This window comes from Streptomyces sp. NPDC087300, assembly GCF_044744425.1.
Classification (GTDB): domain Bacteria; phylum Actinomycetota; class Actinomycetes; order Streptomycetales; family Streptomycetaceae; genus Streptomyces.
On record NZ_JBIUYI010000004.1, the window covers coordinates 255931 to 313601 of the forward strand.

General features: G+C 70.3%; 51 protein-coding genes and 1 pseudogene (1 of these 52 running past the window's edge). 37 read left to right on the forward strand and 15 right to left on the reverse strand.

Annotated elements, in window-relative coordinates; translation table 11 throughout:
- The first annotated feature begins 673 nt into the window (after nt 1–673).
- The 7 genes from ACIO9J_RS16935 (at nt 674) to ACIO9J_RS16965 (ending at nt 5888) form a co-directional block, all read left to right on the forward strand.
- Nucleotides 674–1018: a hypothetical protein gene (locus ACIO9J_RS16935; RefSeq protein WP_401999231.1), complete on the forward strand. Its 345-nt coding sequence runs from the start codon at nt 674–676 to the stop codon at nt 1016–1018.
- Nucleotides 1019–1039: 21 nt separating this feature from the next.
- The gene (locus ACIO9J_RS16940; RefSeq protein ID WP_401999234.1) at nt 1040–1639 is read left to right on the forward strand and encodes a hypothetical protein; all 600 of its coding nucleotides are present in this window, start codon (nt 1040–1042) and stop codon (nt 1637–1639) included.
- A 78-nt stretch (nt 1640–1717) separates the two neighbouring features.
- Nucleotides 1718–2719 (forward strand): PIN domain-containing protein, encoded by a 1002-nt coding sequence (locus ACIO9J_RS16945; protein ID WP_401999237.1) that lies wholly within the window; start codon nt 1718–1720, stop codon nt 2717–2719.
- Between the two features lie 63 nt (nt 2720–2782).
- Complete coding sequence (locus ACIO9J_RS16950; protein ID WP_401999238.1) at nt 2783–3862, forward strand: hypothetical protein; 1080 nt, start codon at nt 2783–2785, stop codon at nt 3860–3862.
- 127 nt (nt 3863–3989) lie between these two features.
- A complete protein-coding gene (locus ACIO9J_RS16955) occupies nt 3990–4511 on the forward strand; it encodes a DUF6221 family protein (RefSeq protein ID WP_401999241.1) in 522 nt (173 codons plus the stop codon).
- A gap of 157 nt (nt 4512–4668) precedes the next feature.
- The gene (locus ACIO9J_RS16960; RefSeq protein ID WP_401999244.1) at nt 4669–5028 is read left to right on the forward strand and encodes a PadR family transcriptional regulator; all 360 of its coding nucleotides are present in this window, start codon (nt 4669–4671) and stop codon (nt 5026–5028) included.
- A complete protein-coding gene (locus ACIO9J_RS16965; RefSeq protein ID WP_401999247.1) occupies nt 5025–5888 on the forward strand; it encodes a hypothetical protein in 864 nt (287 codons plus the stop codon). The genes ACIO9J_RS16960 and ACIO9J_RS16965 overlap by 4 nt, the downstream gene beginning before the upstream one ends.
- 362 nt (nt 5889–6250) lie before the next feature.
- On the opposite strand, the gene ACIO9J_RS16970 is transcribed toward ACIO9J_RS16965, so the two are convergent.
- Entirely contained in the window at nt 6251–7420 is a 1170-nt protein-coding gene (locus tag ACIO9J_RS16970; protein WP_401999249.1) for a hypothetical protein, read from the reverse strand.
- A 359-nt stretch (nt 7421–7779) separates the two neighbouring features.
- On the opposite strand from ACIO9J_RS16970, the gene ACIO9J_RS16975 reads away from it, so the two are divergent.
- On the forward strand, nt 7780–8190 hold the full coding sequence (locus ACIO9J_RS16975) for a hypothetical protein (RefSeq protein WP_401999252.1): 411 nt from the start codon (nt 7780–7782) through the stop codon (nt 8188–8190).
- Here the strand turns inward: ACIO9J_RS16975 and ACIO9J_RS16980 are convergent.
- From ACIO9J_RS16980 to ACIO9J_RS16995, 4 genes are all read right to left on the reverse strand, one after another.
- Nucleotides 8139–9203, reverse strand: a complete 1065-nt coding sequence (locus ACIO9J_RS16980) for a serine/threonine-protein kinase (protein ID WP_401999255.1) — start codon at nt 9201–9203, stop codon at nt 8139–8141. The two genes, ACIO9J_RS16975 and ACIO9J_RS16980, sit on opposite strands and share 52 nt — an antisense overlap.
- Nucleotides 9204–9235: 32 nt before the next feature.
- The gene (locus tag ACIO9J_RS16985) at nt 9236–9724 is read right to left on the reverse strand and encodes a hypothetical protein (RefSeq protein WP_401999258.1); all 489 of its coding nucleotides are present in this window, start codon (nt 9722–9724) and stop codon (nt 9236–9238) included.
- Between the two features lie 90 nt (nt 9725–9814).
- Complete coding sequence (locus tag ACIO9J_RS16990; RefSeq protein ID WP_401999260.1) at nt 9815–10906, reverse strand: ImmA/IrrE family metallo-endopeptidase; 1092 nt, start codon at nt 10904–10906, stop codon at nt 9815–9817.
- A gap of 39 nt (nt 10907–10945) precedes the next feature.
- The gene (locus ACIO9J_RS16995; protein ID WP_401999262.1) at nt 10946–11581 is read right to left on the reverse strand and encodes a hypothetical protein; all 636 of its coding nucleotides are present in this window, start codon (nt 11579–11581) and stop codon (nt 10946–10948) included.
- Between the two features lie 510 nt (nt 11582–12091).
- Here ACIO9J_RS16995 and ACIO9J_RS17000 point away from each other — a divergent pair.
- The 3 genes and pseudogenes from ACIO9J_RS17000 to ACIO9J_RS17010 all read left to right on the forward strand — a co-directional run.
- A pseudogene (locus tag ACIO9J_RS17000) lies at nt 12092–12823 on the forward strand (ComEC/Rec2 family competence protein); the annotation flags it as partial.
- Nucleotides 12824–13004: 181 nt separating this feature from the next.
- The gene (locus ACIO9J_RS17005; RefSeq protein ID WP_401999264.1) at nt 13005–14222 is read left to right on the forward strand and encodes a serine hydrolase domain-containing protein; all 1218 of its coding nucleotides are present in this window, start codon (nt 13005–13007) and stop codon (nt 14220–14222) included.
- Nucleotides 14223–14427: 205 nt separating this feature from the next.
- A complete protein-coding gene (locus tag ACIO9J_RS17010; protein ID WP_401999266.1) occupies nt 14428–15309 on the forward strand; it encodes a YceI family protein in 882 nt (293 codons plus the stop codon).
- Nucleotides 15310–15347: 38 nt separating this feature from the next.
- Here ACIO9J_RS17010 and ACIO9J_RS17015 read toward each other — a convergent pair whose 3' ends face one another.
- The gene (locus ACIO9J_RS17015; protein WP_030783443.1) at nt 15348–15593 is read right to left on the reverse strand and encodes a hypothetical protein; all 246 of its coding nucleotides are present in this window, start codon (nt 15591–15593) and stop codon (nt 15348–15350) included.
- 96 nt (nt 15594–15689) lie between these two features.
- Between ACIO9J_RS17015 and holA the strand changes: the two genes are divergently transcribed.
- Nucleotides 15690–16685 (forward strand): DNA polymerase III subunit delta, encoded by a 996-nt coding sequence (holA, locus tag ACIO9J_RS17020; protein WP_401999268.1) that lies wholly within the window; start codon nt 15690–15692, stop codon nt 16683–16685.
- A 329-nt stretch (nt 16686–17014) separates the two neighbouring features.
- On the opposite strand, the gene rpsT is transcribed toward holA, so the two are convergent.
- The gene (rpsT, locus tag ACIO9J_RS17025; RefSeq protein ID WP_098242480.1) at nt 17015–17275 is read right to left on the reverse strand and encodes a 30S ribosomal protein S20; all 261 of its coding nucleotides are present in this window, start codon (nt 17273–17275) and stop codon (nt 17015–17017) included.
- Between the two features lie 217 nt (nt 17276–17492).
- On the opposite strand from rpsT, the gene lepA reads away from it, so the two are divergent.
- Complete coding sequence (gene lepA / locus ACIO9J_RS17030; RefSeq protein WP_401999272.1) at nt 17493–19364, forward strand: translation elongation factor 4; 1872 nt, start codon at nt 17493–17495, stop codon at nt 19362–19364.
- Nucleotides 19365–19621: 257 nt separating this feature from the next.
- Nucleotides 19622–21511, forward strand: a complete 1890-nt coding sequence (locus ACIO9J_RS17035; RefSeq protein ID WP_401999275.1) for an AMP-dependent synthetase/ligase — start codon at nt 19622–19624, stop codon at nt 21509–21511.
- A gap of 70 nt (nt 21512–21581) precedes the next feature.
- Here ACIO9J_RS17035 and ACIO9J_RS17040 read toward each other — a convergent pair whose 3' ends face one another.
- Nucleotides 21582–22166 carry a two-component system response regulator gene (locus ACIO9J_RS17040; RefSeq protein WP_401999278.1) on the reverse strand — a complete coding sequence of 195 codons (585 nt, stop codon included), beginning with the start codon at nt 22164–22166 and terminating at the stop codon, nt 21582–21584.
- Nucleotides 22167–22178: 12 nt separating this feature from the next.
- The gene (locus tag ACIO9J_RS17045) at nt 22179–26276 is read right to left on the reverse strand and encodes a HAMP domain-containing protein (RefSeq protein ID WP_402001041.1); all 4098 of its coding nucleotides are present in this window, start codon (nt 26274–26276) and stop codon (nt 22179–22181) included.
- A gap of 261 nt (nt 26277–26537) precedes the next feature.
- Here ACIO9J_RS17045 and ACIO9J_RS17050 point away from each other — a divergent pair, with 261 nt between their 5' ends.
- Nucleotides 26538–28454, forward strand: a complete 1917-nt coding sequence (locus ACIO9J_RS17050) for a SpoIIE family protein phosphatase (protein ID WP_401999281.1) — start codon at nt 26538–26540, stop codon at nt 28452–28454.
- Between the two features lie 30 nt (nt 28455–28484).
- The gene (gene hemW / locus ACIO9J_RS17055; RefSeq protein WP_401999284.1) at nt 28485–29717 is read left to right on the forward strand and encodes a radical SAM family heme chaperone HemW; all 1233 of its coding nucleotides are present in this window, start codon (nt 28485–28487) and stop codon (nt 29715–29717) included.
- A 567-nt stretch (nt 29718–30284) separates the two neighbouring features.
- On the opposite strand, the gene ACIO9J_RS17060 is transcribed toward hemW, so the two are convergent.
- Both ACIO9J_RS17060 and ACIO9J_RS17065 read right to left on the reverse strand, forming a co-directional pair.
- A complete protein-coding gene (locus ACIO9J_RS17060) occupies nt 30285–31160 on the reverse strand; it encodes a DUF3097 domain-containing protein (protein WP_401999287.1) in 876 nt (291 codons plus the stop codon).
- A 35-nt stretch (nt 31161–31195) separates the two neighbouring features.
- On the reverse strand, nt 31196–31939 hold the full coding sequence (locus ACIO9J_RS17065; RefSeq protein WP_401999290.1) for an MBL fold metallo-hydrolase: 744 nt from the start codon (nt 31937–31939) through the stop codon (nt 31196–31198).
- Nucleotides 31940–32140: 201 nt separating this feature from the next.
- Here ACIO9J_RS17065 and hrcA point away from each other — a divergent pair, with 201 nt between their 5' ends.
- From hrcA to ACIO9J_RS17145, 16 genes are all read left to right on the forward strand, one after another.
- The gene (gene hrcA, locus ACIO9J_RS17070) at nt 32141–33157 is read left to right on the forward strand and encodes a heat-inducible transcriptional repressor HrcA (RefSeq protein WP_401999293.1); all 1017 of its coding nucleotides are present in this window, start codon (nt 32141–32143) and stop codon (nt 33155–33157) included.
- Complete coding sequence (gene dnaJ / locus ACIO9J_RS17075) at nt 33158–34294, forward strand: molecular chaperone DnaJ (RefSeq protein ID WP_401999295.1); 1137 nt, start codon at nt 33158–33160, stop codon at nt 34292–34294.
- A 180-nt stretch (nt 34295–34474) separates the two neighbouring features.
- Nucleotides 34475–35557, forward strand: a complete 1083-nt coding sequence (locus ACIO9J_RS17080) for a nitronate monooxygenase (RefSeq protein WP_401999298.1) — start codon at nt 34475–34477, stop codon at nt 35555–35557.
- Nucleotides 35554–36294, forward strand: coding sequence for a 16S rRNA (uracil(1498)-N(3))-methyltransferase (locus ACIO9J_RS17085; RefSeq protein ID WP_401999301.1), 741 nt, complete (start codon nt 35554–35556; stop codon nt 36292–36294). The genes ACIO9J_RS17080 and ACIO9J_RS17085 overlap by 4 nt, the downstream gene beginning before the upstream one ends.
- Before the next feature lie 183 nt (nt 36295–36477).
- Nucleotides 36478–37071, forward strand: coding sequence for a hypothetical protein (locus ACIO9J_RS17090; RefSeq protein ID WP_401999304.1), 594 nt, complete (start codon nt 36478–36480; stop codon nt 37069–37071).
- Between the two features lie 82 nt (nt 37072–37153).
- Nucleotides 37154–40402: a S41 family peptidase gene (locus ACIO9J_RS17095; RefSeq protein WP_401999307.1), complete on the forward strand. Its 3249-nt coding sequence runs from the start codon at nt 37154–37156 to the stop codon at nt 40400–40402.
- Between the two features lie 155 nt (nt 40403–40557).
- Nucleotides 40558–40911 (forward strand): histidine triad nucleotide-binding protein, encoded by a 354-nt coding sequence (locus ACIO9J_RS17100; RefSeq protein ID WP_401999310.1) that lies wholly within the window; start codon nt 40558–40560, stop codon nt 40909–40911.
- Nucleotides 40912–40924: 13 nt separating this feature from the next.
- Complete coding sequence (locus ACIO9J_RS17105) at nt 40925–41830, forward strand: ribonuclease Z (RefSeq protein WP_401999313.1); 906 nt, start codon at nt 40925–40927, stop codon at nt 41828–41830.
- A gap of 31 nt (nt 41831–41861) precedes the next feature.
- A complete protein-coding gene (locus ACIO9J_RS17110; protein ID WP_401999316.1) occupies nt 41862–42863 on the forward strand; it encodes an adenosine deaminase in 1002 nt (333 codons plus the stop codon).
- Nucleotides 42864–43014: 151 nt separating this feature from the next.
- Nucleotides 43015–44211 (forward strand): macrolide family glycosyltransferase, encoded by a 1197-nt coding sequence (locus tag ACIO9J_RS17115; RefSeq protein ID WP_401999319.1) that lies wholly within the window; start codon nt 43015–43017, stop codon nt 44209–44211.
- A gap of 136 nt (nt 44212–44347) precedes the next feature.
- Complete coding sequence (locus tag ACIO9J_RS17120; RefSeq protein WP_401999322.1) at nt 44348–45652, forward strand: glucarate dehydratase family protein; 1305 nt, start codon at nt 44348–44350, stop codon at nt 45650–45652.
- Between the two features lie 39 nt (nt 45653–45691).
- Nucleotides 45692–46798, forward strand: coding sequence for a carbohydrate kinase family protein (locus ACIO9J_RS17125; RefSeq protein WP_401999325.1), 1107 nt, complete (start codon nt 45692–45694; stop codon nt 46796–46798).
- A gap of 146 nt (nt 46799–46944) precedes the next feature.
- Nucleotides 46945–47961, forward strand: a complete 1017-nt coding sequence (locus ACIO9J_RS17130; protein ID WP_401999328.1) for a PhoH family protein — start codon at nt 46945–46947, stop codon at nt 47959–47961.
- 12 nt (nt 47962–47973) lie between these two features.
- Nucleotides 47974–48471, forward strand: a complete 498-nt coding sequence (ybeY, locus tag ACIO9J_RS17135) for an rRNA maturation RNase YbeY (RefSeq protein ID WP_401999331.1) — start codon at nt 47974–47976, stop codon at nt 48469–48471.
- Nucleotides 48472–48475: 4 nt separating this feature from the next.
- The gene (locus ACIO9J_RS17140) at nt 48476–49783 is read left to right on the forward strand and encodes a hemolysin family protein (protein ID WP_401999333.1); all 1308 of its coding nucleotides are present in this window, start codon (nt 48476–48478) and stop codon (nt 49781–49783) included.
- A complete protein-coding gene (locus tag ACIO9J_RS17145; RefSeq protein ID WP_401999336.1) occupies nt 49780–50136 on the forward strand; it encodes an MmcQ/YjbR family DNA-binding protein in 357 nt (118 codons plus the stop codon). The genes ACIO9J_RS17140 and ACIO9J_RS17145 overlap by 4 nt, the downstream gene beginning before the upstream one ends.
- Nucleotides 50137–50375: 239 nt before the next feature.
- Here the strand turns inward: ACIO9J_RS17145 and ACIO9J_RS17150 are convergent, their stop codons facing one another.
- Entirely contained in the window at nt 50376–50507 is a 132-nt protein-coding gene (locus ACIO9J_RS17150; RefSeq protein ID WP_401999339.1) for a hypothetical protein, read from the reverse strand.
- A 434-nt stretch (nt 50508–50941) separates the two neighbouring features.
- On the opposite strand from ACIO9J_RS17150, the gene ACIO9J_RS17155 reads away from it, so the two are divergent.
- Together ACIO9J_RS17155 and ACIO9J_RS17160 are read left to right on the forward strand one after the other, a co-directional pair.
- Nucleotides 50942–51856: a helix-turn-helix domain-containing protein gene (locus ACIO9J_RS17155; protein WP_401999342.1), complete on the forward strand. Its 915-nt coding sequence runs from the start codon at nt 50942–50944 to the stop codon at nt 51854–51856.
- Between the two features lie 50 nt (nt 51857–51906).
- On the forward strand, nt 51907–52212 hold the full coding sequence (locus ACIO9J_RS17160) for a DUF397 domain-containing protein (RefSeq protein ID WP_401999345.1): 306 nt from the start codon (nt 51907–51909) through the stop codon (nt 52210–52212).
- Between the two features lie 98 nt (nt 52213–52310).
- Here the strand turns inward: ACIO9J_RS17160 and ACIO9J_RS17165 are convergent, their stop codons facing one another.
- Nucleotides 52311–53741 carry an MFS transporter gene (locus tag ACIO9J_RS17165; RefSeq protein ID WP_401999347.1) on the reverse strand — a complete coding sequence of 477 codons (1431 nt, stop codon included), beginning with the start codon at nt 53739–53741 and terminating at the stop codon, nt 52311–52313.
- A 97-nt stretch (nt 53742–53838) separates the two neighbouring features.
- Between ACIO9J_RS17165 and ACIO9J_RS17170 the strand changes: the two genes are divergently transcribed.
- On the forward strand, nt 53839–54756 hold the full coding sequence (locus tag ACIO9J_RS17170) for a helix-turn-helix transcriptional regulator (protein ID WP_401999350.1): 918 nt from the start codon (nt 53839–53841) through the stop codon (nt 54754–54756).
- 26 nt (nt 54757–54782) lie between these two features.
- Nucleotides 54783–55136 carry a cytidine deaminase gene (locus ACIO9J_RS17175; RefSeq protein ID WP_401999353.1) on the forward strand — a complete coding sequence of 118 codons (354 nt, stop codon included), beginning with the start codon at nt 54783–54785 and terminating at the stop codon, nt 55134–55136.
- A 71-nt stretch (nt 55137–55207) separates the two neighbouring features.
- Here the strand turns inward: ACIO9J_RS17175 and ACIO9J_RS17180 are convergent, their stop codons facing one another.
- Both ACIO9J_RS17180 and ACIO9J_RS17185 read right to left on the reverse strand, forming a co-directional pair.
- Nucleotides 55208–55546 carry a P-II family nitrogen regulator gene (locus ACIO9J_RS17180; protein ID WP_401999356.1) on the reverse strand — a complete coding sequence of 113 codons (339 nt, stop codon included), beginning with the start codon at nt 55544–55546 and terminating at the stop codon, nt 55208–55210.
- Complete coding sequence (locus ACIO9J_RS17185) at nt 55543–56850, reverse strand: ammonium transporter (protein WP_401999359.1); 1308 nt, start codon at nt 56848–56850, stop codon at nt 55543–55545. Before ACIO9J_RS17185 ends, ACIO9J_RS17180 begins: the two co-directional genes overlap by 4 nt.
- 189 nt (nt 56851–57039) lie before the next feature.
- On the opposite strand from ACIO9J_RS17185, the gene era reads away from it, so the two are divergent.
- Nucleotides 57040–57671: the 5' portion of a GTPase Era gene (era, locus tag ACIO9J_RS17190; RefSeq protein WP_401999362.1), read on the forward strand. The gene runs 331 nt beyond the window's last position; 632 of the gene's 963 nt are visible here — the first part of the coding sequence; its start codon is at nt 57040–57042; the stop codon falls past the right edge of the window.

Sequence of the window (57671 nt, forward strand, 5' to 3'; positions counted from 1 at the left end):
TCCTTTCTCCCCCCCCCGCCATTGTTGCGCTGGTGTGCGCCGCGGCGCGCCCCCCCCCCCCCCCCCCCCCCATCCACAACAACCAGAGCAAAGAAGTGAGTGAACACTCAGACACTGATCATGTTTCTGCTTCTCGGGGCCTCGGTCTCGCTGAACGCTGCACTCGTCGCGGGGATCGTGGCCCGGCTCAGTGGCTTGGCCCCGCTGCGGGCCGTCCTCATCGCAGGCCCTGCGTTCATAGCCGTCTTCAGCCTGTTCATCGCCGCATGGGGGAACCTGACCCGATAGCCGGGCGCCCACGACCGCAAGACTCCGGCACGGCCCGACCGCCTTCCAGAACACCACGGCGTGGGGCCGGCAGTGTCGGGCACCTTGCCTATTTCGACCTGCATCGGGTGATCCATCGCTCCCGCCATGGGCGCGTCGTTACAGCTGTTGCGGCATCGACGCAGAAACTTCTGCCGTGTCTCAGCAACAGCCCCCGGGGCCTTTGGAGAAACCAGCCGGTGCACCCTCACGGGAGCCTGATCTCAGCGGATACCTGACGGCGAGCGAATGCGCGACAGCGCAGGCTTTTGCTGCCCGTATTGCGCACATGGTTCCCCGGCATATGGCCAGGCGGCACAGGCGGCTCGCTGAGAACTTCCCCGACCGGCCGCGAAGCACATGGGGCATGAAGAAGTGGCTGATCACGCTGCCGGACAAGCGCCTCAAGCTCTATGCCGAACTCTCGGCATTCGAAGCAGCCTTGCTCGCCATGCCGCCAGCTTCTGAGTGCCTGGCGAGCTGGCAGACTGCAGCGGCGCTCGTCGACCTCTACCCCGGCTATCTCCCGGCACCGACCGACCAGACCGCGCGCGACCTCCTCGCTCTTCGCGAGACGGCACGTGATCGCCTCCGCACCGAGAACCGCAGCCGTTCGGCCGCCGTCACGGTCCCGGAGCCGACATCGCCGACGGGGTCTCGGCGGGGACGCCGGACCGCAACACGACCCGCCACCACCCTCTCCACGGTCTGATCGGCAAGGACGGAGCGACCCATGGCACTTCCCAGTGCAGGACTGACCTTTGAGAGGCCGACCGGCTACGTCATCCCGCTGATCCGAGCCGGAATGCTCGGGGGCGAGCGCGAGGGCCGGCCTCGCGGCGAGGCCCCGGAGGTCGCGGTCCTCTCCGACTGCTACCAGCAGTTCGACTACGAAGGGCTACAGCGGCTGGTGATGGACGTTGCCGGCGCTGCCGCCGAGGCGACGACCATGCTTGCCGAGATGAGCCCGCTCAACCAGGTTCAGATTCTCCAGGAGTTCGCGGCCCAGCACACCGTCGAGGCAGCCTTCGAGTCTTCACGGAACGGTGGTGTGGTCTGGGGGTACATCCCCGCGATGCTCCGGCCGATGTTCCAGCCGGAGGTCAGACCGACCATGGACGAGGTCCTGTTCGAGATCGACGAGAAGTACGGCTTCGCCACGTCGATGGACTTCATCGTCGCCCTCGCCAACTACACAGGCGCCGTCATCCGGCACATGGCACAGGCGACCGGCCGCACCATCGAGGACACCGTTCAGCTACTCGAAGGCCGGGCGAAGGCGGGCTGGGCCGAGCTCGACGCCTACGACACCCGGGAGTACATGAACCGCTGAACCTCGGTCACGGTCGCCCGGGCGAGGGGCGCGGAAAATCGGCCCTCCCACCCGCACCTTCTCGCTACTCTGCGCCAGGTGATCGTTCTTGACAGTAATCAGCTGAGATTCGTACTGCCCCACAGCCCTGCGCTGAGGCTGCTCTCTGCGGTCGCCGAGCGGGCCGGGCACACGCTGGCCACGACCGACATCGTGTTGCGCGAGGTTATCCGGCAGCGCCGGGAGGAACTGGAGGGGGCCCTGGCCGCCTTCGCCAAGTCCAGGCGCGAGGCCAACCGGCTGCTGCCGCCGGGCAAGCGCATCTCCGCGGTCAATTTCCCAGACCGACTCCGCGCGCTGAAGGTCAAGGAGACGGTCGCCGAGTTAGAGGACGATGTCCGTGACACGTTCCAGGTGCTGGCCACGGCACCCGAGGACGCGGTGGTCGCGCTGGAGATGGAGGCCGATCAGCGGCCGCCCTGCAGCAACGGCACAGGGGCGAGGGACGCTGCCATCTGGCTGACTGCCGCACGGGCCTGCCGGTCGCCGGAGTCCGATGCATCCGGCCGGCCGCTGCCGGTGATCTTCGTGTCCCAGGACAAGGACTTCCGCGGGCCCGGCAAGGCCGCAGGACTCGCGCCGGAACTCGTGAACGAGGACACCGAGGCGGGGCGGCTTCTCGTCCTGCCGACCGTGCTGGCCGCGATGGACGCGCTGGGCTACCCGCAGAAGTTCGCGGACGCCGAGGAGATCACGGCAGGCGAAGGCTTCCGGAACGCCCTGCTCGACGCAGTCATCCGCGCTACTCCGTTCCCCAGTCGGCAGCTGGCGCAGATGGAGGAGGGAGACGTAACCGTGCGGTTCAACGGCGACGGCAAGGCACGCCAATGCCTGGGTGACGGCACCAAGCTCACCAGCATCGCGGGGACCTGGAGCGTCCGGGTCGTCACCGAGCGGCTGCCGCGTCGGCCCGATGGGCACGGTGGGGGCTATCGCGGGTTTCCCATGACCGTGGAGGGCGCCGCCCTGATGGTCGAGGACGGCGGCCTGTCAGCCGCGATCGACTTCGTTCCCCAGTCCGTACACCTTCCCTGGGCATGATGCGCGGAACAGTGTCGCCCCGAACGTGAACCATCCAATCGGCGGTCAAGGAAGCAGCACGGCATGGCAAGTGAACCCGCCCCGGACGAAGGGGACTTCGACAAGCGCGAGCGCGACGAGGTGTTTCTGGCGGACCTCAGCGACGACGAACTGCGCGAGTTCTCCCGCCGAGCATCGGACCTCGCGGCGAGCGTGAGCAGACAGATCGCACCGCTCGTGGCCGCCATGGCTCCGGTCACCGACCTCGAACGCCGCCTGCGCACGGCGCTTGCCCCCGCACTGGAACAGCACGCGGCAGCCTCTGCCGTGCTCCGGAGGATGCAGCCGGCCTTCGACCTGCCGCAGATCTCGTCGGCATTCACCCTCGAAGTCGCGAAGATGCGCGACTGGCACCGGCGCATCGACGAGATCCAGAAGAGCCTCGCACCCTCCGCCGCCCTGCTCGGCCGCCTGCAGGACATCGCCACCGGCTACCTTCCCGGCAACCTGCAGGGCCTGCGGCTCGACTGGCACCGCGTCCTCGACATCAGCAAGGAGGACGGGATCTCGCTCGCCTGGGCACCCCGCCAGGAGATCGTCGAGGAACTCATCGGACTCGACAGCCGTGAAGCCCGCGAAGAACTGCTGCACAAGCGGCAGGACGAGGTGCTCGACGACGTCAGCGGCAGCCTCGCGCTCGTCACGCACCCGGCTCTGGTCGAACTGGCGGATCTCCTAGACAAAGCCGCAGATGCGGTCCGGGCCGGTCATGCGGAGGCGGCCCAGGCTCTGATCGCGAACGTCCTCGAGACGACGATGAAGAACCACGCCAACGCCTGGATCAGGCGCACGTTCCCCTCCGCCGAATACCGGGGCGCTCCGGGCACCGGACACCACAGGACGCTGGCCAGCGCGACGAGCGGACCGGACAACCCTCGCGACCTGACCTTGCTCCAGTTCAACCACTACCTGGTCCTGAGGGGCATGACCGATACCTTCCAGGGCAGCGTCAGCACCCAGGAGACCTTCAACCGGCACCTCAGCTGCCACCAGGCCTCGCACGACACCTACCGCAGCGGGTTCGTCCTGCCGTCCCTCCTGCTCACGCAGGCCCTCCTGCGGGTGATGGACCAGGCACTGGAGCCGCCCGAAGAGCCCCGCTGACGTCCCCACAGGGCCGTCAGCGGCGCCTCTACCTTTAACAGCCGAAGAAGATCGTTAAGGATATCGGCGGAGGTCAGGCCGGGGCCGGGCTGCCGCACGCGCTAGGCGGCCCGGCACAATGACCGCGATGGCCACGAACAAGTACGAAGACTCCTGCGCACACTGCGATCGCCGAGTGCCAGCGGGCGAGGGTGTTCTGCGGCGCGGGAAGACCGGCTGGCTCACCTACTGCCCCGATGAGGCGCCGAACCCGAACCAGCCGGGCCCGGTGCTCGAAGCCCGCTCTCCGAGCCGGCGACGCCACTCCGCCCTGGCCGCGTTCGTCCACGCCCGCCTCGATGAGGACGTCGAAGCCACCGCGAACCATGGCACCGCCTGGCGGCATCGCCCGGCCCGCAGCGGCCGCGTCATCGACGACCAGGACGAGGAGATCGTGCAGACCTGGCGATACCTCGCCGACCACCTCGAGCAGTGGAACCCGAACCGCGTCTGGGCCAACGTCGAATCCCGGCGCCTGGTCGTGGATCTCTTCGAAGCCGCCACCGGCACCCCGGACAAGACCGCACTCGGCGACGCGGTGAAGTCCCTCGCGATGGCCTACCGCGACCACCCCGACTTCGATCCGTCCTGGCTGCTGCGGGAATGGTGAACCCCACCGCCCACAGGACCGCCGTCTCACAGGACAACGCCCAGGACGACACTCAGGGGAGGGCCCGAACTAGACCCAACTCCCTTCTCGGAAACTCCACTTGAGGACTTTCGTGTTCCGCCTTGCGGCTTCCGGAGCATATATAGAGTTAGGAATTGTGAGGACACCATTTCGCATCACGTCGGCCACGCTCGACGTTCTCGAAGCGTTCTTGGTGACCAGCGAAGAGCTCCACGGCTTCGCCGTCGCCAAAGCAGCCGGCAAACCTACCGGCTCCGTCTATCCGATCCTGGCCCGCCTTGAGCAGGCCGGATGGCTCGACAGCCACTGGGAGACGGAACACCCCGAGGAAGGCCGTCCTCGGCGCCGGTTCTACTTCCTGACCCCCAACGGCGCCCAGGAAGCCCGCAGCATCGTCATCGAGCGCCGCGGCCAGCTGCCGACCCGGACCTCTTCGGCACAGCCCCGCCCCAAGCTCGCCTTCGGATTCCTGACGCGATGGGCGGGAGCCTGGTGAACGACGTCTTAATCCAGACCACGCTCATCCCCCTGGCCCTCGGCCTGATCCTCGGCGAGTTCACCGAGGTCTCCCCGTGGCTCGCCCGCCGGATCCTGCGGCTCGCCGCCGGCCGACTGGGCAATCCAGAAGCCGCCGAACGCTACGAAGCCGAGTGGGTGGCCCTGCTCGAAGAACGACCGGGCAAGCTGCTGAAGCTACCCTTCGCAACCTGGATCGCCCTTCGGGCCACCTGGGAACTGCGGGCCATCCACCGGCCTCTCGCCCCCTCGCCAGAGGCGTCAAACCCGTCGGCCACGCAGCCCTCCGAAGAAGATCAGTCGCTTCAGCCGGACGGCCCCGAACCTGCGGCTCCTCGGCGGCAGCGCGAAGCAGAAGCCCAGAGGCGGGGCACTTACGTCCGGCCGCACTACCGCGGGCGGCGCTACTACCGCGACGAGGGCGGATGGATGCCCCGGCCGCGACGGCGCCGCACGTTCGGTGGCGTCCCTCCCGTTGCCTGCCTTGTATTGCTCTGGGTCGCCATGGCCACGAACGAGACAAACGGAGTTGTCGAGTTCACCGCCGTCGGCATCGCGCCGGCCCTTCTCGCCCTGACTGCCTGGTTTTACTCGGTGACGACACTGAAGCGGGTCCGATCCCGCCTGGCCACCTCCTCACTCCGGCGAACCGACTGGGTCTTGAGCATCCGCAAGATCCCCCCGGAGGCCGTCGGCCCGATCAGGAAGACCATCTCCGAGGGCGGGCACGTGCAGATCACCGACCCGCGACGCGGTGGTGACGATCCGCTCCGGGTCGTTGACGTCGCACTGGGGAGCCTGGCCTTCGTGGTCCGGCCCAGGCGCCATCCGAAGCGATAGCCCACGAGCGAGCAAGGGGCCCTGTCCGCGCCAGGGCCCCTTGCTCGTCACTTGAAGGACCCGCACGGCGTGCTCACCGGGGCCCTGCTCACTTCCCGGGCTGCTCGTGTCAGGTCCGCGACGCCGAGCACATCGCGTGTTTCGACCTGCGTAATCCCGGTCCGCACGGCAAGGTCAGTCATCGGGACCCCGGCGGGATGCTTAGTAGCCCTTGCCCGCGAAGCACGCGAGGCGGCCGCGCTCCGGGTGCCGATGCTGCCGTGGCTGCGGGCGGCGATCCAATCGATCGGCAGTAGGGTGCCGTCCAGAGTTCCGTACGCCTTCGACGCCGCGGCGCGGACGACGTCTCGTTGCTTTGGAAGTCAGCGCGCCTCGGCCGAGTCATCGTCGCAGGAGAAGCCCAGCACCTCGTCGCGCAGGCCTGCCACCACTTCCGCGTTGCGCAGCAACGTCTCGGGCTCGTAAGTGAACGTCACCCTCAGGCGAGACATCCGCTCAAGGACCTCTTCGTCAGTCAGCTGCTCCGCCCACGCCGTAATGTCTGCAACGCTCGGAGAGCCATCGATCTGGCCGATCAAGTCAACGAGTCCGGGCCGGGAAGTGGCAGCGCCCAGGCGCAGCTTGTGGCGCTGAAGGGCTGAGATCATCGAGCCAGCCGCTATTGCAGCGCGCTCGTCCTCGTGCCCGACAGAGATTTCGTAGCGCGTCGGCAATGCGGGCTCGGGCGGGTCCCCGCCAGCGATGAGGCGCGGCACCGCCTGAGTTCGGACCCACGAGGAGATCTCGTCGAGCTCCGTCATCAGTACAGGCCAGCGGTCCGTGCCCGGCCTGTTGATCCCGACCACCGGGACTAGGGTCACAGGCACTTTAATGCCTAGTGGCGTCTCGGCGATGACGTCGCCGATGCGGAGCGGCTCTTCGGGCCGGGTCGGCAGGTCCCGTATGGAGCGCGGCAACTGGTCGTCCCGGTACATGGCCGCGAGCCGGACCGCCGTGATCGCTGGCGTCCGGTGCTTCGCGTGGTTCGTGTGGAGCGTCAGGCGGGCCAAGGGGTGGCTGTGCGGTTCGTTGAGTCGCTGGAAGGGTTGGAGAGCTTCGATCCTGCGCACGAGCTCGCTCCCGGCGCGGAGTGATGGCGGGCCGTTCTTCGCGCGTTTCTTCACCCACTCGTCGAACTTCTTGTAGGAATCGGACGCGGGGATCTCGACGAGCTTGGCCGCCCGTTCGTCGAGCTGCCCGCCCTTGAGGAACTCGACTTCGGCGAAGAGTGCGTGCTCCAGTGCAGCGCGCAGCGCCACAAAGGCGTCGGCCACGAGCAGCGAGACCTTCCGCGGGATCGGGGCGACGTGGACGACCTCGGTGCGGCTGACCGGGCCAGCCGGGAACTCGCGAAGGGTGAACGCGCCGCCGACCTGGGTCTGGTAGTCGAACAGCAGGTCGCCGATCTGACCGATCAGATCGTCCGCGTGCGAAAGTGTCGCAGCAACTCCGAGATGCCGTTCCGGGATCCAGTCGTGCGTCGGTCTCGTCACGCCGCAACACTACCGGGCGCCCAGATTGTCGTGGACTGGCGTTTTCCTCACACCGGCCTCGACTGCGCAGCGCTCGACAGTGGCGAAGCCGTCCGATCTGTGATGGGCACAGCCCTCAGCGCGATCCGGGCCGGGTTTGGCTACGTCGCTCGCAAGCCGACGTTCAGCCGTCCACAACTGCCCAGGTCCCACCGGCATGGGCTGGCGTATGGATATTAATCGAATCTTTGTTCCATCTATTGAGTGGAGGCCTTGCAGGGCCAGAGCCCGTGCGGCACGCTGCAAAGTAGAGCTACGAGGTGGAAAGTAGGGCTACGAGGCGGACTGTCGGTGTCGGTGTGTGGAAGGAGGAGCTGGATATGGAAGAGCTTTCGCCGCAAGGTGCCCTGCTGGCGCTGTGTGTCTTCCGGCTCCCCGGACATACGCTGCCCCGGCATGCTTGGGCAGCTGAGGTACTTGTCGAGCAGTTGTGGGCGTATACCGCTGAGCGGGCGGAGGGTGACGGCTGGCTGGACGTCCTGGCGCCGCTCGTTGGCAGCGGTGGCGTGGACGCGCGCCGGATCCGGGCCGAGGTGTGGGCATTGGCGCAGGAAGGTGCGCTGGTCCCGGTGGGTGTGGGAGCCGAAGCTCGGTACGAGGCGGCGGAGGACCTGCGCTGCACGGCGATCTGCAGCACACTGACGCCTGAACAGGACCGCGTGGTCGACCTGGCTGTGGATCAGCTGACGGCCAGGCTGTTGGCCTTCTCGAAGACGGTCAGTGCCTGCTGATCACGCAGGTCGGTCACCGTTACGTCGGTTTCCGTACGGCGCCATGACAGCGTCTTGCGTTTGTGCGTGATGAGGGTGAGGCCGCCGCCTCGGGCGGGCTTCGCGGTGACACGGATGCGCATGCGGGCGTCGCGGAGAAACGGCGCTTCCCAGGTGTCAGTGCTGGTCTCCCGCCAGTCCGCGACCTTGATCTTGGCGAGCTGGTCGCTCATTTCGCGGGCATTCTGGAAGCGGCGGGCCGGATCAGGGTCCATGGCCTTCTGGACGACTTTGCGCAGCGACCGGCACACCCAGACGGGCAGTACGAGGTCTTCCTTGCGCAGCGGCGACTCTCCCTTGACCAGGGCGTCGACGGTGACCGTTCTCGAGTACGAGTCGTAGTCGAACTTGCCGCGCAGGAGTTCTAGAAGCACCACGCCCAGGGAATACAGGTCAGAGGCCCGTGTCAGGCCGTCGCTGGCGAGCAGTTCTGGCGGGGAATACAGCTGCGGCGCGTTCACGCCCGGGGTCCTGCCGTCGCCGTCCATCTTGCCGGCCAGTCCAAGGTCGCCGAGCTTGACCGTCTGGGCGTCACCGGTGAGGAAGAGGTTCGGGCTCTTCACGTCGCGGTGCAGGATGCCGTGGCATTCATGCATCTCCGCCAGCCCCTGTAGAGCGGCCCGGATGATGCGCAGTGCCTGGCTGGGAGTGAAGCACTTGCCCGCTTCGAAGGCATCGGTGATGCTGCCCTCCTCGTAGTAAGGCATGAGCACCTCGACGACCCGCATCGGCGCTTGATAGCCGGCGACGGTGGCGACCGAGCGGACCTTCACCACATTGGGGTGGTCGATCATCTCCATCACCTGGGGCTCCACCAGGTCGGCGCCGCTCTCGACCTCCGAGAGGTCGACGCGCTTGCCGACGAGCCAGTTCGCGAGGTCCGGGTCCCACCACACGCGTACCTCGCGCACACCGGTCGGCATGGTCTGCAGGCACTCATAGTTGAGGATGAGTCGTCTCTCGCGCTGCTTCACGCGCGGTCTCCTTCGTCACGCATTGCGGCGCGTCAGCTCTCGGACCCATCGGTGACATAGGCCAGGGCAGCGGCGAAAGCGAGTCCTCGCCCTGCGGTCCAGTATGGCGGCCGTTCTGTCAGCCCGATTGTCTCGTGACTGAAGGTGCCCAGGGAAGCAGGGGGGAGACCGACGAGCTTGCCGATCCGTTCGGTCTTCAACTCCTCGTAGGCCACGTCCTGCTGGGCACACGAGAGCATCAGCGCCGAAATCAGGGAGATGCGCTCCGTCGCCTCCTTGTACGTCCAGTTGCCGTGCTTGCGGGTCCCCACCAGGACCACGGCGTCGGGAGCGAGGATGCGCAGGTCCTGGGTGATCCTGTCGAACGTGTTGGCCAGCCGCTCGGCCCCCGCTAGACCGGCGGCGGGAACCAGGCGTGGCGGGGCGCCGACCATCACAGCAGGAGCAACACCGCCCTGCGGGGCGTCGAGCGCCCCAAAGTGCAGGACGCCAGAGGAGACGGCAACACCCAGAACCTTCACAAGTCACGTCTTTCGAGAGGAGACAGGCGTGCGGCGCACCAGGAAAACACGGCCGCGAACGGGACAGACTGCGGTGGTCAACCGCGCCACCTAGCCCTTGACGAGCCGCAGTTGCGGGCGCACGGGCGCGGAGTGCTGCCCTCCCCCCTCCACTGCGACCGGGACCAAGCCGAACACATACTCATTGAGTTCCTCGACAAAGATGTTCAGCTCCGCCGCCACGTCTGACGGAGACTTCTTCAGCGGATCACGCAGCACCTCGAACACTTTGGCCAGCAGCTGGCTGCTCTCGCGGACCAGAGAGGAGTCGGGCTCCGCCCTGCGGTAGCCGCGGCGGGCCAGCTCCTTCACGGTCTGGCTGTAGCGCCACTCGGACAGTAGATCGAGCTTGCGCAGGCGGTAGGTCAGGGCCATAGCGGAGACGCCCCACCGGCGTTTGGCGCTCAGTATCCGCTCAAGAGAAGCGTTGTGAAGCCGCTGCGCGAGGATACCCGCGCGCGGCATCAGGAAGGCGGAGGCGAAGTCGTTCGCCTCACCCTCCGAGTCCCGCCCGTGGGGGATGCGGTGCTCGCAGTGCAGCACCAGGTGCCCCAGCTCGTGCGCGGCGTCGAACCGGCCTCGCTCACCGGTCTTGCGGGTATTCAAAAAGACGTACGGGGTGCCCGAGTTGATGGTGGAGAACGCGTCGATGTTCAGGCAGTCCGACGGCAGGGAGAACACCCGCACCCCGTGTGCCTCCATTAGGTGCACGGTGTTCGGCACCGGGGCCTCGCCGAGGCCCCAGGCTGCCCGTACCTGTTCAGCTGCTGCCTCGGGCTCCAGGTGCGGGTAGGTGGGCAAGTCGGGTCGGGGGAGCTTGAACAGGCTCTCCAGCCAGACATTCACAGCCACGGCGATAGCTCCCGAGCTCAGAGCGCTGTCGCGTTCCGTCGCAGTCATCTTCGACGGCGCTCTGAAACTCACTGAGTCCAGTTGCAGGTCCGCCGGCCGCGGCGCGGCGAAGAAGGAGAGCGGGTAATGAAGGGCCGCTGCGAGCGCGGCCAGCGTCTCCGGCGAGGGGGTCTTGCGGTGGTTCTCGAACGCCGTGATGCTCTGCGCCGAATACCCCGAGGTCCGGGCCAGCTCCGCCAGCGTCATACGCCGTCGCCTGCGCGCCAGGACCAACCGTTCAGGGGTGAACACGTTCCCTCAGCTCCCGCTCTCCGTCTCACGTCAACATGGTCAGCCCCCCAGTAGCTCCACCACGACCTCCGGGCTATCGCCGTCGCCCGGGTCGTCCAGCAGCCCGATGTCCGCGCCCGGGTCGCCGAGATCCGGAAGGACCAGCGGAATGCGTTCCTGCCACTCGTCGACGAACTTCCCGTTCATCTTTATAGGCAAGGACAGCTCCGCGCTGATCACTCCCTTGTCCCATTTGTACAGCAGGCACCACGTCGGGATCTGATCGAGCTCCCGGCCGTAAAGCACCTCGTCGTGGGTCATGAACGCGAACTGGCCGTTCCTCTCCACCAGGCGGGCCATCGCCGGACCCTTCGGGTTCTTCGACCGTACGCGCGCCGCGAGATCGCCCACGCCGCCCTCGGCGCTGATCGCGGTGACCGCGTGGCTGATGCTGGGGTGGATCATCCGGAGGATGCTGTCCCGGGCCGTGCGCCCCCACCCTTCGGGATCGAGAGCCTCGGCGAGATACCGGTTCGTGCGGCTCCAGAACATGAAGCCGCGCATCGCGGGAGCATCAAAGTCGGTACAGGTGCGGACATCGGCAATCGCAAGGTCGAGCGCCTCATGGAACAAGTCCGTCGAGAAGTCGAGTTGCGCGAGCCGCTGCATGCACTGTTCCGGGTCCAGGTTCTGCAAGGCCCCCTCCAGACAACCGTGAGTTTCAAGAATCATACCTCAATCGAGGTGTCATTTTTGAAACCTTGGTCATCATCGCATGTAAGTTCGAATATGTCACCTCCGTCCAACGCGCCGGTCGGCAGTGTCTGTTCCGCGAAGGGGACCACTCGGGGCGAGACCGGCGAGCCCTTCCATCTCCTCCGGGCCAAGCCGGACGGTGCTCCTGGGGATGGAGCTGTTGGTGCTCGAAGGATCGCCGACGGCCAAGGCTTACGCGGATGGCCGCTCGCGCGAGGCCCGCCGTCGGCTGGCCCGGAGCGCCGTTGGTGCCTGCTCGCAGCGGGTGGCATGGATACGGCGCCATGCACCGTCGACGCTCGTTGTCTTCGCCGTACGAGTAGGCGTGGGCCTGTGTCTCGGCACCAATCCTCAAGCCTGACGGTGGAACAGGGTGGCCTAAAGGCCGGAGGAGGGCGGTCTCATCCTTGGTGATGTCTCATGAGACGCGCTGAACGTAAAGAATGCGTCCATGCCGACCACGTGGCGGGGCTGCCGGGCGTGCTGCGGGGCCGTGAGGTGGGCGCGATCGAGACGACGGGGTTCGAGGAACCGTGGGAGCAGGCCCGGTTCGTGCGGGCGCGCGCGGCCGCCGAGGGCGTCCCCGTGACGCGGGCGGCGGCGGGCGAGCGGCGCAGGGTGGGCGCCTTGGACTGGCAGGTGCTCTGGCCCCCGGCGGAACAGGCGCGACCGGCGGAACCGATCGGACCCGCAGCACCCGCCGGGTCGGCTCCGGTTCCTGCGCAGGCGCAGGCCCCCACAACGACGCCCGAAGGTCCGAACGACGCCAGCGTCACCCTGCTCGTCCGGGCCGGAGGGCTGAACCTGTTGCTGCTCGGCGATCTCGAACCACCGTCCCAGCGGGCCCTGTTGCGCAGTCCGGCCGCCGCGACACTCGGCCCGGTGGACGTACTCAAGGTCGCGCATCACGGTTCGGCGCACCAAGATCCGGAGCTGCTGCGCAGGGTCGCCCCGAGGCTCGCGCTGATCTCGTGCGGAGCGGACAACTCGTACGGTCATCCGTCGCCCCGCACGGTCGACGCGCTGCGGGGAGGGGGAGCGGAGGTACTGCGTACCGACAAGCAGGGTTCGATCGCGGTGGTGGAGAAGGGCTCCCGGACGACGCCGCGACTCGAAGTGGCCACATCGGAAGAGGCACCCCCCGATGTGACCGCAGCTGACGCGGTCACCCGACCGCCCTAGCGCTGCCCTTTCGCGAAACGGAACCTCTGGTCGACCGTGCGATGTCGGCCAAGGTCGGGGCGTGAGTCAACTGCGCTGCTCAGAGGGGAGGTCCCTTTGGGTGAGAACGGAGGGGCCGAAGGCAACTGGACCGACGGCTAACGACCGAGCGGCAATTGGGCCGAAGACGAGGGAGCACGGGATGGCAGCACGTCGACAAGTACGCACCGGGGTAGTGGGACTTGCCGCGGCCGCGGTGGCCTTCACCGCCTTCGCGGTACCCGCACACGCGGAGTCCGGCAAGGCGGCCGAGCACGCCGCGTCCGGCAAGGGGCACGCCGCGACCCAGCGTGAGATGGACGCCCTCGTGGCCGCGGGCACCCCCGGTGTCACGGCCGCGGCGGTCGAGAAGGGGGCGGTCTGGAAGGGGACCTCGGGGGTGGGCGACTTACGGACGGGCGCTCCGAGAGGGACCGAGGACCGGTTCCGGATGGGCAGCATCACCAAGGCGTTCGTGGCGACCGTGCTGTTGCAGATGGAGGCCGAGGGGCGGCTCGACCTCGATGACACCGTGGAGCACTGGCTCCCCGGCGTCGTGCGGGGCAACGGCAACGACGGCCGGGCGATCACCGTGCGGCAGTTGCTCAACCACACCAGTGGGCTCTTCAACTACACGGACGACACGGATTTCCAGCATCGGAACCTGCTGGCGGGCTTCCCCGAGCACCGGTACGACACCCACAGCCCGCGGGAGTTGATACGGGTGGCGCTGGCGCACGAGCCGGACTTCGCGCCGGGTGCCAGGCACTCGTACTCCAACACCGGTTACGTCCTGGCCGGGTTGATCATCGAGAAGGTCAGTGGCCACAGCTACGGGCACGAGGTCCGTGAGCGCGTCATCGAACCGCTCGGTCTGCGGAGCACCAGCCTGCCCGGGACGGATCCGTCCCTGCCGAAGCCGAGCGGCAGGGCCTACTCCAAGCTGAGCAGGGACCCCGCGGCGACCAAGATCTACGACGTCACCGAGAACAACATGTCCTGGGCCTGGGCGGCAGGTGAGGGGGTGTCCACGACCGGCGACCTCAACCGGTTCTTCAGCGCCCTGCTGCGCGGCGAGCTGATGCCCGCGAAGCAACTCGCCGCGATGAAGAAGACGGTGCCGACGCCCGACAACGACCTGTACTCCGGTTACGGACTCGGTCTGTACAAGGCCAGGACGAGCTGCGGCGCGGAGTTGTGGGGTCACACCGGCGGAACCCCCGGCTCCGGCACGGAGGCGTTGTCCACGTCCGACGGCCGCCACACCCTCACCTACAACGTGAACGGCGACTGGAACAACCTGGGCGGTGTGGCCGACGCTGAATTCTGCGGGAAGGTCGGCGCGGACGCCAGGAAGGGGCGGGTGTTGCCGCAGTTGTGAACAGGAGTGGCTGCTACCGCGGGGAACCCCGGCGCGACCTGCTGAAACGTGGGAAGGGGCGATCAATTCGGGCTACTCATGACACTTGCAGCGCATCGACAGCATTGCTGTGATGTGGGGCCGTGTTGCATCGAATGCCGCAACGGTGATCGAATGCCTAATCGTTGCAGTGTGCAGGTGATGACGTAGCGCGGGGGTGTCGCAGGTGTTCGGCCGATGGCTGGGAAACCGTACGAACAGGGCAGCTCGGACGGGGCCTTTGTCGGCGGTGCCGGTGCCGGCGAGCGCGGGGGTGCTCAGCTGCCGGGTCCTCGACCCGGTCAACGAGCCGGTGCGGAACGCGGAGTTGGCCGTCAGTGATGCCGCGGGGCGCAAGGTGGTCACCGGCGGCACGGACCCGTTCGGCTCGTTCGTCACGACCGTGCCGGCCGGGGACTACCGGCTGGCGGTCTCGGCGGAGGGGTTCACCCCGTACCGGGCGAGCGCCACGGTCGGGGAGGGCGCGCATGCCTCGCTGGGCGACGTCATGCTCCAGGTCGCCCAGCCTCCCGCGCTGCCCGAGCCCGGTGACTGGGACGTCGACCCCATGCACTCCTCCGTCGCCTTCACCGCGCGGCACATCGGCCTGGCCCGCATCCACGGCCGGTTCAACAGCTTCGCTGGCGCCATCCGCGTGGGGGAGCGCATGGAGGACTCCGCCATGCACGTCGTCATCGACGCGGCCTCCATCGACACCGCGGTCAAGATGCGCGACGACCACCTACGGTCGGGTGACTTCCTGGACGTGGAGCGCTTCCCGACGATGGAGTTCTACAGCGACCGCTTCGTGCACAAGGGCGGCAGCCGCTGGGCGATCTCGGGCGGTCTGACGCTGCACGGAGTGACGCGCACGGTCACGCTCGACACCGAGTACCTCGGGGTCGGTCAGGGGCTGGAGGGCGAGACCCGCGTCGCCTGCCGCGCCACCACCGAGCTGCACCGCGACGACTTCACGATCACCTGGCAGACGATGCTGGCGCGCGGCATCGCGGCCGTGGGGCACAGCATCACGATCGACCTCGACATCCAGGTGATCCCCAAGAGCTGACCGTCCAGGTCATCCCCAAGAGCTGACCGGGCGCGGCGTCAGGGGGCCTCCAGCCAGCCCTCGTGCTCCGCCGCCAGTTCGTCGAGGGCGGCCCGGTCGAGGCGGGACTCGGGGTCCTCGACCACGACCAGCCACTGGGCGTCCTCGGCGTCGTCCTCGCCGGCCAGGGCGTCGCGCACCAGCTGGGGTTCCTCGGCGACACCGAAACGGTCGGGCAGCTCTTCGGCGACTTCCTCCGCGGCATCGCGGTCGGGCAGCACCAGGACATGTCGTACGTCGTTCACGCGACCATTCTCCGCTACCGGGAAGGGCGGGCGGGGAGCCGGTCGGAATCGCCGTACGGGACGGGCTGTCAGTGCCGCGTGGGATGCTTGACCGCGATGGCCAGGAAGACAGAAAACGCCGACAAGTCAGATCCGCTCGCTCCTCTCACGCTCGCCGTGGGGCAGGAGGACCTGCTCCTCGACCGCGCCGTGCAGCAGGTGGTCGCGGCCGCCCGCGCCGCCGACGCGGACACGGACGTGCGCGACCTCACCCCCGACCAGTTGCAGCCCGGCACGCTCGCCGAGCTGACGAGCCCGTCGCTCTTCGCCGAGCGCAAGGTCGTCGTCGTGCGGAACGCGCAGGACCTCTCGGCTGACACGGTCAAGGACGTGAAGGCGTACTTCGGCGCGCCCGTCGAGGAGATCACCCTCGTCCTGCTGCACGCGGGTGGCGCCAAGGGCAAGGCCCTGCTCGACGCCGCGCGCAAGGCGGGGGCCCGCGAGGTCGCCTGCCCCAAGATGACCAAGCCCGCGGAACGGCTCTCGTTCGTGCGGAACGAATTCCGCACCCTGGGCCGCTCGGCCACCCCCGAGGCGTGCCAGGCCCTGGTGGACTCGATCGGCAGCGACCTGCGCGAGCTCGCCTCCGCGGCCTCGCAGCTGACGTCGGACATCGAGGGCACGATCGACGAGGCGATCGTCGGCCGGTACTACACGGGCCGGGCGGAGGCCTCCAGCTTCACGGTGGCCGACCGGGCCGTCGAGGGCCGGGCCGCCGAGGCGCTCGAAGCGTTGCGCTGGTCGCTGTCGACCGGTGTCGCCCCCGTGCTGATCACCAGTGCGTTGGCGCAGGCCGTGCGGGCGATCGGGAAGCTGTCCTCCGCGAGGGGCGGGCGTCCCGCCGACCTCGCCCGAGAGCTGGGCATGCCGCCCTGGAAGATCGACCGGGTCCGGCAGCAGATGAGGGGGTGGTCTCCCGACGGGGTAGCGGTGGCTCTGCGGGCCTGCGCGGCGGCTGACGCGGGGGTCAAGGGCGGCGGTGACGATCCGGAGTACGCGCTGGAGAAGGCCGTCGTGACCATCGCCCGAGCGGCGCGCTCCGGTCGGCGCTAGGCCCTGCGGGCCGGGCCGGGCCGGGTGGCTCGTTCTCCGCGGGCCCGTCGTGGCTCGCCGCGCAGTTCTCCGCGCCCCTAAAGACACCCCCCCCCGCGCCCCTGGCGACGCCCGCGCCGCCAAGGACGCCCGCGCCCCTGAAGGGGCGCCCCCTCAAGACGCCCCCGGACACAGCAATGCCCCCGGAGTGGGTCCGGGGGCATCGTCGCAGCGTGGCGTACTGCGTGGTCTGTCCGCGATTCGAGGTAGAGGGCTCGAATTACCCTCGCGGGAGGATTGATCAGCGCCCCGGCGAACCGGGGCCAAGGGCTTTCGCCCTGAGAGACGCCTTAGAGGGACGCGGCCTTCGAAGCAAGCGCCGACTTCTTGTTGGCGGCCTGGTTCTTGTGGATGACGCCCTTGGAGACGGCCTTGTCGAGCTGGCGCGTGGCCTCACGCGTGAGCTCGGCGGCCTTCTGGGTGTCACCGGCGGCAACGGCCTCGCGGGCCTTGCGGATCGCGGTCTTCAGCGAAGACTTGACCGCCTTGTTGCGCTGACGCGCCTTCTCGTTGGTCTTGATCCGCTTGATCTGGGACTTGATGTTCGCCACGAAAGAGCCTTTTCAGGTTCAGGTTCTGCGGAGGATCCGCAGATGAGTGTTATGACACGCGTCTCGAAGTCTGAGAGGGCTAGGAGACACAGCTGTCCACGGTACCAGCCGGTCTCGGACCGGCCCAAACCGAGCGCAGTGCTCCGCCCATGGGACGATGGAACCTACGTATAGATCCGACCCGAGGCGACAGGCGCCTCAAGAGACAGGACCCTGCGTGCCCGCGACCCCTAAGAATGTGCCCGAGCCGAGCCGTACGGACCCGGCGCTGATCCGCAATTTCTGCATCATCGCGCACATCGACCACGGCAAGTCCACGCTCGCCGACCGCATGCTCCAGCTCACCGGTGTGGTGGATCAGCGGCAGATGCGTGCTCAGTATCTCGACCGCATGGACATCGAGCGCGAGCGCGGCATCACGATCAAGTCACAGGCGGTGCGTCTGCCCTGGGCCCCTTCGGAGGGCCCCGACCAAGGCAGTACGCACATCCTGAACATGATCGACACCCCGGGCCACGTGGACTTCACGTATGAAGTCTCGCGTTCGCTCGCGGCCTGTGAGGGCACGATCCTCCTGGTCGACGCGGCCCAGGGCATCGAGGCGCAGACTCTCGCCAACCTCTACCTGGCGATGGAGAACGACCTCAAGATCGTCCCCGTACTGAACAAGATCGACCTGCCGGCCGCGCAGCCGGAGAAGTTCTCCGAGGAGCTCGCCAACCTCATCGGCTGTGAGCCCGAGGACGTCCTGAAGGTCTCCGCGAAGACCGGCATGGGCGTCGAGGCGCTGCTCGACAAGGTCGTCGCCGAGGTCCCGGCGCCGGTCGGCGTCAAGGACGCCCCGGCCCGCGCGATGATCTTCGACTCGGTCTACGACTCCTACCGCGGTGTCGTGACGTACGTGCGTGTGGTCGACGGCCAGCTCAACAAGCGTGAGCGGATCCGGATGATGTCCACCGGCGCCACCCACGAGCTCCTGGAGATCGGCGTCTCCTCGCCGGAGATGACCCCGGCCGACGGCATCGGCGTCGGCGAGGTGGGCTACATCATCACCGGCGTGAAGGACGTCCGTCAGTCCAAGGTCGGTGACACGATCACCTCCCTGCACAAGGGCGCGACCGAGGCGCTCGGCGGCTACAAGGACCCGAAGCCGATGGTCTTCTCGGGTCTGTATCCGCTGGACGGCTCGGAGTACCCGGACCTGCGCGAGGCCCTGGACAAGCTCCAGCTCAACGACGCCGCGCTCGTCTACGAGCCGGAGACCTCCGCCGCACTCGGCTTCGGCTTCCGCGTGGGCTTCCTGGGTCTGCTCCACCTCGACGTGATCCGTGAGCGGCTCGAGCGCGAGTTCGGTCTCGACCTCATCGCCACCGCTCCGAACGTGGTCTACCGCGTGATCATGGAGGACGGCACCGAGCACACGGTGACCAACCCCAGCGAGTTCCCCGAGGGCAAGATCGACGAGGTCTACGAGCCCGTCGTGCGCGCCACGATCCTCGCCCCCAGCGAGTTCATCGGCTCGATCATGGAGCTCTGCCAGAACCGGCGCGGCGTCATGCTCGGCATGGACTACCTCTCCGAGGACCGCGTCGAGATCCGCTACACGCTGCCGCTCGCCGAGATCGTCTTCGACTTCTTCGACCAGCTGAAGTCAAAGACCCGCGGTTACGCCTCGCTGGACTACGAGCCCACGGGCGAGCAGTCGGCGCAGCTCGTCAAGGTCGACATCCTGCTGCACGGCGACAAGGTCGACGCCTTCTCCGCGGTCACGCACAAGGACGCCGCGTACGCGTACGGCGTGCGCCTGGTGGCCAAGCTGCGCGAGCTGATCCCGCGGCAGGCCTTCGAGGTGCCCGTGCAGGCCGCGATCGGTTCCCGGGTCATCGCCCGCGAGACCATCCGCGCCATCCGCAAGGACGTCCTCGCCAAGTGCTACGGCGGTGACATCTCGCGTAAGCGCAAGCTCCTGGAGAAGCAGAAGGAGGGCAAGAAGCGCATGAAGATGGTCGGCTCCGTCGAGGTGCCGCAGGAAGCCTTCATCGCGGTGCTCTCCAGCGACGACAGCGGTCCCGGCAAGGCGAAGAAGTAGCTCCGGCGGGGAGTGCGGCCCGGCCGCCCCCACGTCACAGCAGGCCGGAACGGGCCCGCGGCGCCTCGGCGCGGCGGGCCCTTTCCGTAGGGGTTGTCTGTAGGAAGTGACAGGCAGAAGCCCCTTACGCACCGGGCGTCGGCGCTCTACTCTGATCACTGCTCGTAGGTTACTCGCAAGTTAAACAAGTAGCCGACAGGGACGTAAGAAGCAGCCGCCAGCCAGTTCGCCGCACTGCCGTGGGCCCGGAGGATGTCGTGAGCGACACACAGACCTTGATCGAGAACCGTCCGCCCTCCGTGGCGCATCTCTTCCTGGAGCGCGTGGCGGCCACGCCGGATGCCGAGGCCTACCGCTATCCCGTGCCGGCGGCCTCCGGCACGGGCCCCGACGAGTGGAAGTCGCTCAGCTGGGCGGAGACCGCCCAGCGGGTCAACGCGATCGCCGCGGGCCTGATCGACCTGGGCCTGAACCCCGAGGACCGCGTCGCCCTCGCCTCCGCGACGCGGATCGAGTGGATCCTCGCCGACCTCGGCATCATGTGCGCGGGCGCGGCCACCACGACCGTCTACCCGCAGACCAACGCCGAGGAGTCCGCCTACATCCTGGCCGACTCCGAGAGCCGCGTACTCATCGCCGAGGACGCGGCGCAGCTCGCCAAGGCGCGCGAGAAGCGGGGCGAGCTGCCCGAGCTGCGGCACGTGGTGGTGTTCGACTCCGAGGGCGTCACCAAGGACGAGAGCGACCCCGACGGCTGGGTGCTCACCCTCGCCGAGCTGGAGCTGCGCGGTGCCGCGCTCCTCGAACAGAACCCGGAGCTCGTCAAGGAGCGGGTCGGGGCGATCACCGCCGACCAGCTGGCCACCCTCATCTACACCTCGGGCACCACGGGCAAGCCCAAGGGCGTGCGGCTGCCGCACGACAACTGGTCGTACATGGCGAAGGCCATCGTGGCGACCGGGCTGCTCGGGCCCGACGACGTGCAGTACCTGTGGCTGCCGCTCGCGCACGTCTTCGGCAAGGTGCTGACCTCCGCGCACATCGACCTCGGGCACGTCACCGCGGTCGACGGCCGCGTGGACAAGATCATCGAGAATCTGCCGGTGGTCCAGCCGACGTACATGGCCGCCGTGCCGCGCATCTTCGAGAAGGTCTACAACGGCGTCGCGGCCAAGGCGCGGGCCGGCGGCGGGGCCAAGTACAAGATCTTCCAGTGGGCCGCCGAGGTCGCCCGCGAGCACGCCAAGGCCAGCCAGGACAACTTCCGCAGGACCGGCACCGCCTCCGTGCCCTTCGGGCTCGGCGCCAAGCACAAGGTCGCCGACGCGCTCGTCTACTCCAAGCTGCGCGAGGCGTTCGGCGGGCGGCTGCGGGCCGCGGTGTCGGGCTCCGCGGCGCTCGCGCCGGACATCGGTTACTTCTTCGCCGGCGCCGGGATTCACATCCTGGAGGGCTACGGGCTGACCGAGTCCTCCGCGGCCTCCTTCGTTAACCCGGGGGAGGCCTACCGCACCGGCACCGTCGGCAAGCCGCTGCCCGGCACCGAGGTGCGCATCGCGGACGACGGCGAGATCCTGCTGCGCGGCCCCGGCATCATGGAGGGCTACCACCGGCTGCCCGAGAAGACCGCCGAGGTCCTGGAGTCCGACGGCTGGTTCCACACCGGGGACATCGGCGAGCTGTCCGTCGACGGCTATCTGCGGATCACCGACCGCAAGAAGGACCTCATCAAGACGTCCGGCGGCAAGTACATCGCGCCGGCCGAGGTCGAGGGCCAGTTCAAGGCCGTGTGTCCGTATGTCTCGAACATCCTGGTGCACGGCGCCGACCGGAACTTCTGCACCGCGCTGATCTCCCTGGACGAGCCCGCGATCCTCGACTGGGCCAAGGAGAACGGCCTGTCGGGCAAGTCGTACGCCGAGGTGTGCGCGGCCCCGGTCACGGTCGAGCTCATCGAGGGCTATGTGAAGGAGCTCAACGAGGGGCTCCAGCGCTGGCAGACCATCAAGAAGTTCCGCCTCCTGCCGCGTGACCTCGACGTCGAGCACGGCGAGCTGACGCCCAGCCTGAAGCTGAAGCGCCCGGTGGTGGAGCGGGAGTACAAGCACCTGATCGAGGACATGTACGCGGGCTCGCGCGAGGCCTGAGCCCGGCGGGGCGGCCGTGGCGCGTCGGGCGCGAGCCTGATCGTCGTACGCGGGCGGGGTGTCTGTTCGGTCAGATGCCCCGCCCGCGGCGCATTTCCTGCACGAGCTCCTCCATGTGGGTCACGTGGCGGCGTAGTTCGAGGACGTCCTTGAGGCTGCTGGCCGACATATGGGTCTCGATCGCGGAGAGGCGGGCCGACAGCTCGTCGAACTGGCGCTGCTCGCGGGCCAGTATCCGCTCCAACTGCCGGTTCTTGCGGTGCAGTTCGAGGAAGACGGTGACCTTGGCGCGCAGTACCCAGGGGTCGAAGGGTTTGGTGAGGTAGTCGGCGGCGCCCGTCGCGTAACCGCGGAAGGCGTAACCGGCGTCGTTGTCGGTGCCCGTCAGGAAGATGATGGGCACGTCCTTGGTCTGGTCGAGGCGCTTGATGTTCGACGCGGTCTCGAAGCCGTCCATCCCCGGCATCCGTACGTCGAGGAGGATCACGGCGAATCGTTGCCTCAGGATCGCTTTCATGGCTTCCTCGCCCGAACGGGCGCGCACCAGCGGCTCGTTCAACGACCCGAGGACCGCTTCGAGGGCCATCAGATTGTCCTCCATGTCGTCGACGAGGAGGATGCTCGCACGGTTGTCGGTCGTGGCCTCTGCACTCATGATGACGGTGCCTCACTCGGTTGCCGGCGGAACAGCGCTCTCTCCTGAAGGGTGGTCCGGCTGCTCCGCGGCGACGGATTCTGAATCGGGGGAGGCGGCCTGATCGGTGGTGGCCGAGCCCTCGGGGTCCAGGAGGGCACAGATGACGCCGAGCAATTGATCCACATCCACGGGTTTGGGTACGTAGTCGGTGGCGCCCTGGGAAATGGCCTTCTCACGGTCCCCGGGCATCGCCTTCGCGGTGAGGGCGACGATGGGCAGGCCCCGCCAGCGGGGGCTGCGGCGGATGGCTGCCATGGTCTCGTAGCCGTCCATCTCCGGCATCATGATGTCCATCAGGACGATGTCGACGTCGGGATTGCGCTCCAGGGTCTCGATGCCCTCGCGCCCGTTCTCCGCGTAGAGGACGGGCATGCCGACGCGGCTCAGGACGTGCGTGAGCGCGAAGACGTTGCGGATGTCGTCGTCGACGATGAGCACCCTGCGACCCGGCAGTATGCGGCCCGCGCGCCCCTCCTTCCACTCCTCCAGCTTGGTCGGGGTGGGCCAGCTGTCGTCGGGCTCCAGGGTGGTGTGCGGGCGCAGCGCGGCATGTTCCATGGGCTCGGGCAGGTGCTGGGTGCGCGAGGCGGCGTAGGCGACGGCGGCGGCGCCGTGGCCCGGGTGGACGACGGGGACGTACAGCGAGAAGGTCGAGCCCTGGCCGGGGTGGCTCTCGGCGGTGATGCGGCCGCCGAGCAGGCCCGCGATCTCCCGGCTGATGGAGAGGCCGAGCCCCGTGCCGCCGTACTTGCGGTTGGTGGTGCCGTCGGCCTGCTGGAACGCCTCGAAGATGACCGGGAGTTGCTCGGAGGGGATGCCGATGCCGGTGTCCCTGACGGCGAAGCAGAGCAGGTCGTCGTTGTCGTGCAGGATCCGCTCGCCCGAGGTGTCCTTGACGCGGCTGACGCGCAGCTCCACGCGGCCCGCCGAGGTGAACTTGACCGCGTTCGACAGGAGGTTGCGCAGGATCTGCTGGAGGCGCTGCTCGTCGGAGAACATCTCGCGCGGCACGTCCTCGCCGACCGACACGTCGAACGCCAGGCCCCGGTCGAGCGTGAGCGGGCGGAATGTCGCGTGCACGTAGTCGAGGACCTTGATGAGCGGGAGCTTCTTGGGGCGTACGTCCATCCGGCCCGCCTCGATCTTCGAGAGGTCCAGGATGTCGTTGATGAGCTGGAGGAGGTCGGATCCCGAGCGGTGGATCGTCGTCGCGAACTGCACCTCCTGGTCGGAGAGGTGGTTGTCGGGGTTGTCGGAGAGCAGCCTGGCCAGGATGAGCAGCGAGTTCAGCGGGGTGCGCAGCTCGTGCGACATGTTCGCCAGGAACTCCGACTTGTACTGGGAGCTGGTGGCAAGGAGCGCCGCCTTCTCCTCCAGTTCGGCGTTGGAGCGGCGCAACTCGGCCTGCTGGCGCTGGAGTTCGTCCGAGCGCTCCTGGAGCTGGGTGGCCAGGCGCTGGGACTCGCCGAGCAGCGATTCCGTACGGGAGTTGGCGATGATCGTGTTGATCGCGACGCCGATGGTGTTCACGAACTGGTCGAAGAAGGCCAGGTGGACGTCGGAGAAGCGGGAGAACGTGGCCAGCTCGATCACGCCGAGGAGCTTGTCCTCGAAGAGGATCGGGATGATCACGACGGTGGCGGGCGCGGCGTCCCCGAGCCCCGAATGGATCTTGATGTACTCCGGGGGCACCTCCTCCACCAGGATGCGCTTCTTCTCCAGGGCCGCCTGACGTACGAGACCCTGCGCGGGCATGCCGCCGGTGTCGACGACCGAGCCCTGCGCGGAGCCGTACCCGGCGATGAAGGCGAGGCCCTTCGCGGTGACCTGGGTGGGCGCCGGAGCCTCCGCCGTGTCCGGGTCGGCCAGGAAGAACGCTCCGTACTGCGCGTTCACCAGCGGGGTCAGCTCGCGCAGGATCAGGTCGGCGACCTCCATCAGGTCGCGGTGGCCCTGCATCAGGCCCGCGAGACGGGCCAGGTTGGACTCCAGCCAGTCCTTGGCGCGGGTGGTCTCCCTCAGGTTGGAGACCATGAGGTTGATGTTGTCCTTGAGCTCGGAGACCTCGCCGCGCGTCTCGACCGTGATGGCGCGGGTCATGTCGCCCTGGGCCACGGCGGAGGCGACCTCGGCGATGGCGCGCACCTGGGTGGTCAGGTTCAGCGCCAGCTCGTTCACGTTCGTCGTCAGGCGCTTCCACGTGCCGTACACGCCCTCCACCCGGGCCTGGCCGCCCAGTTGGCCCTCGGAGCCGACCTCGCGGGCCACGCGGGTGACCTCGGAGGAGAACGAGGACAGCGTGTCCACCATGGTGTTGATGGTGGTCTTCAGCTCCAGGATCTCGCCGCGCGCGTCCACGTCGATCTTCTTGGAGAGGTCGCCCTGGGCCACGGCGGTCGCGACCTGCGCGATGTTGCGGACCTGCCCGGTGAGGTTGTCCGCCATGTAGTTGACGTTGTCGGTGAGGTCCTTCCAGACGCCGGAGACGCCGAGGACCTGGGCGCGGCCGCCGAGCCGGCCGTCGGTGCCGACCTCGCGGGCCACGCGGGTCACCTCGTCGGCGAACGCGCGCAGCTGTTCCACCATCGTGTTGACGGTGTCCTTCAGCTCCAGGATCTCGCCGCGCGCCGTGACGGTGATCATCTTGGACAGGTCGCCGTTGGCGACGGCGGTGGTGACCTGGGCGATGTTGCGGACCTGGGAGGTGAGGTTCGACGCCATGAAGTTGACGTTGTCGGTGAGGTCCTTCCACACGCCGGAGACGCCGCGGACCTGGGCCTGGCCGCCGAGGTTGCCCTCGGTGCCGACCTCGCGGGCGACGCGGGTGACCTCGTCGGCGAAGGCGGAGAGCTGGTCGACCATCGTGTTGATCGTCGACTTCAGTTCGAGGATCTCGCCCTTCGCCTCGACGGTGATCTTCTTGCCGAGGTCGCCCTGCGCGACGGCCGTCGACACGAGCGCGATGTTGCGCACCTGGGAGGTGAGGTTGTCGGCCATGAAGTTGACGTTGTCGGTGAGGTCCTTCCAGACGCCCGACACGCCACGCACCTGGGCGCGCCCGCCCAGGTTGCCCTCGGTGCCGACCTCGCGGGCGACGCGGGTGACCTCGTCGGCGAAGGCGGAGAGCTGGTCGACCATCGTGTTCACCGTCGACTTCAGCTCCAGGATCTCGCCCCGGGCGTCCACGGTGATCTTCTGGCTCAGGTCGCCGTTGGCCACGGCGGTGGTGACCTGGGCGATGTTGCGGACCTGGGAGGTGAGGTTCGACGCCATGAAGTTGACGTTGTCGGTGAGGTCCTTCCAGACGCCCGACACGCCACGCGCCTGCGCGCGCCCGCCGAGCTGACCCTCCGTACCCACCTCACGCGCCACACGCGTCACTTCGGCGGCGAACGCGGAGAGCTGCTCCACCATCGTGTTCACGGTGAGCTTCAGTTCGAGCAGCTCGCCCGTCGCCTCCACGGTGACCGTGCGGGTCAGGTCGCCCTGCGCCACCGCCGTGGTCACCAGGGCGATGTCGCGCACCTGTGCGGTCAGCCGCGCCGCCATCGTGTTGACGGCCTCGGTCACGTCCCGCCAACTGCCTGACAGGCCCCGCACCTTGGCGCGCCCCCCGAGACGCCCCTCCGTACCCACCTCGCGGGCGACGCGGGTGACCTCTCCCGTGAAGAGGGACAGCTGATCGACCATCGTGTTGACGGCGCGGCCCAAACGGCGCAGATCGCCCCTCAGTTCGCGGGTGCCGTCGTGCAGGTCGACACGCTGGGTGAGATCGCCGCCCGCCACCGCGTTCAGGACCCGGGTGGCGTTGGCCGCGGGGGCGACCAGCGAGTCGAGCAGCGTGTTGATCTCCTGGACGCGCGCGGCCCACCTGCCCTGCCCGGGGCTCGGCGAGAACCGCTCGTCGAGGCGGCCGTGCCGGATGATCTCCCGGCGTACGCGCACGAGTTCGCCGTCGAAGTGCAGCGAGCGGTCGAGCATCTCGTTCAGCGTGGCGTACAGCTCGGCCGTCATGCCCTCGCCCACGGGCGCTACCTTGGAGAAGTCCCCGTCGCGCGCCGCCCGCATGGCGGCGAGCAGCGGGCGCAGCTCCGCCTCGGTGGCCACCACAGGGCTCGCGGCCGCGCCACCGGGTGAGCCTGGCGGCGCCGCGGTGGAGGTCCTGGTCTGCGCAGGTGCCGGAATCTTGCCATGGCGGAGCGCGGGCATAGCACTGTTCTCACTCATAGCGGCCCACTTCAGTAACTCGGTGCTTATGGGCGTGGCCAGTCTGTCACTCTGTGGGTGTCGCCTGAGGCGTATTCGCCCGAACTGCTCAGGAGCCGCACAGTGGGGTCCATTCCGACGCAACGGGAGACCGCGTTCCGTTCCTCCGCCAACTCTGGCCCCACCCCGGGGCCGTCGGCGGTGGTGCGCACATCGCTGCCAGGAAACCCGCTGGCGCCCGCCGCCGCGCGCAAATTCGTGCGCGCCGCGCTCGCCGACTGGACCGAGCTGGGCGTGCCCGCCGCCGCGGGCGTCACCGACCGCCTCGCCGACGACGCGGTGCTCCTGGTCAGCGAGTTGGTGACCAACGCCGTCGTGCACGCGGGCACGGCCGTCGAGCTGCTCTGCCGCCTCGACGAGGCGGCGCCGGGCGAGGACGCCGAGACCCTCGTCATCGAGGTGTCCGATCACCACCCCTCGCGCGCGGTGCGCGGTGAACAGGGCCCGCCGCCGCCCGGCACTCCGGAGTACGGCCGCGGCCTGCACCTCGTCGCCACCCTCTCCGACTCCTGGGGCATCACCTACCGCACGGGCACCAAGACCGTCTGGGCCCGGCTGCCCGTCGACGGCGTGCAGGCCGTGCAGGACATCGAGACGTACGCGAGTGAACAGGCGCTGCAACGCGGGCTGCGCGCCGCCGAGATCCTCGCCCCGCTGCCCAAGCGCGCCACGCACGACACGGACTGGATCAACCGGGGCGCGCTCTCCTTCCTCGCCGAGGCGTCCGACCTGCTCGCCGGCCAGTTCGACGAGGACCTGGTGGCCGCCCTCGCCGGACAGCTGCTGGTGCCGCGGCTCGCGGACTGGTGCGCGGTCTGGCTCGACGACGCGGCGGAGGGACCGGGCCGGGCCGCGGTGGGCGGCGGGGCCGGCGAGCGGCTCGCCCGCGTCTGGCACACCAGCGAGCACCGGATAGAGGAACTGCGCCGCGTCCTGGAGAAGGACCCGCCGCGGCTGCCGCTCGCCGCGGGCGGCGCCTACCCCGTGCCCTGGCCCGGCGCCGCGCTCACCGGCGAGAGCTCGGGCGCCGCGCTCGCGTACCGCCTCACCGCGGGCGGCCGGGTGCTCGGCACGCTGGTGATCGGCAGGGCCGGGCTCGTGCGCTTCCCCGACGAGGTCACCGGCCTCGTCGAGGACTTCAGCCGCCGGGTCGCGCTCGCCATCAGCGCCGCCCGTCGCTATCAGAGACAGGCCACCATCAGCCAGATCCTGCAACGCGGACTGCTGCCCAGCCGGATCGCGGAGATCCCCGGCGTGGAGAGCGGCCTCGTGTACGAGCCACGGGACCAGGGCGGTCCCGGCGGCGACTTCTACGACGTGTTCCAGGCGGGCGACGGGCGCTGGTGCTTCGCGCTCGGCGACGTCCAGGGCAAGGGCCCCGAGGCCGCCGTCGTCATCGGCCTCGCCCGCCCCTGGCTGCGGCTGCTGGCCCGCGAGGGGTACCAGGTCGCGGAGGTGCTCAGCCACCTCAACCAGCTCCTGCTCGACGACGCGGCGGAGGCGGCGGCCGCCGCGGCCGCGGTCGTCGCCGTCGCGGGCGGCCAGGGCGTGCCGTCCGAGGGACCCACCTCACGCTTCCTCTCGCTCCTCTACGGCGAACTGGTCCCCTTCGAAGGCGGCGTCCGCTGCACGGTGGCGTGCGCGGGGCACCCGCTGCCGCTGCTGCTCTCGCCCGAGGGCGAGGTGCGGCCCGCGGCCAGTCCGCAGATGCTGCTCGGCGTCGTCGACGACGTGACGTACACGAGCGAGGCGTTCGAGCTGCGGACCGGCGACACGCTCCTGTGCGTCACCGACGGGGTGACCGAGCGCCGCCAGGGACGCCTCCAGTTCGACGACGCCGACGGGCTCGCCCAGGCGCTCGCCGGGTGTGCGGGGCTCGACGCGGAGCTCGTGGCGGAGCGGATCAGGCGGCTCGTGCACGAGTTCTCGGAACGGCCGCCGGACGACGACATGGCGTTGCTGGTGCTGCAGGCGCGGTGAGGGTTCCCGCGGTGCGGGACAATGGAAGGTATGCCTTCCGCACTGCCCGATGGTGAGCCCATGCCCGAGGACGGCGCGCTGCCCGCGTCCGCCCTGGACGGCGCGGCCGCGCGCCCGCTCGGCTTCTACCTCCACGTCCCGTACTGCGCCACGCGCTGCGGCTACTGCGACTTCAACACCTACACGGCGACCGAGCTGCGCGGCTCCGGCGGCGTGCTCGCCTCGCGCGACAACTACGCGGACACCCTGGTCGACGAGGTGCGCCTGGCCAGGAAGGTGCTCGGCGACGACCCGCGCCCGGTGCGGACCGTCTTCGTCGGCGGGGGTACGCCCACGCTGCTCGCGGCCGGCGATCTGGTGCGCATGCTGGCGGCCGTACGGGATGAGTTCGGCCTCGCGGACGACGCGGAGATCACCACCGAGGCGAACCCGGAGTCGGTCGATCCGGCGTACCTGGCCGAGTTGCGGGCCGGTGGCTTCAACCGGATCTCCTTCGGCATGCAGAGCGCCAGGCAGCACGTCCTGAAGGTGCTCGACCGCACGCATACGCCGGGCCGGCCCGAGGCGTGCGTCGCCGAGGCGCGGGCGGCGGGGTTCGAGCACGTGAACCTCGACCTGATCTACGGCACTCCGGGGGAGACCGACGACGACTGGCGGGCCTCCCTCGACGCGGCCCTCGGCGCCGGGCCCGACCACATCAGCGCCTACGCGCTGATCGTCGAGGAGGGCACGCAGCTGGCCCGCCGGATCCGGCGCGGCGAGGTCCCGATGACCGACGACGACGTCCACGCGGACCGGTACCTCATCGCCGAGGAGATCCTCGGGCGGGCGGGCTTCGACTGGTACGAGGTGTCCAACTGGGCCACCTCCGAGGCGGGTCGCTGTCTGCACAACGAGCTGTACTGGCGCGGGGCCGACTGGTGGGGGGCCGGGCCGGGGGCCCACAGCCATGTGGGCGGGGTGCGGTGGTGGAACGTCAAGCACCCCGGTGCGTACGCGGCCGCCCTCGCGGAGGGGCGGTCGCCCGGTGCGGGCCGGGAGGTCCTCGCGGACGAGGACCGACGGGTCGAGCGGATCCTCCTCGAACTCCGCCTCCGTGACGGCTGCCCGCTGTCCCTCCTCCGCCCGGCCGGACTCGCCGCTGCGCGGGGGGCGCTGGCGGACGGGCTCCTGGAGGAGGGGCCCTTCGGGGAGGGGCGGGCTGTGTTGACGCTTCGGGGGCGGTTGTTGGCGGACGGGGTGGTTCGGGGGCTGGTGGACTGAGTGCCGCTGCGCGGGGCTGGGGCAGAGGTTGTGTTCCTGTTGGCTTGGTGTGCCCGGGTCGTCCGGCGTCGGTGCCACCCGTCAACTCGGCGTCGCCCCCTTTCCGCCCTCCGGGCGGCCCCTTCACCCACCCGCTCCACCCGTACTCCCACCCGGACGGTGTGAGTCTCCTGTGGGGGTGGGGCGCCGTCGGCGTCTGCGGGTGGGTGGGTGGGCAGTGCGTGGGGTGCGGTCGCTGTGGACTGGGCGGGCGCGTCTCTGCGGGGGCGTTCGGTGGGGGAGGGCCGGGGCGCGTGTCCGTGGAGGGGCGTGATCGGTGCTGGGAGGGCCGGGCGTGTTCCTGCTGGGGTGGTTCGGTGCGGAGATTCGGGTGGGCGGGTGGGGATGGCCACCGCGGAGCGGCGGGATTGGTTTTGGAGGGGCGCTCCGCGCGGAGGGGACCGGGTGCGTGTCCCGCCAGGGACGTGCTCCGCGCGGAGGGGATTGGGCTCGGGCATCCGCAGGGGCGTGTCCGAGAGGCCGGGGCTCAGGCATCCGCGGGGATGTCGTCCGAGGCCCAGGGGCCAGTTACTCCGTGACGAAGTCGATCAACTCTTCCACCCGTCCGAGAAGCTCCGGCTCAAGATCCCGGTAGCTGCGCACCGAGCCCAGGATCCGCTGCCACGCCGCCCCCGTGTTCTCCGGCCAGCCGAGGGCCCGGCAGACGCCCGTCTTCCAGTCCTGCCCGCGCGGCACCCGCGGCCACGCCGCGATGCCGACCGACGCGGGCTTCACCGCCTCCCACACGTCGATGTACGGGTGGCCCACCACCAGCGCGTCCGACGTGGAGATCTCCGCCGCGATGCGGGACTCCTTGGAGCCGGGGACCAGGTGGTCGACGAGGACGCCGAGGCGGGCGTCGGGGCCCGGCCGGAACTCCGCGACGATCGCGGGCAGGTCGTCGATGCCCTCCAGGTACTCGACGACGACGCCCTCGATGCGCAGGTCGTCGCCCCAGACCCGCTCGACGAGTTCGGCGTCGTGGCGGCCCTCCACGTAGATGCGTCCCGCGCGGGCGACCCTGGCCCGCGCCCCGGGTACGGCCACCGATCCTGAGGCGGTGCGTGAGGGACGTACGGGCGGAGCGCCCGCAACCGCGGTGGGGCGGACCAGCGTGATCGTGCGGCCCTCCAGGAGGAAGCCGCGGGGCGCCATCGGGAAGACGCGGTGCTTGCCGAAGCGGTCCTCCAGCGTCACCGTCGGCCCCTCCGCGGTCTTCTCGCAGCGGATCACCGCGCCGCAGAATCCGGTGCTCAGCTCCTCGACCACGAGGCCGGCGTCCGCCGCCACCTCGGGCACGGGCTTCGGCTTCTTCCAGGGGGGAGTGAGATCGGCGGAGTACAGACGGCGCTGCGGGCCCGCAGGGCCCTCGGAGGGGTGGTGGCGGGAGACGGGTGGGCGCATTCTGCCGACGATAAGAAAAGTGACAAGGAGCTCCGCTACGACACGCCGAAGCGGGTCGCCAGTGTGGCGCGCTGCGCACGGACAAAAGCAGCATCCACCACCGCACCGTGCCCCGGCACGTACAGCGCGTCCTCGCCGCCCAGGTCGAGCAGCCGGTCGAGCGCCGCGGGCCACCGGTCGGGTACGGCGTCGGGTCCCGCCTGCGGTTCGCCCGACTCCTCGACCAGGTCGCCGCAGAACACGATCTCCCGGCTCCCGTCGACTCCCGGGACGAGCACCGCGAGATCGTGGCCCGAGTGGCCGGGGCCGACGTCGGCGAGCAGCACCCGCACCCCGCCGCCGAGGTCGAGCGTCCACTCCCCGCACACCAAGTGGTGCGGGCGGACCAGGAGATCGGCCGCCTCGGCCGCCGCGTCCGGGTCCACTCCGTGCCGTACCGCGTCGGCGCGCAGTTCGTCACGGCCCTTGTCGAGGACCGTGTCGATGCCCACCGCCCCGTACACCTCCACGCCCGCGAAGGCCGCGGCCCCCAGGACGTGGTCGAAGTGGGGGTGCGTCAACACGAGGTGCGTGACCCGTCGCCCGTCCCCGATGATCTCCCTGGCGCGGGTCCGCAGCGCCGCGCCCTCGGCCAGGGTCGACCCCGCCTCGATCATGAGAGCCGCGTCGTCGCCGACGACGAGGCCCGCCGTGCAGTCCCAGACCGGCAGGCGGCACCGCCCCACCCGCGGTGCGAGCCGCTCCCAGCCCGCCGCTTCCCATGCCAGCGCCACGTCCATACGGTGACGCTATCCGCACGCGCCGTGTTCGGCAGCCGCTGCCTGACACGCATGCGTGACTTCGGTGGGTCCGCCCTTGCCGGGGCCGTACCTCACGGCCGTACACTGACCTTTCGGTAGCTGGCACTCACCCATGGTGAGTGCCAGGCAAGGGGGCTCGGCGGGGCTCGACGCGACGTACGACAGCTGGAGGTGTGCGCGATGCTCAATGAACGCAGGCTCGAAGTGCTGCGCGCCATCGTCCACGACTACGTAGGCACCGAGGAGCCGGTCGGCTCCAAGGCGCTGACGGAGCGGCACAGTCTCGGGGTCTCTCCCGCGACGGTCCGCAACGACATGGCCGCGCTGGAGGAGGAAGGGTTCATCGCCCAGCCCCACACCAGCGCGGGGCGCATCCCGACGGACAAGGGCTACCGCCTGTTCGTCGACAAGCTCGCGGGCGTCAAGCCGATGACCGCGCCGGAGCGCCGGGCCATCCAGAACTTCCTCGACGGCGCCGTCGACCTCGACGACGTCGTGGGGCGCACGGTGCGGCTGCTCGCGCAGCTGACCCGGCAGGTCGCGGTCGTGCAGTACCCGTCGCTCACGCGGTCGACGGTGCGGCACGTGGAGCTGCTCTCGCTGGCTCCGGCACGGCTGATGCTCGTACTGATCACCGATACCGGCCGGGTCGAGCAGCGCATGATCGACTGCCCGGCGCCGTTCGGCGAGACCTCGCTCGCCGACCTGCGGGCGCGGCTCAACAGCAGGGTCGCGGGACGCCGCTTCGCGGACGTGCCGCAGCTCGTGCAGGACCTGCCCGACGTCTTCGAGGCGGAGGACCGCGGCACCGTCGCGACCGTCCTCTCCACCCTCCTCGAAACGCTCGTGGAGGAGACCGAGGAGCGGCTGATGATCGGCGGAACCGCCAATCTCACCCGCTTCGGACATGACTTTCCCCTCACCATCCGGCCCGTCCTCGAAGCCCTCGAGGAGCAGGTCGTACTCCTCAAGTTGCTTGGTGAGGTGCAGGATTCGGGCATGGCCGTACGGATCGGTCATGAGAACGCCCATGAGGGCCTCAGCTCCACGTCCGTGGTCTCGGTCGGCTACGGTTCGGGCAGCGAGGCAGTAGCCAAACTCGGCGTGGTCGGACCGACCCGCATGGACTATCCGGGAACGATGGGAGCAGTACGCGCAGTGGCACGTTACGTCGGACAGATCCTGGCGGAGTCGTAAGTGGCCACGGACTACTACGCCGTACTCGGCGTGCGCCGCGACGCTTCCCAGGACGAGATCAAGAAGGCCTTCCGGAGGCTGGCGCGCGAGCTTCACCCGGACGTGAATCCGGATCCGAAGACTCAGGAGCGCTTCAAGGAGATCAACGCCGCGTACGAGGTGTTGTCGGACCCGCAGAAGAAGCAGGTCTACGACCTCGGCGGTGACCCGCTGTCCCAGGCGGGCGGCGGCGGTGCGGGCGGTTTCGGGGCCGGTGGCTTCGGCAACTTCTCGGACATCATGGACGCGTTCTTCGGGACGGCGTCGCAGCGTGGCCCCCGGTCGCGCACGCGCCGTGGCCAGGACGCCATGATCCGTCTGGAGATCGACCTCAACGAGGCCGCCTTCGGCACCACCAAGGACATCCAGGTCGACACGGCCGTGGTGTGTACGACCTGTAGCGGGGAAGGCGCCGCTCCCGGCACCTCCGCGCAGACCTGTGACATGTGCCGCGGTCGCGGCGAGGTGTCGCAGGTCACGCGGTCCTTCCTCGGACAGGTCATGACGTCGCGCCCGTGCCCGCAGTGCCAGGGCTTCGGCACGGTCGTGCCCACGCCCTGCCCGGAGTGCGCCGGCGACGGCCGCATCCGGTCGCGCAGGACGCTGACCGTGAAGATCCCCGCGGGCGTCGACAACGGCACGCGGATCCAGCTCGCGGGCGAGGGCGAGGTCGGCCCCGGCGGCGGCCCCGCCGGTGACCTGTACGTGGAGATCCACGAGCTGCCGCACGGCGTCTTCCAGCGCCGCGGCGACGACCTGCACTGCACGGTCACCATCCCGATGACGGCCGCGGCTCTCGGCACGAAGGTGCCGCTGGAGACGCTGGACGGCCTGGAGGAGATCGACATCAGGCCCGGCACCCAGTCCGGGCAGTCGGTGCCGCTGCACGGCCGTGGCGTCACGCATCTGCGGGGCGGCGGCCGCGGTGACCTCATCGTGCACGTCGAGGTCCTGACCCCGACCAAGCTCGATCCCGAGCAGGAGCGGGTGCTGCGGGAGCTTTCGCAGCTGCGGGGCGAGGAGCGGCCCACGGGGCAGTTCCAGCCGGGGCAGCAGGGGCTTTTCTCGCGGCTCAAGGATGCGTTCAACGGGCGGTAGCGCCTGGAGCGGGTTCCTCTGCCCCTCGGCGACGGGTTCTTCCCGTGCCGGGGGGCTTTGCCGTTCTCCGCGGGCCGGTGGGGGCTGGCCGCGCAGTTCCCCGCGCCCCTGACGGGGCGCTGCACGTCGGCGTGCGGGGTGCGATTCGTTGTGGTGTGGGGGACGTGGCACGATGCGGTCATGTCCTCCGCACTGACCGATCTCTGCCGCCATCCGATCGTGCAGGCCCCCATGGCGGGTGGCGCGTCCGGCCCGCAGTTGGCCGCCGCCGTCGCCGAGGCCGGTGGGCTCGGGTTCCTCGCCGCCGGGTACAAGACCGCCGACGGGATGTACCAGGAGATCAAACAGTTGCGGGGGCTCACCTCGAAGCCCTTCGGCGTCAACCTCTTCATGCCGCAGCCCGAGTACGCGGACGCCGCGGCCGTCGACGTGTACCGCAGCCAGCTCGCCGGTGAGGCCACCTGGTACGAGACGCAGCTCGGCGACCCGGACAGCGGGCGTGACGACGGGTACGACGCCAAGCTGGCGATCCTGCTCGACGATCCGGTGCCGCTGGTCTCCTTCACCTTCGGGTGCCCCACCCGCGACGTCTTCGACGCGTTCGCGCGCGTCGGCACCCTGACCGTCGTCACCGTGACCACGCCCGAGGAGGCCCAGACCGCCCAGTGGTCCGGCGCCGACGCCGTCTGCGTGCAGGGCATCGAGGCGGGCGGCCACCAGGGCACCCACCGGGACAACCCGGAGACCGACGGCGCGGGCATCGGACTGCTCGCCCTGATCACGCAGGTCCGCGAGACCGTGCAGATCCCCGTCGTCGCCGCCGGAGGCCTGATGCGCGGCGCGCAGATCGCCGCGGTGCTCGCGGCGGGCGCCGACGCGGCGCAGCTCGGCACGGCCTTCCTCGTCACCCCCGAGTCCGGCGCGAACCCCCTGCACAAGCAGGCCATGACCAACCCGCTGTTCGTGCGGACCGAGCTGACCCGGGCGTTCTCCGGGCGCCCGGCGCGCGGCCTGGTCAACCGCTTCATGCGCGAGCACGGTCCGTACGCCCCCGCCGCCTATCCCCAGGTCCACCACCTCACCAGCGGTCTGCGCAAGGCCGCCGCCAAGGCCGGTGACGCGCAGGGCATGGCGCTCTGGGCCGGGCAGGGCCACCGGCTCGCCCGTGAGGTGCCCGCGGGACAGCTCGTCGAGGTCCTGGTGGCCGAGCTGGCCGAGGCGCGGACCGCGCTGACGTCCACGGCGCAGGAGGAAGAGGCGTGACCGCCCCCGTCTTCGTCGTCGAGCACTTCGACGCGGGCGCCGGCGGACGGTACGTACTGGACGGGCCCGAGGGGCGGCACGCCGTCTCGGTGAAGCGGCTGCGCGCCGGTGAGGACGTCGTCCTGACCGACGGCGCGGGGCGCTGGGCGGACTGCGTGGTCCTCGACACCGAGGGCAAGGACCGGCTCGTGGTGAAGATGGACTCCTACTCCGAGGAGCCCCCGGAGTCGCCCCGCGTCACCGTCGTACAGGCGCTGCCCAAGGGCGACCGCGGCGAGCTGGCCGTGGAGACCATGACGGAGACCGGCGTGGACGCGGTGGTGCCGTGGGCCGCGTCGCGCTGCATCACGCAGTGGAAGGGCGAGCGCGGTCTCAAGGCCCTCGCCAAGTGGCGGGCCACCGCGCGCGAGGCGGGCAAGCAGTCGCGCCGGGTGCGCTTCCCCGAGGTGCTGGAGGCGGCGTCCACCAAACAGGTCGCCGCGCTGCTCGCCGACGCCGACTTCGCCGCCGTCCTGCACGAGGAGGGCAGCGAGCCGCTGGCCACCGCGGAACTCCCGGCGAGCGGGCACATCGTCCTGGTGGTCGGGCCCGAAGGGGGCGTGTCCCCGGACGAGTTGGCGGCCTTCGCCGCGGCGGGCGCGAAGCCCTACCGGCTCGGCCGCAGCGTGCTGCGCACGTCCACCGCGGGCACCGCCGCGACCGCGCTGCTGCTCGGGCGCACGGGCCGCTGGTCCTGACCGGTTCTCGCGCGCGGGGGTTGAGCCGGTTCCGGCCCCGCCAACGCCCTTGCCCGGGTGGACAGATGGCCGCAAGAGGTCTACCGCGTCGGCGCGTACGGTGGCACTCTGCCGCCTATGGGGGCATTGAGGCGGTTAAGCGGCAGGGGTGTACGGAAGCGGCGTGCACGGGTTCTGTACGCCGTGGCGCTCGGCGGTGCGGCCGCGCTCGGCGTCACCGCGTGCGATCCCGTGGACGGGCAGCTGAACACCTCGGCGGTCGCGCTCACCACGGACGAGATGGGCACCAAGGAGCTGGAGCGGCAGCACGCCGACGTGTCGTGGCTCAGCTGCAACGGCAGGTTCGAGGGCCGTGTCACGCCGCGCAGCGGTGAGCCGACGAAGAAGGCCGTGGTGGAGGTGGACTGCCAGGGCGAGACCAAGGACGGCAAGGACATCACCATCAAGGGCAAGGTGCACGACGTCGTCGACGGCGCCTGCGTCCGCGGCAGTCTCACCGCCAAGATCGACGGCAAGCAGTGGTTCCGCGTCGACGTCCTCGGCAACTGCGCCTCAGGGAACGGCAACGGCAACGGCAACGGCAACGGCGGGAACAACGGCGGGAACAACGGCGGGAACAACGGCGGGGGCGGGCACGGCAAGCTCTCCAACCCGCCCGTCTCGCACCAGCCGCCGCCCTCCCACGAGAACCCTCAGCCGGGACCCACCACCACCGTCACCGTGACCGCCACCGCCCCGCCGCCCGAGCCGACCTGCACCTGCCTGCCGGGCAAATGAGACCGGGCACCGGACGCGCGGCCCCCGGCCAAGTGATCAAAACCGCTGCCGGGCCGCCCGGAGCCTGCCTAGGCTGGACGCCGTGACACAGGCAGCGCACTCCGCGTATCTCCGGTATCCGCACATCCACGGCGAGTTGACCGCGTTCACGGCTGAGGACGACGTCTGGGTCGCCCCCCTCGACGGCGGCCGCGCCTGGCGCGTCAGCGCCGACAACATGCCCGTGAACCACCCCAGGATCTCCCCGGACGGCACGACCGTCGCCTGGACCTCCACCCGCGACGGGGCGCCCGAGGTGCTCGTCGCGCCCGTCGACGGCGGACCCGCCGAGCGGCTGACGTACTGGGGCAGTTGGAAGACCGCCGTGCGCGGCTGGACGCCCGGCGGGCAGGTCCTCGCGGTCACCTCGGCGGGCCAGGCGTCGATGCGCCGCACCTGGGCGCGCGCCGTGCCGCTCGACGGCGGACCCGCGGCCACCCTGCCGTACGGCGTCGTGGGCGATGTCGCGCACGGCCCCGGCGGCGAGGTGCTGCTGCTCTCCGCGCCGATGGGACGCGAGGCCGCCTGGTGGAAGCGGTACCGGGGCGGCACCGCGGGCAAGTTGTGGATCCGCACGCCCGGCGGGGAGACCCGGGGGCCCGACGGTGACCAGGAGCCGTCCTTCGTACGGCTCCACGAGGAGATCGAAGGGAACATCGAGTACCCGCTGTGGGTGGGGGAGCGGATCGCGTTCCTCTCCGATCACGAGGGCGTCGGTGCCCTGTACTCCTCGCTGCCCGACGGCTCCGAACTGCGCAGGCACACCCCGGTGGACGGCTTCTACGCGCGGCACGCCGCCACCGACGGGACCCGCGTCGTCTACGTCTGCGCGGGCGAACTCTGGCTCCTTGACGACCTGTCGGGCGCCGAACCGCGCCGCGTCGACGTCCGGCTCGGCGGGCAGCGCACCGACCTCCAGCGGCACCCCGTCACCGCCGCCCGCTGGTTCGGCGCCGCGGAGCCCGACCACACCGGGCGCGGCAGTGCCGTCTCCGTGCGCGGCTCCGTGCACTGGGTCACGCACCGCGAAGGGCCCGCCCGCGCGCTCGCCGCCACGCCGGGCGTGCGCGCCAGGCTGCCCCGCACCTTCCGCGTGCAGGGCGAGGAGCACGTCGTCTGGGTCACCGACGCCGAGGGCGACGAGGCCCTCGAATTCGCCCCGGCCACCGGGGTCGCGCCCGGCGCGACGCCCCGCAGGCTCGCCGCGGGCCAGCTCGGCCGGGTCCTCGCGCTCGCCATGGCGCCGGACGGCTCGCGCGCCGCCGTCGCCTCGCACGACGGCCGCGTGCTGCTCGTCGAGCGGGAGAGCGGCGAGGTCCGCGAGGTCGACCGCAGCGCGGACGGCGAGGTCAGCGGGCTCGTGTTCTCGCCCGACTCGGCCTGGCTCGCCTGGTCGCACCCGGGCCCGCGCCCGCTGCGCCAGCTCAAGCTCGCCAACACCGCCGACCTCTCGGTCACCGAGGCGACCCCGCTGCGCTTCCGTGACTACGCGCCTGCCTTCACGCTCGACGGCAAGCACCTGGCGTTCCTCTCCGCGCGGGCCTTCGACCCGGTCTACGACGAGCACGTCTTCGACCTGGCGTTCGTCGGCGGCTCGCGGCCCTACCTGATCACGCTGGGCGCGACCACGCCCTCGCCGTTCGGCCCCCAGCGGCACGGCAGGCCTTTCGAGGCACAGGACGGCGCGGGTTCCGAGACGCCGGACAGCGAGGGTTCCCCCGTCACCCGCATCGACTTCGACGGACTGGCCGACCGCATCGTGCCGTTCCCCGTCGAGGCCGCCCGCTACACCACGCTGCGCGCCGCGAAGGACGGCCTGCTCTGGCTGCGCCACCCGGTGCGCGGCGTGCTCGGCGCCTCCCGCGCCACGCCGTCCGACCCGGACCCGAAGACCGAGCTGGAGCGGTACGACCTGGCGCAGCACCGGGTCGAGGAACTCGCCGCCGACGCCGACCACTTCGCGGTCACCGGCGACGGCAAGCGGGTGCTCCTGTGGACCGACGGCAAGCTGAAGGTGGTGCCGAGCGACCGGCGCGCCTCCGGCGACGAGGACAGCGACTCGAACATCACCGTCGACCTCTCCCGGGTCCGCCACACCGTCGACCCGGCCGCCGAGTGGCGCCAGATGTACGCCGAGACGGGCCGCCTCATGCGGGACAACTTCTGGCGGCCCGACATGGGCGGCGTCGACTGGGACGGCGTCCTGGCGCGCTACCGCCCCGTCCTCGACCGCGTCGCCACCCACGACGACCTGGTCGACCTGCTGTGGGAGGTGCACGGCGAACTCGGCACCTCGCACGCCTACGTCGTCCCCGGCGGCGGCGGGGGCAGCGCGGCGACCCGGCAGGGCCTGCTCGGCGCGGACCTCTCGCGCGGCGAGGACGGCCTGTGGCGCATCGACCGGGTGCTGCCCTCGGAGACGTCCGACCCGGCCGCCCGCTCGCCGCTGGCCGCGCCCGGTGTCGCGGTGCGGCCCGGTGACGCGGTCCTCGCGGTCGACGGCAGGCCCGTCGACCCGGTGGCGGGCCCCGGGCCGCTGCTCGCGGGTACCGCGGGCAAGCCCGTCGAGCTGACCGTCTCGCCGTCGGGCGGCGGCGACCCCCGGCACGCGGTGGTGGTCCCCGTCGACGACGAGGAGCCGCTGCGCTACCACGCCTGGGTCGCGGACCGCCGCGCCTACGTCCACGAGCGCTCCGGGGGCCGCCTCGGCTATCTGCACGTCCCCGACATGCAGGCGCCGGGCTGGGCGCAGATCCACCGCGACCTGCGCGTCGAGGTGGCCCGCGAGGGCCTGGTCGTGGACGTCCGCGAGAACCGCGGCGGGCACACCTCGCAGCTCGTCGTGGAGAAGCTGGCGCGCCGCGTCGTCGGCTGGGACCTGCCGCGCGGCTCGCGCCCGCTCAGCTACCCCACGGACGCGCCGCGCGGCCCCGTCGTCGCCGTGGCCAACGAGTTCTCCGGGTCCGACGGCGACATCGTGAACGCCGCGATCAGGGCGCTGGGCATCGGGCCCGTGGTGGGCACCCGCACCTGGGGCGGCGTGGTCGGCATCGACAGCCGCTACCACCTGGTGGACGGCACGCTGGTGACCCAGCCCAAGTACGCCTTCTGGCTGGAGGGGTACGACTGGGGCGTCGAGAACCACGGGGTCGACCCCGACGTGGAGGTCGTGACCACGCCGGACGACTACGCGGCGGGGCGCGACCCGCAGCTGGACGAGGCCGTCCGGCTCGCGCTGGCCGCGCTGGAGGAGAGCCCGGCCAAGGCGGCACCGGTCCTGCCGGGGAGCTAGGGCCCGCCCACGCCCCCGTCGCCGGGACGCGGCAACGGCGAGCGATACGCTTCCGTCTGTACTGATCACGGTCACGCTGTACTGATCACGGTCACGCCGTACCGAACTGATCACTGTCACGCTGCATTGATCACTGTCACGTAGGAGGTCGACCCATGGCGGGCGAAGCGCAAGGTGACTGCCTGTTCTGCAAGATCGTCGCGGGCGAGGTGCCCGCGACCGTCGTGCGGGAGACGGAGACGACCGTCGCCTTCCGCGACATCAACCCGCAGGCGCCGACCCACGTCCTGGTGATTCCCAAGGCGCACTACCCCGACGCCGCCTCGCTCGCCGCCGGTGACCCCAAGGCCGCCGCCGACGTGCTGCGCGAGGCCGGTGAGGTCGCCGCCGAGGAGAAGGCGGAGAGCTACCGCATCGTCTTCAACACCGGCTCGGGCGCCGGGCAGACCGTCTTCCACGCGCACGCGCACGTCCTGGGCGGCCGCGGCCTCCAGTGGCCTCCCGGATAGCGGGCGACCCTCCTTGTCCGTACGTGAACTGGTGGTGCTCGGCACCGCGAGCCAAGTCCCCACCAGGCACCGCAACCACAACGGCTACGTCCTGCTCTGGGACGGCCAGGGCATCATGTTCGACCCCGGCGAGGGCACGCAGCGGCAGATGCTGCGCGCCGGGGTCGCCGCCCACGACCTGCACCGGATCTGCGTCACGCACTTCCACGGGGACCACTCCCTCGGTCTCGCGGGCGTCATCCAGCGCATCAACCTCGACCGGGTCCCGCACCCCGTCACCGCCCACTACCCGGCATCGGGACAGCACTTCTTCGACCGGCTCCGGTACGCCACGGCGTACCGCGAGACCGTCGCGCTGACCGAGGCGCCGGTCGCCGCCGACGGGCCGCTGGCCACCACCTCCTCGTACACCCTCGAAGCGAGGAAGCTCTCGCACCCCGTCGAGTCGTACGGCTACCGGATCGTGGAGCCCGACGGGCGGCGCATGCTGCCCGCGCTGCTCGCCGAGCGCGGCATCAGCGGGCCCGACGTGGGCCGGATCCAGCAGGAGGGCGGCCTCGGCGGCGTCACGCTCGACGAGGTCAGCGAGGTGCGGCGCGGCCAGCGCTTCGCCTTCGTGATGGACACCCGGCTCTGCGAGGGGGTGTACGCGCTCGCCGAGGGCTGCGACATGCTCGTCATCGAGTCGACGTTCCTCGACGAGGACGAGCAACTGGCCGTCGAGCACGGCCACTTGACCGCGGGACAGGCGGCGAGGGTGGCCGTCGAGGCGGGCGTGCGCCATCTGGTGCTCACCCACTTCAGCCAGCGCTACCCCGACCCGGGCCGCTATGAACAGCAGGCCCGTGCCGCCGGGTTCGACGGTGAACTCACCGTCGCCCGCGACCTGTCGCGCGTCCCCCTGCCCAAACGAACCTGAGCACCACCACCGAACTGAGCGAGACCGCACCATGCCGATCCCCAAGGCCGAACTCCACCTCCACATCGAAGGCACCCTCGAACCCGAGCTCGCCTTCGCCCTCGCCGCCCGCAACGGCGTCGAACTGCCCTACGCGGACACCGAAGAGCTGCGCGAGGCCTACCTCTTCGAGGACCTCCAGACCTTCCTGAACCTCTACTACGGCCTGATGAGCGTGTTGCGCACCGAGGCCGACTTCGAGGAGCTCGCGGACGCCTATCTGGCGCGCGCCGCCGCACAGGGCGTGCGCCACGCGGAGATCTTCTTCGACCCGCAGGCGCACATCGCGCGCGGCGTCCCCATGGGCACCGTCGTCGAAGGGCTGTCCCGCGCCCTGGCGCGGAGCGAGGAGCGGCACGGCGTCTCCACGCGGCTCATCATGTGCTTCCTGCGCGACCAGTCCGCCGAGTCGGCCCTGGAGACGCTGGAGGCCGCGAAGCCCTACCTCGACCGGATCATCGGCGTCGGCCTGGACTCCGCCGAGGTCGGCCACCCGCCGGCCAAGTTCCGCGCGGTGTACGAGGCGGCCGCGGCGCTCGGCCTCCGGCTCGTCGCGCACGCGGGCGAGGAGGGGCCGCCCGCCTACATCACCGAGGCCCTCGACGTGCTGCGCGTCGAGCGCGTCGACCACGGGCTGCGCTGCATGGAGGACCCGGACCTCGTCGAGCGCCTGGTCCGCGAGCGCGTGCCGCTCACCCTCTGCCCCCTCTCCAACGTCCGGCTGCGCGCCATCGACGTCCTGGAGGACCACCCGCTGGCCCGGATGCTCGACGCGGGCCTGGTGTGCACGGTCAACTCCGACGACCCGGCGTACTTCGGCGGCTACGTCGACGACACCTTCCACGCGGTGCGCGAGGCGCTCGGCATCGACAACGAGCGGCTGCGCACCCTCGCGCGCAACTCCTTCGAGGCGTCCTTCCTCGACCGCGACGCGGCCGACGAGGCGCTGCGGGCGAAGTACCTCGCCGAGGTCGAGGCTTATTCGTTCGACTGAGCACGGGCGGTGGGTTACGGTCCTGCCCATGGACACCATCGCGCAGATCTACGGCTGACACGGCCCTTCCGGCCCCCGCCCGCCCTTCGAGGGCCGTGGCGGCGGGCCGCCGTGTCGTCATCCATAGCTCTCTGTACGCGAAGGAACTCGCATGTCATCTCGCCGAATTCACCGTCGCCCTGCCCATATCGCCATGATCGGCGTCCCGATGGTCAGCCACGTGCTGCCCTCCCTTGAGGTCATCCGTGAACTGGTGGCGCGCGGCCACCGCGTGACGTACGCCAACGATCCCGCGACCGCCGCCCTCATCGAGCCGACGGGTGCCGAACTCATCGCCTGTGAGTCCACGCTCCCGCACCGCTCCAACATCTGGCCCGAGGACCCCATCGAGGCCAGCTCGCTCTTCCTCGACGACGCGATGGCGGTGCTCCCGCAGCTCCACGCGGCGTACGACGAGGACCCCGCCGACCTGTATCTGTACGACATCGGCGCCTACGTCGCACGGGCGCTCGCGGAGTCGCAGGGGCGGCCGCTCGTGCAGCTCTCGCCGAGCTTCGTGGCCTGGGGCAGCTACCAGGAGGACGTCGGCGCGTACCTGGCCCAACTGCCGGGCGCCGACGTCCTGGAGGCCCGGTTCAAGGAGTGGCTCGCCGGGTGCGGGGCCACCACGCTCGACGTCGCGGAGTTCTCCGGGGTGCCGCCCCGGGGCATCGCCACGATCCCGCGCGCCATGCAGCCGCAGGCCGACACGGTCGATTCCGGGCGGATCGACTTCGTCGGGCCGTGCTTCGGGGACCGTGCCGAACGGGAGAGCTGGACGCGGCCCGAGGGCGCCGAGAAGGTGCTCCTGGTCTCGCTCGGCTCGGCGTACACCGTCCAGCCCGAGTTCTACCGGCAGTGCGTGGCCGCCTTCGGGGACCTGCCCGGGTGGCACGTGGTGCTCCAGATAGGCAAGCACGTGGATCCTGCGGAGCTGGGCGGGGAGCTTCCGGGGAACGTCGAAGTCTGCTCCTGGGTGCCGCAGTTGGCCGTCCTTGAGCAGGCCGATGCCTTTGTGACCCATGCGGGCATGGGGAGCAGTGCCGAAGGGCTCTACTGCGGGGTGCCGATGATCGCCGTGCCTCAGGGGGCGGAGCAGCCTATGAACGCGGATCGGCTGGTGGAGCTGGGGGTTGCCCGGCGCGTCGATACGGCTGATGCCACGGGGGACGTGCTGCGGGCGGCGTTGCTTGAGCTCGTCTCCGACCCTGAGGTCGCGGTGCGGTCCGCGCGGTTGAAGGCGGAGGCCCGGGGCGAGGGTGGTGCGGCTCGGGCCGCGGATCTGATCGAGGCGGAGCTCGGCGGCTAGTTGGTTCGCCGCAGGTCCGCCGTGGCTGGGCGCGCAGTTCCCCGCGCCCCTCTCGCAGTTCCCCGAGCCCCTTGTCAGGGGCTCGGGGAACTGCCCCATTGACGCTGTCGAGTTCGCGTACCTAGTCTGCGTTCTCATGTATGGACAGTGCTCCGGCAGTCTCGTCATCGCAGAGGTCCGTCTCACGCCCGTGCTCGTCGCCGATCCGCCGCTTCTCAACACCCAGGGCGTGCATCAGCCCTACACCCCGCGCCTGATCATCGAGGTGGTCACGGCCGGTGGCGTGGTGGGGGTCGGGGAGACGTACGGGGACGGGAAGTATCTGGAGCTCGCGCGGCCCTTCGCCGGGCGGCTGGTCGGGCGGGAAGTCGCCGATCTGAACGGGCTGTTCACACTCGCGGACGAGGTGGCCGTGGACGCCGCTCGGGTCGACGACGCCGTGGACGTCGGCGGGCTGCGCGGCGTGCAGACCGCCGACAAGCTGCGGCTCTCCGTCGTCTCCGGGTTCGAGGTGGCCTGCCTGGACGCGCTCGGCAAGTCGCTCGGGCTGCCCGTGCACGCGCTGCTCGGCGGCAAGGTGCGCGACGCCGTGGAGTACAGCGCGTACCTCTTCTACAAGTGGGCCGCCCACCCCGGGGCCACGGGTGCCGACGCCTGGGGGGAGGCCGTGGACCCCGCGGGGATCGTCGCGCAGGCGCGGCTCTTCGCCGAGCGGTACGGCTTCGCGTCCTTCAAGCTCAAGGGCGGTGTCTTCCCGCCGGACCAGGAGATCGCCGCGATCCGCGCGCTGGCAGACGCCTTCCCGGGGCAGCCGCTGCGGCTCGACCCCAACGGGGCCTGGTCGGTGGAGACTTCGCTGAAGGTCGCCGACGAACTCGCGGACGTACTGGAGTACCTGGAGGACCCGGCGCTCGGCACGCCCGCGATGGCGCGGGTCGCGGCGGGCACCTCGGTGCCGCTGGCCACGAACATGTGCGTGACCACCTTCGAGGAGATACCGGAGGCGTTCGCCGCGGGCGCCGTGCAGGTGGTGCTCTCCGACCACCACTACTGGGGCGGGCTGCGGCGCACCCGTGAACTGGCCGCGCTCTGCCGTACGTTCGGCGTCGGCGTCTCGATGCACTCCAACACGCACCTGGGCATCAGCCTGGCCGCGATGACCCAGGTGGCGGCGACCGTACCCGCGCTCGACTTCGCCTGCGACTCGCACTATCCGTGGCAGTCGGAGGACGTGCTGACCTCGCGGACGCGGTTCGTGGAGGGACGCGTCGCGGTCACCGACACCCCCGGCCTCGGCGTCGAGCTCGACCGGGACAAGCTCGCCGTGCTGCACGCCCGCTGGCTGGACGAGGACCACCGCGCGCTGCGGGAGCGGGACGACGCCGCGGCGATGCGCGCGGTGGATCCGGAGTGGGTGACTCCGGCGGTGCCGCGCTGGTAACCCCGGGCTCCCCGGGGGATCGTCCGTTACGTTGCCTTCATGGTCGTACCAGCCAAGCCCACCGTCGACCCGCTGAAGGCGGCCCGCAGACCCGGCGACCCGGACTGCGACGTCTACCTCACCGGCACGGTCTTCCTCGACATCATCTTCACCGGGCTCGATTCCGCGCCGGTGCGCGGGACCGAGTCCTGGGCGCGCGGCATGGGGTCGAGCCCCGGCGGCGTCGCCAACATGGCGACGGCGCTCGCCCGGCTCGGCCTGCACACCTCGCTCGCCGCCGCCTTCGGGGACGACCACTACGGGGAGTACTGCTGGGACGCCCTCGAACAGGGCGAGGGCATCGACCTGGCGACCTCGCGGACCGTGCCCGGCTGGCACTCCCCGGTGACCGTCTCCATGGCGTACGAGGACGAAAGGACCATGGTCAGCCACGGCCACGAGCCGCCGCCCGACGCCGACGCGCCGGACGGCGGCGCCCCGCACCGCCCGCCACGCGCGCGTGCCGCCGTCGCCGCCCTCACGCCCGGCACGTGCGCGCCGTGGATCGCCGAGGCCGCCCGTAGCGGCACCCGGATCTTCGCCGACGTGGGCTGGGACGACACCGGGCGCTGGGACCTGGCCGGGCTCGCCGACCTGGCGCACTGCGAGGCGTTCCTGCCGAACGCCGAGGAGGCCATGCGCTACACGGGCACCTCCTGCCCCAGGGCGGCCGCGCGGGCGCTCACCGAGCACGTGCCGCTGGCCGTGGTGACGCTGGGCGCCGAGGGCGCGTACGCGGTGGACGGGCGGACCGGCGAGACCGCGGAGGTCCCCGCGATCGAGGTCGAGGCACTCGACCCCACCGGGGCGGGCGACGTCTTCGTCGCGGGCTTCGTCACCGGGACGCTGGCCGGCTGGCCGCTCGCCGACCGCCTCGCCTTCGCCGGGCTCACGGCGGCGCTCTCCGTACAGGAGTTCGGCGGTTCCCTGTCGGCGCCCGGCTGGGCCGAGGTGGGGGCCTGGTGGCGCACGGTGCGCGAGGTCGACGACCAGGATCCGGTGGCGCTGCGCCGCTACCGCTTCCTGGAAGATCTCCTTCCGGCGGCGGCCAGGCCGTGGCCGCTGCGCCGCGCGGTGCCGACGATCGGTTTCGGCCGTTCGGCCTGAGGCGCGGGGGACGCCGGGACCCGGGAGGGCGAGGTCCGAAAACCTCTCGGTCTTGTCGGTGCCCCGACGTACTCTTGGCAGTGCAAGGCTGAGACGCGGCCCCAAGCCCCGCACGAGGAGGACCGAGCGGCCTTCAGAGCCGGCCCATGACGCAGACACCCACAGCTCAGACCCCCGAGCACGGCCAGGCGCGAGCCCACTTCACCGTTCCGGCGAAGCACCCGATGGTGACCGTCCTCGGCTCCGGCGACGCCCTGCTGCGCGTCATCGAGACGGCCTTCCCGGCGGCCGACATCCACGTCCGGGGCAATGAGATCAGCGCCGTGGGCGAGGCCCACGAAGTCGCCCTCATCCAACGGCTTTTCGACGAGATGATGCTCGTGCTGCGCACCGGGCAGCCGATGACGGAGGACGCGGTGGAACGTTCGATCGCGATGCTGCGGGCGGACGAGAACGGGGAAGGACCGCCGGAGACCCCGGCCGAGGTCCTCACGCAGAACATCCTCTCGTCCCGCGGCCGCACCATCCGCCCCAAGACGCTGAACCAGAAGCGGTACGTCGACGCGATCGACAAGCACACCATCGTCTTCGGCATCGGTCCCGCGGGCACCGGCAAGACCTATCTGGCCATGGCCAAGGCGGTCCAGGCGCTCCAGTCCAAGCAGGTCAACCGGATCATCCTGACCCGCCCCGCCGTCGAGGCCGGCGAGCGCCTCGGCTTCCTGCCCGGCACGCTCTACGAGAAGATCGACCCCTACCTGCGCCCGTTGTACGACGCGCTGCACGACATGCTCGACCCCGACTCCATCCCCCGTCTGATGGCGGCGGGCACGATCGAGGTCGCCCCGCTGGCGTACATGCGGGGCCGCACGCTGAACGACGCGTTCATCATCCTCGACGAGGCGCAGAACACCAGCGCCGAGCAGATGAAGATGTTCCTCACCCGCCTCGGCTTCGAGTCGAAGATCGTCATCACCGGTGACGTCACCCAGGTCGACCTGCCGGGCGGCACCAAGAGCGGTCTGCGCGAGGTGCAGCAGATCCTCGACGGCGTCGAGGACATCCACTTCTCGCGGCTCACCTCCAGCGATGTCGTACGGCACAAGCTGGTCGGCCGTATCGTCGACGCGTACGAGCAGCACGACAGCCGCGACGGGAAGTAGACCAGCACCACCATGTCGATCGACGTCAACAACGAATCCGGAACCGAGGTCGACGAGCAGGCGATCCTCGACATCGCCCGCTACGCCCTCGCGCGGATGCGCATCCACCCGCTCTCCGAGCTCTCGGTGATCGTGGTGGACGCCGACGCCATGGAGCAGCTGCACATCCAGTGGATGGACCTGCCGGGGCCCACGGACGTCATGTCCTTCCCCATGGACGAGCTGCGGCCGCCCATGAAGGACGACGACGAGCCCCCGCAGGGCCTCCTCGGGGACATCGTGCTCTGCCCCGAGGTCGCCACCCAGCAGGGCAAGGACGCCCCGACGCAGCACTCCATGGACGAGGAGCTCCAGCTCCTGACCGTGCACGGAGTCCTTCACCTGCTCGGGTACGACCACGAGGAGCCCGACGAGAAGGCCGAGATGTTCGGCCTCCAGGCGGCCATCGTCGACGGCTGGCGTGCCGAGACGGGCCTGACCGGCCCGTCCCCGGCACCCACCGTCTCGTAGCGCCATGAGTCTGTCGCTGATCGCCGGGGCCGTCGCCCTGGTCGTCGTCGCCTGGCTGGCGGCCTGCGCCGAGGCGGGCATCGCGCGCGTCTCCAGCTTCCGCGCGGACGAGGCGGTCCGCTCGGGCCGGCGCGGCAGCGCGAAGCTCGCGCAGGTCGCCGCCGACCCGACCCGCTATCTCAACGTGGCCCTCCTCGTGCGGGTCGCCTGCGAGATGGCGGCGGCCGCCCTGGTGACGTACGCCTGCCTCCAGGAGTTCGACGAGACCTGGCAGGCCCTCGCCGTCGCCATCGGCGTGATGGTCCTCGTCAGCTATGTCGCCGTGGGCGTCTCGCCGCGCACGATCGGCCGTCAGCACCCGCTGAACACGGCCACCGCCGCGGCGTACGTCCTGCTCCCGCTGGCCCGCGTGATGGGCCCGATCCCGCCCCTGCTGATCCTCATCGGCAACGCGCTCACCCCCGGCAAGGGCTTCCGGCGCGGCCCGTTCGCCTCCGAGGCGGAGCTGCGCGCGATGGTCGACCTCGCCGAGAAGGAGTCCCTGATCGAGGACGAGGAGCGGCGCATGGTCCACTCCGTCTTCGAGCTCGGCGACACCCTGGTCCGCGAAGTCATGGTGCCCCGCACCGACTTGATCGCCATCGAACGGTTCAAGACGATCCGCCAGGCGCTCACCCTCGCCCTGCGCTCCGGCTTCTCGCGCATCCCCGTGACGGGGGAGAGCGAGGACGACATCGTCGGCATGGTGTATCTGAAGGACCTCGCCCGCAAGACGCACATCAACCGCGACAGCGAGTCGGATCTGGTGTCGACGGCGATGCGCCCCGCGACCTTCGTGCCCGACACGAAGAACGCGGGTGACCTGCTGCGGGAGATGCAGCAGGAGCGCAACCACGTGGCCGTGGTGATCGACGAGTACGGCGGCACGGCGGGCATCGTGACCATCGAGGACATCCTGGAAGAGATCGTCGGCGAGATCACCGACGAGTACGACCGCGAGCTGCCGCCCGTGGAGGAGCTCGCCGACGGCTGCTACCGCGTCACCGCGCGGCTCGACATCGGCGACCTCGGCGAGCTGTTCGGCCTCGACGAGTTCGACGACGAGGACGTCGAGACGGTCGGCGGCCTGCTCGCCAAGGCCCTCGGCCGCGTCCCGATCGCGGACGCGTCGGCGGTCGTGCCGCTGCCCGACGGCCGGGAGCTGCGGCTCACCGCGGAGTCCGCGGGGGGCCGCAGGAACAAGATCGTCACCGTGCTGGTCGAGCCCCTGGCGTCCGCCGGGGACGAGGGCAAGGAGGGGGAGTCCGGGTGACGCCCGACGAACTGCGCACGTTCTGCCTGTCGTTCAACGACGTGGTGGAGGAGTTCCCCTTCACCCCGGAGACCTCGGTCTTCAAGGTCGCGGGAAAGCTGTTCGCGCTCACCGCGCTCGACCGGCGCCCGCTCACCGTCAACCTCAAGTGCGACCCGGAGATGGCGGTCCAGCTGCGCGCGGCGCATCCGGAGATCGTGCCGGGGTGGCACATGAACAAGCGGCACTGGAACACGGTGACGGTCGACGGCCCGTTGCCCGACCGGCAGGTGCGCGAACTCATCGAGGATTCGTACGACTTGGTGGTGGCGGGACTGCCGCGGGCGGAGCGGCTGCGACTCGACCGCCCCTGAGGGGCGCGCCGTACGGAGCACGCGCTCGGCGCACGTGCACGGCAGAGTGTCCCAACAGGCCCTCGCCATCGGGGTGGCGGGGCGGCAGAATGGAAGGACCGGCGGATCCCGAACGCTCCCACTCCGGGCTGCCGGGCAAGGGAACTCGGAGTGGAAACGTCTTGTGCGAAGGCGTCCGCCGCATCCTGGCCCCGGCCCTCAGGCCGGGGTCAGTCCTTTTTCACACGTGGGTCCCTGGTTCATACGTGGGGGAGCACCCATCGGTCGACGATCTCCTGGATCGCGACGAGGACACTGGCCCACGGGGCTGCCAGAGCGGCCCATTCGGTCCACATGCGGATGGTGCGGCGCCCGTCCGGCTTCTCTGCCATCGGGCTGATCTCCTTCCTGGTCCACGCTGTCGTGGATACCGCGGCGATCCACGAACGGGTGGCGCCAGGAAGGGGGAATCCGGTGGCTCGTGAACACTCGATGGAGTGAGTCCGCGCCGCGTCGGTTCTGTTCTCAACCTCCTTGTGCGGATGGTCAGTTGTGCAGGCTTCCCTCTGCCATAGCGTATCCTGCACATCGCCACATGGGTAGTGCCGTCGGATAGCTCGCTGAAGGAAGACTCCTTTCTGCGACATAGCTTTCCGGGAGCTGTCGGCCGTATCCACGCCCCGTTCGGCCGATCTGCGTTTGCCGCCGAGTAGGGGCCTGCGGTGTAGTAGCCGTGGCGTGAAGTCTCTTCTCGGAAGGTCTCGATGAGTAAGCTACTGCTCTGCTATGTTGCATCTCGCACGGTCCGGTTGGGGGTGGAGCCATCATGAGCGTGCCGAGTGCAGCACTTCAGCGGCTGCGACTGCGCACCGAGCTCCGTAAGGCGCGGACCGCTGCGCGCCTCACTCAGCGGCAGGTCGCCTCGAAGATGGAGTGGAGCCCCTCCAAGCTGATCCGGATCGAGTCCGGCGAGGTGGGGATCTCCGTCAACGACCTGAGGCCCCTGCTCGACGCCTACGGCATCCGGGACCGGCGCAAGATCGAGGAACTGCTCGATCTCGCGCGGGGAAGTCGGCGCATGCCCTTCAGCGAGTACCGCGACCTCTACACCAAAGAGTTCCTGCAGTTCCTCGCCCTGGAGTCCTCCGCGTCGATCGTCCGGCACTACGGCGCCCTGCTGATGCCGGGTCCGCTACAGACCGAGGAGTACGCCCGCGCGATCATGCTCTCCTACAACAAGGCCATCCCCGAGGATCGCCTGGAGCGCAGCGTCGAAGTCCGCCTCGCCAGGCAGGAGTTGCTGACATCGGGCGGCAGAGAGCTCTTCTACGTGCTCGACGAGGCCGTCGTGCGTCGGCACGTCGGCGGCCGGGGCGTGATGCGGGCCCAGCTGGAGCGGCTCGCGGAACTGGCGGAGCGCCCCGGCGTCACCATCCAGATCCTGCCGTTCAGCGTCGGTGCCCACGCGGGCATCCAAGGGCCTTTCAGCCACTTCGAGTTCGAGGCCGACGAGATGCCGGACTCGCTCTATCTGGAGAACCCGCGCGGCGACTCGTACACCACGGACGCCCCGGAGGAGACCGGCCGTTACCTGGAAAGGTTCTGGGAGCTGGAGGACCTCGCCATCAAGGACGACATGCCCGCCCTGCTGCGTGCTCTCGCGGTCCGGCTCGACGAGGGTACGGACGACCTGGAGGCGCTGATCCGGGAAGCCGCGCCACAGGAGGTGCCACAGGGCTAACTCCCCCTGGAACACGCGACCTTGGCGAGAAACGGCTCGTTCATATTCGTATGACCTGCCGTTACTCTGGAAGAGGTGCTGCGTGTCCCTGCACCAGCCGCGCGGGGGAAGCGACGGCTGGCCTTCCGCACCCGGGGTGGAGGAGAAGCGTGGGCGGCTCATGGACGTGGCGCAAGAGCAGTGCGAGCGACGGTGACGCCGGCGCTTGTCTGGAGGCGGCCTGGACCGGTGAGTCGGTCTTTGTGCGCGACTCCACCCGCCGTGAGGACGTTGTGCTCGTTCTCGGCCCGGAGGCGTGGTCGGCCTTCCTCGCCCTGGCGGCCCCGCCGCCCGCACAGGATTCACCGCTGGTGTAGGCCCGGCGCCCTGCCACGAAGCTCGACGACGGCCCGGCCTCCTCCCGAGGCCGGGCCGTCGTCACGTGCGCGCTCCGCGGAGATCCGCCAGAAGGGCCCTAGCCGCGAGTGGCCTTCCGGCGCAGCCCCAGCCAGATCAGCCCCGCCGCACCCAACACCACCACCGCATCGATCGCCAACACCATCCGCGTCCCCGCCAGAAGGTCCGAGTTCGTCGTCGCGAGGACGCCGAGGAGGGGGATGCCGATCGTGATGCCCACCTGTTGGGTGGAGGTGACCAGGCCCGTCGCGAGGCCCTGTTCCTCGTCGGGGACGCCCGACGTGACCGTCACGCCGTACGAGATGATCGCGCCCAGGTGGAACATGCTCGCGAGGGACACCGCGGCCGTGGCGAGCCACACCGACCAGGTGCCCTCGCCGATGCCCAGCAGCGCCGCGCCCAGTACGCCCTGGCCGGCCAGCGACGCCACCAGGGTGCGGCGGGCGCCGAAGCGGCCGATGACCTTCGGGGCGAAGATGCCCGCGACGACCGAGAGGACGCCCTGCACGCCGAAGACCAGGCCCGTCCTGAACGCCGAGAGGTGCAGGACCTCCTGGAAGTAGAGGGTCAGGACGAAGACGACCGTCGTCATCATCGAGAAGGTGACGAGGCCGCCCAGGTTGCCCCACGCCACCGTGCGGCGGCGCAGCATCGGCAGGGAGACCAGGGGCGCGGCGGCGCGTGACTCGATGAAGCCGAAGGCCGCCAGCAGGGCGATGCCCGCCACCAGCGTGACCAGGACGTCCGCGCCGCCGAAGCCGCGCTCGGCCGCCGTGGACAGGGCGTAGATCAGGGCGAGCAGACCGGCGGTGACCGTCACCGCGCCCGGGATGTCGAGGCGCGGGCGGTCCGGGGTGCGGGACTCGGGCAGCAGGCCGGGTGCCAGCGGCAGCACGAGCAGGGCGAAGAGGGTCAGCAGGCCCATCGTGGAGCGCCAGCCGAGGGTGTCCGTCAGTACGCCGCCGAGCACCATGCCGACCGTGAAGCCGAGCGAGAGGAGCGTGCCGGAGATGCCGAGCGCCCGGTCGCGCTGCGGGCCCTCGGGGAACGTCGTGGTCAGCAGGGACATGCCGGTCGGCACGATGGCCGCGGCGCCCACGCCCTGGAGCGCCCGCCCGGCCAGGAACGACGCCGGGTCCCACGCGAACGTGGCGAGCAGCGAGGCCAGACCGAAGAGCGCGAGTCCCGCGAGGAAGAGCCTGCGGCGCCCGAAGAGGTCGCCGAACCGGCCGAAGAGCAGCAGGAAGCCGCCGGACGGCAGCGCGAAGGCGGTCACCGCCCACTGCAGCGCGGAGGTGCTCATGCCGAGGTCGGGGCCGAGCACGGGCAGCGCCACGTTCAGTACGGAGAAGTCCAGGGAGACCATGAACTGCGCGGCGCAGAGCACGAAGAGGACGAGCTTCTCGCGGGTGGAGAGCTTGGGCGCCCGCGGCCGCGGCGCGGACGGGGCTTCCCGGGTGGAAGGGGCAGGGGTGGTGTCGATCGCCATGCCCAAGAGCTTGCGGCGGCCGGAATAGACGTGGGGAGCGGGAACTTATGCTGGTGGTCGGAACACCAGTCAGGGCTTGAGGGCTTGGGGGCGCCAGATGGCAACACCGTCGGTCGCGACGGCGGGGACGGACGCGTCGAAGGCGCATCGCCTGGGGGAGCTGCGGGAGTTCCTGATGAGCCGCCGTGCGCGGGTCAGCCCTGCCGAGGCGGGGCTTCCGGACGGCGGGGCGCGGCGGCGTACGCCGGGTCTGCGCCGTGAGGAGGTCGCCGTGCTCGCCGGCGTCGGCGCCTCCTGGTACCAGTGGCTCGAGCAGGGCCGCGACATCTCCGTGTCGCCGCAGGTCCTGGACTCCGTGGCCCGCGTCCTGAAGCTGAGCAGCGCCGAGCGGCGTCATCTCTACGTCCTGGCCGGGCTCAACCCGCCCGCGCCGGAGGTCGCGCAGACCGACTGGGGCATGTGCGAGGGGCTGAACCGGCTCATCGACGCGTGGATGCCGTTTCCGGCGCACATCATGGACGTGTACTGGAACTGCGTGATGTACAACGACGCGGCGGCGTCCGTGCTCGGCATGCGCTCCGAGACCTCCGAGAACTGTCTGCTCACCTTCTTCAGCGACCCCATCTACCGTGCCCGCGCGACCAGTTGGCGGCGGAACGCGCCGCAGGTCGTGGCGATGTACCGGGCCGCGTGCTCGGACCACCCCGCCGACGACGGGTTCGCCTCGGTGATCGCCGAGGGGAAGGCGACGAGCGCGGAGTTCAGGGAGCTGTGGGAGCGGCGGGACATCCGGCCCGGCGGGCAGGTCGCCAAGGAGATCGAGCATCCGGTGGCGGGGACGCTGTTCCTGGAGTCGACGCAGCTGAAGGTGCCGGCCAGGCCCGACCTCACGATCGTGCTGCACACGCCGCTGCCCGGTGCGGGGGCGGACGCGGACGTCGACACGGCACAGCGCCTGGCGTGGCTCGCCTCGCCCGAGGGGCGGCGCGGGTCGATCCATCCGGTGGCGGGCTGACGGGGCGTGCTCCGTATGCTCGGGGCATGACTGAGAGCGCCGCGCTGGATCCCGAGGACCGCAAGATCGTCACCCTGGCCCGTTCGGCCAGGGCCCGTAACGGGGTGCCGGAGGGGGCCGCGGTGCGGGACTCGACCGGGCGTACGTATGTGGCGGGGACCGTCGCGCTCTCGTCGCTCCAGCTCTCCGCGCTGCGGACCGCGGTCGCCATGGCGGTGGCGTCGGGGGCGGAGTCCCTCGAGGCGGCCGCGGTGGTCTCCGGTGCGGAGTCCGTTTCCGCGGAGGATCTTGCCGCTGTGCGGGACCTTGGCGGGGCCGGGACGCCGGTGTTCCTCGCCGGGGCCGACGGGGAGGTCCGGGTGCGGGTGGAGGCGGGCTGACGTTACCCGGGGCCGGTGCCGATCACCGGCCCCGCCGAGTTCGTCCTCAAACGCCGGACGGGCTGATACTCCTACACCGCGTCCGGGCCCCGTTCCCCCGTCCGCACCCGCACCACCGTGTCCACCGGGACCGACCAGACCTTGCCGTCGCCGATCTTGCCCGTGTGGGCCGCGCGGACGATCGCGTCGATCGTGGGGTCCGCGTCGAGGTCGGGGACCACCACCTCGATGCGGACCTTGGGGACCAGGTCGACCTGGTACTCCGCGCCCCGGTAGACCTCCGTGTGGCCGCGCTGGCGGCCGTAGCCGCTGGCCTCGGTGACGGTGAGGCCGTCGATGCCGAGTTCCTGGAGTGCCGTCTTCACCTCGTCCAGGCGGAACGGCTTGATGACCGCGGTGATCAGCTTCATGCGGCGGGGCTCCCCTTCTTGACCGACGCGGAGCCCACGGGGCTCGTCAGGACGCCGTGATCGTAGGCGCTCTCGGCGTGCTGTGTCTGGTCGAGGCCGGTCAGTTCGTGCTCGGCGCTGGCGCGGAAGCCGAGCAGCTTGTCGATGGCCTTTCCGATGCCGTACGTGACGGCGAACGTGTACGCCGCCACCGCCAGGACCGCCACCGTCTGCTTGCCCAACTGGGCCGCGCCGCCCCCGTAGAGCAGGCCCTCCGCGCCGTCGGTCATCGTGGCCGTGGCGAACAGGCCGATCAGGAGCGTGCCGATCACCCCGCCCACCAGGTGCACGCCCACGACGTCGAGCGAGTCGTCGTATCCGGCGCGGAACTTCCACGCCACCGCGTACGAGCAGACGACGCCCGCCGCCAGGCCGATCGCCGCCGCGCCGGGGATGCCGACCACGCCGCACGAGGGAGTGATCGCGACCAGGCCCGCGACCGCGCCGGACGCGGCGCCGAAGGTGGTGGGGTGGCCGTCCCTGCGCTGCTCGACGAAGAGCCAGCCGAGCAGGCCCGTGCAGCCGGCGACCAGGGTGTTCAGGAGCGAGGCCGCCGCGAGGCCGTTGGCACCGAGGGCCGAGCCGCCGTTGAAGCCGAGCCAGCCGAACCAGAGCAGGCCCGCGCCCATCAGGACCATGGGGAGGTTGTGCGGGCGCATCGCCTCCTTCTTGAAGCCGATGCGGGGGCCGAGCACCAGGCACAGGGCCAGGCCCGACGCACCCGACGCGATCTCCACGACCAGACCGCCCGCGAAGTCCAGGGCGCCGAGGGAGTGCGCGATCCAGCCGTCCGGGCCCCACACCCAGTGCGCCACGGGAACGTATACGAGCAGCGTCCACACCGGTACGAAGACCAGCCAGGCCGCGAACTTCGTGCGGTCCGCGATCGCGCCGCTGATCAGCGCCGCCGTGATGATCGCGAAGGTCAGCTGGAAGGTGGTGAAGAGGAGGGTGGGGACGGTGCCGGTCAGGGTGCCGGGGCCGATGCCCGCCATGCCGATGTGGTCGGGGCCGCCGATCAGGCCCGCGAAGGTGTCGTCGCCGAAGGCCAGCGAGTAGCCCGCGAGCAGCCACACCACGGTGACCAGGGCGATCGACACGAAGGACATGAGCAGCATGTTCAGGACGCTCTTCGTGCGGACCATGCCGCCGTAGAAGAGGGCGAGGCCCGGGGTCATCAGGAGGACCAGCGCGGTCGCGGCGAGCAGCCAGGCCGTGTCGCCGGTGTCGGGGTGGGGGGCGGCGAGGGTCGTCAGGGGGGACATGGGGGAAGAGGGTCACGGGTCCGCGTTTCGGTTCGCGCACCTCGGGGTTTCCGCCGTGTTTCGTCCGGTGCGGGCGTGCCGGTGGGCGTGTGCGCGGGCGCGCGGGCGGGGGCCCGGACGGGGGCGGTGGGGCGCGTGGGCGGGCCCGTGGGGGCGTGCGGTGCGGCGGTGCTCCGGGGATCAGGGACAATGGGCGCCATGAGCGTTCGTAATCCGTCTTCAGCCGCGTCGTCCGAGGCCGCCCACCGGGCCGGCTTCGCCTGCTTCGTCGGCCGCCCCAACGCGGGCAAGTCCACCCTGACGAACGCTCTGGTCGGCAAGAAGGTGGCGATCACCGCCGACCAGCCGCAGACCACGCGGCACACCGTGCGCGGCATCGTGCACCGCGAGGACGCCCAGCTGATCCTGGTGGACACGCCGGGGCTGCACAAGCCGCGCACGCTGCTCGGTGAGCGTCTCAACGACGTGGTGCGCACCACCTGGGCCGAGGTCGACGTCATCGGCTTCTGTCTGCCCGCGAACGAGAAGCTCGGCCCCGGTGACCGGTTCATCGCCAAGGAACTCGCGTCCATCAAGAAGACGCCGAAGATCGCGATCGTCACCAAGACGGACCTCGTCGACAGCAAGGCGCTCGCCGAGCAGCTCATCGCCATCGACCAGCTCGGCAAGGAGCTCGGCTTCGAGTGGGCCGAGATCATCCCCGTCTCCGCGGTCGGCGACAAGCAGGTCGGCCTCCTCGCCGACCTGATCGTGCCGCTGCTGCCCGAGGGGCCCGCGCTCTACCCCGAGGGCGACCTCACGGACGAGCCCGAGCAGGTCAT

Excerpts from the sequence above, each read along its gene's own strand:
- ACIO9J_RS16935 (WP_401999231.1), top strand. The coding sequence starts at position 674 with ATGAAGAAGTGGCTGATCACGCTGCCGGACAAGCGCCTCAAGCTCTAT.
- ACIO9J_RS16940 (WP_401999234.1), top strand. The coding sequence starts at position 1,040 with ATGGCACTTCCCAGTGCAGGACTGACCTTTGAGAGGCCGACCGGCTAC.
- ACIO9J_RS16950 (WP_401999238.1), top strand. The coding sequence starts at position 2,783 with ATGGCAAGTGAACCCGCCCCGGACGAAGGGGACTTCGACAAGCGCGAG.
- ACIO9J_RS16955 (WP_401999241.1), top strand. The coding sequence starts at position 3,990 with ATGGCCACGAACAAGTACGAAGACTCCTGCGCACACTGCGATCGCCGA.
- ACIO9J_RS16975 (WP_401999252.1), top strand. The coding sequence starts at position 7,780 with ATGGAAGAGCTTTCGCCGCAAGGTGCCCTGCTGGCGCTGTGTGTCTTC.
- ACIO9J_RS17005 (WP_401999264.1), top strand. The coding sequence starts at position 13,005 with ATGGCAGCACGTCGACAAGTACGCACCGGGGTAGTGGGACTTGCCGCG.
- holA (WP_401999268.1), top strand. The coding sequence starts at position 15,690 with ATGGCCAGGAAGACAGAAAACGCCGACAAGTCAGATCCGCTCGCTCCT.
- ACIO9J_RS17040 (WP_401999278.1), bottom strand. The coding sequence starts at position 22,166 with ATGAGTGCAGAGGCCACGACCGACAACCGTGCGAGCATCCTCCTCGTC.
- ACIO9J_RS17045 (WP_402001041.1), bottom strand. The coding sequence starts at position 26,276 with ATGCGGGCGGCGCGCGACGGGGACTTCTCCAAGGTAGCGCCCGTGGGC.
- hemW (WP_401999284.1), top strand. The coding sequence starts at position 28,485 with ATGCCTTCCGCACTGCCCGATGGTGAGCCCATGCCCGAGGACGGCGCG.
- ACIO9J_RS17060 (WP_401999287.1), bottom strand. The coding sequence starts at position 31,160 with ATGCGCCCACCCGTCTCCCGCCACCACCCCTCCGAGGGCCCTGCGGGC.
- ACIO9J_RS17065 (WP_401999290.1), bottom strand. The coding sequence starts at position 31,939 with ATGGACGTGGCGCTGGCATGGGAAGCGGCGGGCTGGGAGCGGCTCGCA.
- hrcA (WP_401999293.1), top strand. The coding sequence starts at position 32,141 with ATGCTCAATGAACGCAGGCTCGAAGTGCTGCGCGCCATCGTCCACGAC.
- ACIO9J_RS17080 (WP_401999298.1), top strand. The coding sequence starts at position 34,475 with ATGTCCTCCGCACTGACCGATCTCTGCCGCCATCCGATCGTGCAGGCC.
- ACIO9J_RS17100 (WP_401999310.1), top strand. The coding sequence starts at position 40,558 with ATGGCGGGCGAAGCGCAAGGTGACTGCCTGTTCTGCAAGATCGTCGCG.
- ACIO9J_RS17110 (WP_401999316.1), top strand. The coding sequence starts at position 41,862 with ATGCCGATCCCCAAGGCCGAACTCCACCTCCACATCGAAGGCACCCTC.
- ACIO9J_RS17115 (WP_401999319.1), top strand. The coding sequence starts at position 43,015 with ATGTCATCTCGCCGAATTCACCGTCGCCCTGCCCATATCGCCATGATC.
- ACIO9J_RS17120 (WP_401999322.1), top strand. The coding sequence starts at position 44,348 with ATGTATGGACAGTGCTCCGGCAGTCTCGTCATCGCAGAGGTCCGTCTC.
- ACIO9J_RS17125 (WP_401999325.1), top strand. The coding sequence starts at position 45,692 with ATGGTCGTACCAGCCAAGCCCACCGTCGACCCGCTGAAGGCGGCCCGC.
- ACIO9J_RS17130 (WP_401999328.1), top strand. The coding sequence starts at position 46,945 with ATGACGCAGACACCCACAGCTCAGACCCCCGAGCACGGCCAGGCGCGA.
- ybeY (WP_401999331.1), top strand. The coding sequence starts at position 47,974 with ATGTCGATCGACGTCAACAACGAATCCGGAACCGAGGTCGACGAGCAG.
- ACIO9J_RS17140 (WP_401999333.1), top strand. The coding sequence starts at position 48,476 with ATGAGTCTGTCGCTGATCGCCGGGGCCGTCGCCCTGGTCGTCGTCGCC.
- ACIO9J_RS17150 (WP_401999339.1), bottom strand. The coding sequence starts at position 50,507 with ATGGCAGAGAAGCCGGACGGGCGCCGCACCATCCGCATGTGGACCGAA.
- ACIO9J_RS17155 (WP_401999342.1), top strand. The coding sequence starts at position 50,942 with ATGAGCGTGCCGAGTGCAGCACTTCAGCGGCTGCGACTGCGCACCGAG.
- ACIO9J_RS17160 (WP_401999345.1), top strand. The coding sequence starts at position 51,907 with ATGACCTGCCGTTACTCTGGAAGAGGTGCTGCGTGTCCCTGCACCAGC.
- ACIO9J_RS17165 (WP_401999347.1), bottom strand. The coding sequence starts at position 53,741 with ATGGCGATCGACACCACCCCTGCCCCTTCCACCCGGGAAGCCCCGTCC.
- ACIO9J_RS17170 (WP_401999350.1), top strand. The coding sequence starts at position 53,839 with ATGGCAACACCGTCGGTCGCGACGGCGGGGACGGACGCGTCGAAGGCG.
- ACIO9J_RS17175 (WP_401999353.1), top strand. The coding sequence starts at position 54,783 with ATGACTGAGAGCGCCGCGCTGGATCCCGAGGACCGCAAGATCGTCACC.
- ACIO9J_RS17180 (WP_401999356.1), bottom strand. The coding sequence starts at position 55,546 with ATGAAGCTGATCACCGCGGTCATCAAGCCGTTCCGCCTGGACGAGGTG.
- ACIO9J_RS17185 (WP_401999359.1), bottom strand. The coding sequence starts at position 56,850 with ATGTCCCCCCTGACGACCCTCGCCGCCCCCCACCCCGACACCGGCGAC.